This is a genomic window from Vibrio sp. SNU_ST1, assembly GCF_030563405.1.
Lineage (GTDB): Bacteria > Pseudomonadota > Gammaproteobacteria > Enterobacterales > Vibrionaceae > Vibrio.
In genome coordinates this window covers 519,045-576,715 of the sequence record NZ_CP130748.1, presented here as the reverse complement: position 1 = coordinate 576,715, position 57,671 = coordinate 519,045, and the positions used below count along the sequence as shown (strand labels likewise).

General features: G+C 43.6%; 49 protein-coding genes and 1 other annotated feature (1 of these 50 only partly in view). Of the genes, 18 read left to right on the top strand and 31 right to left on the bottom strand.

Features of this window, described 5'->3' with window-relative positions:
• From clpB to rluD, 3 genes are all read right to left on the bottom strand, one after another.
• Positions 1–2,213: the 5' portion of an ATP-dependent chaperone ClpB gene (gene clpB / locus Q5H80_RS02535; RefSeq protein ID WP_304568461.1), read on the bottom strand. It extends 361 nt beyond the left edge of the window; the window shows 2,213 of its 2,574 coding nt (coding positions 1–2,213); it begins with the start codon at positions 2,211–2,213; the stop codon falls past the left edge of the window.
• Positions 2,214–2,355: 142 nt separating this feature from the next.
• Positions 2,356–3,090 (bottom strand): peptidoglycan editing factor PgeF, encoded by a 735-nt coding sequence (gene pgeF / locus Q5H80_RS02530; protein WP_304569367.1) that lies wholly within the window; start codon positions 3,088–3,090, stop codon positions 2,356–2,358.
• A gap of 8 nt (positions 3,091–3,098) precedes the next feature.
• Positions 3,099–4,073: a 23S rRNA pseudouridine(1911/1915/1917) synthase RluD gene (rluD, locus tag Q5H80_RS02525; RefSeq protein WP_009848467.1), complete on the bottom strand. Its 975-nt coding sequence runs from the start codon at positions 4,071–4,073 to the stop codon at positions 3,099–3,101.
• A 137-nt stretch (positions 4,074–4,210) separates the two neighbouring features.
• Between rluD and Q5H80_RS02520 the strand changes: the two genes are divergently transcribed.
• The 6 genes from Q5H80_RS02520 (at position 4,211) to yjjX (ending at position 11,919) form a co-directional block, all read left to right on the top strand.
• Positions 4,211–4,939, top strand: coding sequence for an outer membrane protein assembly factor BamD (locus tag Q5H80_RS02520; protein ID WP_009848466.1), 729 nt, complete (start codon positions 4,211–4,213; stop codon positions 4,937–4,939).
• Positions 4,940–5,096: 157 nt separating this feature from the next.
• Positions 5,097–6,521 (top strand): transporter substrate-binding domain-containing protein, encoded by a 1,425-nt coding sequence (locus tag Q5H80_RS02515; protein WP_369809705.1) that lies wholly within the window; start codon positions 5,097–5,099, stop codon positions 6,519–6,521.
• A 424-nt stretch (positions 6,522–6,945) separates the two neighbouring features.
• A complete protein-coding gene (gene hpf / locus Q5H80_RS02510) occupies positions 6,946–7,281 on the top strand; it encodes a ribosome hibernation-promoting factor, HPF/YfiA family (protein ID WP_004735034.1) in 336 nt (111 codons plus the stop codon).
• 110 nt (positions 7,282–7,391) lie between these two features.
• Positions 7,392–7,513: a sequence feature (Phe leader region), on the top strand.
• A 12-nt stretch (positions 7,514–7,525) separates the two neighbouring features.
• On the top strand, positions 7,526–8,701 hold the full coding sequence (gene pheA, locus Q5H80_RS02505) for a prephenate dehydratase (protein ID WP_009848464.1): 1,176 nt from the start codon (positions 7,526–7,528) through the stop codon (positions 8,699–8,701).
• A 355-nt stretch (positions 8,702–9,056) separates the two neighbouring features.
• On the top strand, positions 9,057–11,435 hold the full coding sequence (locus Q5H80_RS02500; protein ID WP_304568438.1) for a bifunctional diguanylate cyclase/phosphodiesterase: 2,379 nt from the start codon (positions 9,057–9,059) through the stop codon (positions 11,433–11,435).
• Positions 11,398–11,919 (top strand): inosine/xanthosine triphosphatase, encoded by a 522-nt coding sequence (yjjX, locus tag Q5H80_RS02495; protein ID WP_304568436.1) that lies wholly within the window; start codon positions 11,398–11,400, stop codon positions 11,917–11,919. Before Q5H80_RS02500 ends, yjjX begins: the two co-directional genes overlap by 38 nt.
• A 126-nt stretch (positions 11,920–12,045) precedes the next feature.
• On the opposite strand, the gene trpR is transcribed toward yjjX, so the two are convergent.
• Both trpR and Q5H80_RS02485 read right to left on the bottom strand, forming a co-directional pair.
• Entirely contained in the window at positions 12,046–12,339 is a 294-nt protein-coding gene (trpR, locus tag Q5H80_RS02490) for a trp operon repressor (RefSeq protein WP_304568435.1), read from the bottom strand.
• A 170-nt stretch (positions 12,340–12,509) separates the two neighbouring features.
• Positions 12,510–14,459, bottom strand: a complete 1,950-nt coding sequence (locus Q5H80_RS02485; protein ID WP_304568434.1) for a transglycosylase SLT domain-containing protein — start codon at positions 14,457–14,459, stop codon at positions 12,510–12,512.
• A gap of 263 nt (positions 14,460–14,722) precedes the next feature.
• Between Q5H80_RS02485 and ettA the strand changes: the two genes are divergently transcribed.
• The 3 genes from ettA to Q5H80_RS02470 all read left to right on the top strand — a co-directional run bounded on the left by ettA (position 14,723) and on the right by Q5H80_RS02470 (position 17,909).
• The gene (gene ettA, locus Q5H80_RS02480) at positions 14,723–16,390 is read left to right on the top strand and encodes an energy-dependent translational throttle protein EttA (RefSeq protein WP_009848459.1); all 1,668 of its coding nucleotides are present in this window, start codon (positions 14,723–14,725) and stop codon (positions 16,388–16,390) included.
• Positions 16,391–16,480: 90 nt separating this feature from the next.
• Complete coding sequence (locus tag Q5H80_RS02475; RefSeq protein WP_304568432.1) at positions 16,481–16,849, top strand: PilZ domain-containing protein; 369 nt, start codon at positions 16,481–16,483, stop codon at positions 16,847–16,849.
• A gap of 49 nt (positions 16,850–16,898) precedes the next feature.
• On the top strand, positions 16,899–17,909 hold the full coding sequence (locus tag Q5H80_RS02470) for a M23 family metallopeptidase (protein ID WP_304568431.1): 1,011 nt from the start codon (positions 16,899–16,901) through the stop codon (positions 17,907–17,909).
• A 163-nt stretch (positions 17,910–18,072) separates the two neighbouring features.
• Here the strand turns inward: Q5H80_RS02470 and tyrA are convergent, their stop codons facing one another.
• From tyrA to nagZ, 3 genes are all read right to left on the bottom strand, one after another.
• Positions 18,073–19,200 carry a bifunctional chorismate mutase/prephenate dehydrogenase gene (tyrA, locus tag Q5H80_RS02465; protein WP_304568430.1) on the bottom strand — a complete coding sequence of 376 codons (1,128 nt, stop codon included), beginning with the start codon at positions 19,198–19,200 and terminating at the stop codon, positions 18,073–18,075.
• Positions 19,201–19,317: 117 nt separating this feature from the next.
• A complete protein-coding gene (locus Q5H80_RS02460) occupies positions 19,318–20,391 on the bottom strand; it encodes a 3-deoxy-7-phosphoheptulonate synthase (protein ID WP_304568429.1) in 1,074 nt (357 codons plus the stop codon).
• A gap of 247 nt (positions 20,392–20,638) precedes the next feature.
• Positions 20,639–21,628: a beta-N-acetylhexosaminidase gene (nagZ, locus tag Q5H80_RS02455; RefSeq protein WP_304568428.1), complete on the bottom strand. Its 990-nt coding sequence runs from the start codon at positions 21,626–21,628 to the stop codon at positions 20,639–20,641.
• A gap of 121 nt (positions 21,629–21,749) precedes the next feature.
• Here nagZ and Q5H80_RS02450 point away from each other — a divergent pair, with 121 nt between their 5' ends.
• A complete protein-coding gene (locus Q5H80_RS02450; protein WP_304568427.1) occupies positions 21,750–22,865 on the top strand; it encodes an anhydro-N-acetylmuramic acid kinase in 1,116 nt (371 codons plus the stop codon).
• Between the two features lie 83 nt (positions 22,866–22,948).
• Positions 22,949–23,869, top strand: coding sequence for an N-acetylmuramic acid 6-phosphate etherase (gene murQ, locus Q5H80_RS02445; RefSeq protein WP_048658073.1), 921 nt, complete (start codon positions 22,949–22,951; stop codon positions 23,867–23,869).
• Between the two features lie 116 nt (positions 23,870–23,985).
• Here the strand turns inward: murQ and Q5H80_RS02440 are convergent, their stop codons facing one another.
• Positions 23,986–24,336, bottom strand: a complete 351-nt coding sequence (locus tag Q5H80_RS02440; RefSeq protein WP_304568424.1) for a DUF2799 domain-containing protein — start codon at positions 24,334–24,336, stop codon at positions 23,986–23,988.
• 334 nt (positions 24,337–24,670) lie between these two features.
• On the opposite strand from Q5H80_RS02440, the gene Q5H80_RS02435 reads away from it, so the two are divergent.
• The 3 genes from Q5H80_RS02435 to btsR all read left to right on the top strand — a co-directional run bounded on the left by Q5H80_RS02435 (position 24,671) and on the right by btsR (position 28,932).
• Entirely contained in the window at positions 24,671–26,164 is a 1,494-nt protein-coding gene (locus tag Q5H80_RS02435; protein ID WP_304568422.1) for a carbon starvation protein A, read from the top strand.
• Between the two features lie 260 nt (positions 26,165–26,424).
• Positions 26,425–28,095 (top strand): sensor histidine kinase, encoded by a 1,671-nt coding sequence (locus tag Q5H80_RS02430; RefSeq protein WP_304568420.1) that lies wholly within the window; start codon positions 26,425–26,427, stop codon positions 28,093–28,095.
• Between the two features lie 105 nt (positions 28,096–28,200).
• Entirely contained in the window at positions 28,201–28,932 is a 732-nt protein-coding gene (gene btsR / locus Q5H80_RS02425; RefSeq protein ID WP_304568418.1) for a two-component system response regulator BtsR, read from the top strand.
• 122 nt (positions 28,933–29,054) lie between these two features.
• Here the strand turns inward: btsR and ispH are convergent, their stop codons facing one another.
• From ispH to murJ, 6 genes are all read right to left on the bottom strand, one after another.
• The gene (gene ispH / locus Q5H80_RS02420) at positions 29,055–30,011 is read right to left on the bottom strand and encodes a 4-hydroxy-3-methylbut-2-enyl diphosphate reductase (protein WP_304569365.1); all 957 of its coding nucleotides are present in this window, start codon (positions 30,009–30,011) and stop codon (positions 29,055–29,057) included.
• A 127-nt stretch (positions 30,012–30,138) separates the two neighbouring features.
• Entirely contained in the window at positions 30,139–30,570 is a 432-nt protein-coding gene (gene fkpB / locus Q5H80_RS02415; protein WP_017088633.1) for an FKBP-type peptidyl-prolyl cis-trans isomerase, read from the bottom strand.
• 194 nt (positions 30,571–30,764) lie between these two features.
• The gene (gene lspA / locus Q5H80_RS02410; RefSeq protein ID WP_076657165.1) at positions 30,765–31,265 is read right to left on the bottom strand and encodes a signal peptidase II; all 501 of its coding nucleotides are present in this window, start codon (positions 31,263–31,265) and stop codon (positions 30,765–30,767) included.
• A 158-nt stretch (positions 31,266–31,423) separates the two neighbouring features.
• Positions 31,424–34,300 (bottom strand): isoleucine--tRNA ligase, encoded by a 2,877-nt coding sequence (gene ileS, locus Q5H80_RS02405; RefSeq protein ID WP_304568408.1) that lies wholly within the window; start codon positions 34,298–34,300, stop codon positions 31,424–31,426.
• Between the two features lie 63 nt (positions 34,301–34,363).
• Positions 34,364–35,299: a bifunctional riboflavin kinase/FAD synthetase gene (gene ribF, locus Q5H80_RS02400; protein ID WP_102249727.1), complete on the bottom strand. Its 936-nt coding sequence runs from the start codon at positions 35,297–35,299 to the stop codon at positions 34,364–34,366.
• A 70-nt stretch (positions 35,300–35,369) separates the two neighbouring features.
• Positions 35,370–36,932: a murein biosynthesis integral membrane protein MurJ gene (murJ, locus tag Q5H80_RS02395; protein WP_369809704.1), complete on the bottom strand. Its 1,563-nt coding sequence runs from the start codon at positions 36,930–36,932 to the stop codon at positions 35,370–35,372.
• A 250-nt stretch (positions 36,933–37,182) separates the two neighbouring features.
• Between murJ and rpsT the strand changes: the two genes are divergently transcribed.
• A complete protein-coding gene (gene rpsT / locus Q5H80_RS02390; protein WP_012603273.1) occupies positions 37,183–37,443 on the top strand; it encodes a 30S ribosomal protein S20 in 261 nt (86 codons plus the stop codon).
• Positions 37,444–37,663: 220 nt separating this feature from the next.
• Here the strand turns inward: rpsT and Q5H80_RS02385 are convergent, their stop codons facing one another.
• Both Q5H80_RS02385 and nhaR read right to left on the bottom strand, forming a co-directional pair.
• Positions 37,664–37,957 (bottom strand): metalloregulator ArsR/SmtB family transcription factor, encoded by a 294-nt coding sequence (locus tag Q5H80_RS02385; RefSeq protein ID WP_009848443.1) that lies wholly within the window; start codon positions 37,955–37,957, stop codon positions 37,664–37,666.
• Between the two features lie 79 nt (positions 37,958–38,036).
• A complete protein-coding gene (nhaR, locus tag Q5H80_RS02380) occupies positions 38,037–38,948 on the bottom strand; it encodes a transcriptional activator NhaR (RefSeq protein ID WP_304568391.1) in 912 nt (303 codons plus the stop codon).
• 388 nt (positions 38,949–39,336) lie between these two features.
• Between nhaR and Q5H80_RS02375 the strand changes: the two genes are divergently transcribed.
• Entirely contained in the window at positions 39,337–40,482 is a 1,146-nt protein-coding gene (locus Q5H80_RS02375) for a Na/Pi symporter (RefSeq protein WP_017102996.1), read from the top strand.
• A gap of 323 nt (positions 40,483–40,805) precedes the next feature.
• Here Q5H80_RS02375 and Q5H80_RS02370 read toward each other — a convergent pair whose 3' ends face one another.
• The 5 genes from Q5H80_RS02370 to rppH are packed head-to-tail and all read right to left on the bottom strand — an operon-like array spanning position 40,806 to position 46,116.
• Positions 40,806–41,657: a thymidylate synthase gene (locus tag Q5H80_RS02370; RefSeq protein ID WP_304568385.1), complete on the bottom strand. Its 852-nt coding sequence runs from the start codon at positions 41,655–41,657 to the stop codon at positions 40,806–40,808.
• Between the two features lie 9 nt (positions 41,658–41,666).
• Positions 41,667–42,488: a prolipoprotein diacylglyceryl transferase gene (gene lgt, locus Q5H80_RS02365; RefSeq protein WP_010434825.1), complete on the bottom strand. Its 822-nt coding sequence runs from the start codon at positions 42,486–42,488 to the stop codon at positions 41,667–41,669.
• A gap of 57 nt (positions 42,489–42,545) precedes the next feature.
• On the bottom strand, positions 42,546–43,337 hold the full coding sequence (locus tag Q5H80_RS02360; RefSeq protein WP_304568381.1) for a sulfite exporter TauE/SafE family protein: 792 nt from the start codon (positions 43,335–43,337) through the stop codon (positions 42,546–42,548).
• An 8-nt stretch (positions 43,338–43,345) separates the two neighbouring features.
• Positions 43,346–45,595: a phosphoenolpyruvate--protein phosphotransferase gene (gene ptsP / locus Q5H80_RS02355; protein ID WP_304568379.1), complete on the bottom strand. Its 2,250-nt coding sequence runs from the start codon at positions 45,593–45,595 to the stop codon at positions 43,346–43,348.
• Between the two features lie 2 nt (positions 45,596–45,597).
• The gene (rppH, locus tag Q5H80_RS02350) at positions 45,598–46,116 is read right to left on the bottom strand and encodes an RNA pyrophosphohydrolase (protein WP_009848435.1); all 519 of its coding nucleotides are present in this window, start codon (positions 46,114–46,116) and stop codon (positions 45,598–45,600) included.
• A 616-nt stretch (positions 46,117–46,732) separates the two neighbouring features.
• Between rppH and mutH the strand changes: the two genes are divergently transcribed.
• On the top strand, positions 46,733–47,398 hold the full coding sequence (gene mutH, locus Q5H80_RS02345) for a DNA mismatch repair endonuclease MutH (RefSeq protein WP_304568376.1): 666 nt from the start codon (positions 46,733–46,735) through the stop codon (positions 47,396–47,398).
• Between the two features lie 116 nt (positions 47,399–47,514).
• On the opposite strand, the gene Q5H80_RS02340 is transcribed toward mutH, so the two are convergent.
• The 9 genes from Q5H80_RS02340 to xerD all read right to left on the bottom strand — a co-directional run bounded on the left by Q5H80_RS02340 (position 47,515) and on the right by xerD (position 56,951).
• Positions 47,515–47,826 carry a DUF6482 family protein gene (locus tag Q5H80_RS02340; protein WP_304568374.1) on the bottom strand — a complete coding sequence of 104 codons (312 nt, stop codon included), beginning with the start codon at positions 47,824–47,826 and terminating at the stop codon, positions 47,515–47,517.
• 192 nt (positions 47,827–48,018) lie between these two features.
• Positions 48,019–48,270 carry a hypothetical protein gene (locus tag Q5H80_RS02335; protein WP_004735015.1) on the bottom strand — a complete coding sequence of 84 codons (252 nt, stop codon included), beginning with the start codon at positions 48,268–48,270 and terminating at the stop codon, positions 48,019–48,021.
• A gap of 109 nt (positions 48,271–48,379) precedes the next feature.
• Positions 48,380–48,502, bottom strand: coding sequence for a hypothetical protein (locus Q5H80_RS02330; protein ID WP_258954150.1), 123 nt, complete (start codon positions 48,500–48,502; stop codon positions 48,380–48,382).
• Positions 48,503–48,836: 334 nt separating this feature from the next.
• Complete coding sequence (gene vpsR, locus Q5H80_RS02325; RefSeq protein ID WP_304568364.1) at positions 48,837–50,171, bottom strand: cyclic-di-GMP-binding transcriptional regulator VpsR; 1,335 nt, start codon at positions 50,169–50,171, stop codon at positions 48,837–48,839.
• A gap of 276 nt (positions 50,172–50,447) precedes the next feature.
• Positions 50,448–51,980, bottom strand: coding sequence for a lysine--tRNA ligase (gene lysS / locus Q5H80_RS02320; RefSeq protein ID WP_009848430.1), 1,533 nt, complete (start codon positions 51,978–51,980; stop codon positions 50,448–50,450).
• 98 nt (positions 51,981–52,078) lie between these two features.
• Positions 52,079–53,177 (bottom strand): peptide chain release factor 2 gene (gene prfB, locus Q5H80_RS02315; RefSeq protein ID WP_100208942.1). Its coding sequence is split into 2 segments (ribosomal slippage): positions 52,079–53,101 and positions 53,103–53,177, totalling 1,098 coding nucleotides; the frame shifts between segments, so codons are not numbered across the junction.
• Between the two features lie 237 nt (positions 53,178–53,414).
• Entirely contained in the window at positions 53,415–55,151 is a 1,737-nt protein-coding gene (gene recJ, locus Q5H80_RS02310) for a single-stranded-DNA-specific exonuclease RecJ (RefSeq protein ID WP_304568360.1), read from the bottom strand.
• 79 nt (positions 55,152–55,230) lie between these two features.
• Positions 55,231–56,010, bottom strand: a complete 780-nt coding sequence (locus Q5H80_RS02305; RefSeq protein WP_304568358.1) for a thioredoxin fold domain-containing protein — start codon at positions 56,008–56,010, stop codon at positions 55,231–55,233.
• 26 nt (positions 56,011–56,036) lie between these two features.
• Entirely contained in the window at positions 56,037–56,951 is a 915-nt protein-coding gene (gene xerD, locus Q5H80_RS02300) for a site-specific tyrosine recombinase XerD (RefSeq protein WP_041472738.1), read from the bottom strand.
• 150 nt (positions 56,952–57,101) lie between these two features.
• On the opposite strand from xerD, the gene fldB reads away from it, so the two are divergent.
• Complete coding sequence (fldB, locus tag Q5H80_RS02295; RefSeq protein WP_304568353.1) at positions 57,102–57,623, top strand: flavodoxin FldB; 522 nt, start codon at positions 57,102–57,104, stop codon at positions 57,621–57,623.
• The last annotated feature ends 48 nt before the right edge of the window (positions 57,624–57,671 follow it).

Below are 57,671 nucleotides of genomic sequence, written 5' to 3'. Positions count from 1 at the left end.
TTAATCCCTTGGTAATCCAATGTATTAAAGTTCTCTTGAATACGAGTTGAACCTAGGTTCGACGTCATGATTACCACGGTATTTCTAAAATCAACCGTGCGACCTTGTCCGTCAGTTAATCGTCCATCATCTAAAACCTGTAATAGAATATTGAAAACATCAGGGTGCGCTTTCTCTACTTCATCAAGCAAAATCACAGAATAAGGTTTTCGACGAACAGCCTCAGTTAAATAACCACCTTCTTCATATCCCACATAACCTGGAGGAGCACCAACTAAACGAGCTACAGAATGTTTTTCCATAAACTCAGACATATCGATACGCACCATCGCATCTTCACTATCAAACATAAAATTCGCTAATGTTTTACACAGTTCGGTTTTACCGACACCTGTTGGCCCTAAGAACAAGAACGAACCAATCGGCTTATTCGGATCAGACAAACCAGCACGGCTACGACGAATCGCGTTCGATACCACTTCGACCGCTTCCGCTTGACCGATAACCCGCTTATGCAGAACACCTTCCATTTTCAGAAGCTTCTCCTTTTCTGCTTCTAGCATTTTAGAAACAGGAATACCGGTTTGCTTTGAAAGGACATCGGCGATCTCAGCGTCAGTCACCTTATTACGTAATAAGGTCATTTCTTGCATTTCAGCTTGAGTCGCGAGATCTAACTGCTTCTCCAATTCTGGGATTCGACCATATTGCAATTCAGACATACGGTTAAGGTCACCAGCACGTCGTGCAAAATCCATATCCATTCGAGCTTGTTCTAGCTCTGATTTAATATGTTGCGTACCAGATAGCGCCGCTTTTTCAGCGTTCCAAACTTCTTCTAGCTCTGCGAAATCGCGTTCTTTCTCAGAAAGTTCGCTTTGTAGCGTGCGCAGGCGTTTTTCACTGGCCTCATCATTTTCATTCGTCAGAGCTTGCTGTTCTATCTTCAACTGAATAATTTTTCGCTCTAACTTATCCAATGACTCGGGTTTTGAATCTATCTGCATTCGAATACTCGAAGCCGCTTCATCAATGAGATCAATCGCCTTATCTGGTAACTGACGATCTGAAACGTATCGGTGAGATAGCGTTGCCGCCGCTACGATAGCAGGATCGGTAATTTCTACATGATGGTGAAGTTCATAGCGCTCTTTCAAACCACGAAGAATCGCTACCGTGTCTTCAACGCTTGGTTCATCTACGATCACTTTTTGGAATCGACGCTCTAAGGCAGGGTCTTTCTCTATATATTGGCGATACTCATCGAGCGTTGTTGCGCCGACACAATGCAGTTCACCACGAGCTAATGCCGGTTTCAGCATGTTCCCCGCATCCATAGAGCCTTCGCCTTTACCTGCGCCGACCATAGTATGAATTTCATCGATAAAGAGAATGACATTACCTTCTTCTTTCGATAATTCATTAAGCACTGATTTTAGACGCTCTTCGAATTCACCACGATATTTAGCACCCGCTACTAATGAGCCCATGTCCAATGAAAGCACTCGTCGGCCTCTTAAGCCTTCAGGCACTTCATTATTGATAATACGCTGAGCCAAACCTTCGACAATCGCGGTTTTACCCACACCGGGTTGGCCGATAATGACAGGGTTATTCTTAGTTCGACGTTGAAGGACTTGAATCGTGCGACGAATTTCATCATCACGACCAATCACAGGATCTAGTTTGCCTTGCTCTGCTCGTTCGGTCAGATCAATGGTGAACTTCTCTAAAGCTTGGCGTCTATCTTCCGCATTCGGATCATCAACTTTTTGACCACCGCGGACTTGCTCGATAGCTTGAGATAGTTTTTGCTCAGTCAGGCCTAGCTCTTTAAGTAAATCCCCTAAAGGACCTTTGTCTTCAATGGCAGCAAGTAGGAATACTTCTGAAGATATGTAACTGTCTTGACGTTTTTGTGCGACCTTGTCACATAGGTTGAATAGCGTTCCCATTGCATTTGAGAGCTGAACATCACCACCGATACCGCTTACTTTCGGCACTCGGTCTAATATTTCGCTCAATTTAGAACGCAATTGAACAACGTCAATATTCAGCATAGTGAGCAATGGACGAATCGCACTGCCATCTTGATTAAGCAAAGACACCATTAGGTGTACAGGTTCTATATATTGGTGATCACGACCTAATGCGAGCGACTGAGCATCAGATATCGCAATTTGGAATTTACTAGTGAATCGATCGAGACGCATGCCAACCTTCCTACTCTTAGATATGTTTATCTTATGGTTAGAAGATGGATACGGTAACGCAGATTTTCAAGGGATAAGGATGAAGAATAGAGCTGATATGAAAATATAAATGAACTGGATGAGTGGTTGTGCTAGTCAGAGATTACTCTAACCAAATAAATGTCGCCTGACGTCCAGTAATACCATCACGACGATAAGAATAGAAAGCATCGGAATCTGCGTATGTACATAGATTCGAATCTGTCACCGAAGTCACGTCAACGTTCATTAGTCGTTGAGTCGCAAGTTGAGACATGTTTGCTAACCACTTGCCAACTTCAGGTTTGGCTTTAAATGCTAATTTCGCTTGAGGGTCAAAACGAACAAAAGCATCCAACACATCGTTGCCAACCTCAAATGCATCTTTACCAATTGCAGGACCAAGCCAAGCAATGATCTGATTATCTGAATCTAGGTTTGAAAACTTTGCGACGGCATTTTCAAGAATGCCACCAGCAAGACCACGCCAACCCGCATGAACGGCAGCAACTTGAGTGCCTTTGGTATCAGTAAGGATGACCGGTAAGCAATCGGCTGTCATCGCAGAACACACAACACCCTTTGCAGTGGTAAATGCACCATCCGCATCAAGCACATTCGCCACAGGTTCTAAAACTGTAACGACATCCGTTGAGTGAGTTTGATTTAGCCATACCGGAGCCGTGGGCATCTTAGATTGTTCCTTTAGCCAGGTTCGATTACTTTCAACAAGCAAAGCTTCATCCCCAACGTGCATACCAAGGTTTAACCCTTGATAAGCACCTGTAGAACAACCATCAAAACGAGTTGAAGCAAATGCTTTCACGTTTTTTGGTGCATTCCAGTCAGGGATGATCATTGACACGATTAAATGTCGTCTTCTATGTTTTCGCGAGCGTCAACACGCAACGCTTCAGCCATCACAACCATGTCATTTGGCACAGGTGCGTGGAACTCTACTTCTTCACCAGTAATCGGGTGAACAAACTTCAGCATAACCGCGTGTAGCGCTTGGCGATCAAAAGAACGAATCATTGTCGTTAGCTCTTCAGATGCACCTTTTGGAATACGTGCACGACCACCGTATGCAATATCACCTAACAGAGGATGCTGAAGGTATGACATGTGAACACGGATTTGGTGAGTACGACCCGTTTCTAGGCGCAGACGAATACGCGTATGTTCGCGGAAGTGCTCAGCTACACGGTAGTGAGTTACCGCAGGCTTACCCAGTTCATTAACGTCCATTAACGTACGCTTAGTTGCATGACGGCTAATGCCTTTCTCAACCACACCACCCGCTGTCATTTTGCCAATTGCAATTGCTTCATATTCACGAGTAATACGACGTTTAGCGAGAGCTCGTACAAGGCGAGTTTGAGCTGGAACCGTTTTAGCCACAACCATAAGACCAGTTGTGTCTTTATCAAGACGGTGCACAATACCCGCACGAGGTACTTCAGCAATCTGAGGGTAATGGAAAAGCAATGCGTTTAGTATGGTTCCATCCGGCGTACCTGCACCTGGGTGTACAACCAGATCGCGAGGTTTATTGATAACCAATAAATCATCATCTTCATAGACAATGTCCAACGGAATATCTTGTGCTTCCCAGCGCTCTTCATCCGCAAGCTCTGCTTGTAAGATGATCGCTTCACCGCCCAAAACTATGGTGCGCGGTTTAGTGATAACTTCGCCATCCACTTGGATTTTGCCGTCAAGAAGCCACTCTTTAATACGAGAGCGAGAAAAATCGGTAAATAGTTCAGCGACAGCTTGGTCTAAACGTTGACCTAACTGGCTGCTTTTTACTGTGTCTGTTAATGTTATCTGCTGAGCCATATCGAACTTTTTTAAAAACCGTGAGACTAATACCCATTAGTATGGATAAAATAGAATAATTGCATCATTGTATCTGTTACTGGTTAGAAAGTAACGGAAGCTTACGAAATATTTAATTCAAGGAATCGACGCCTGACATGAAACACCTTACTTTAACGGGTCTATTAGCCGTATCACTCTTAGTTGGTTGTTCAAGTAGTGAAGAAATAGTACCAGATGTACCGCCATCGGTTCTTTACTCTGACGCCCAAGAATCACTGCAGAGTGGTAGCTGGCTTTCTGCAATCGAAAAGCTAGAAGCCTTAGACTCACGTTACCCATTCGGCGCCTATTCTGAACAAGTACAACTGGATCTGATTTACGCTTACTACAAAAATGATGACTTGGCACTTGGCCTTGCGACTATTTCGCGATTCCTACGTTTAAACCCAACTCATGAGAAGCAAGATTGGGTTCTTTACATGCGCGGTTTAACGCACATGGCACAAGACCGAAACTTCATGCATGATATTTTTAATATCGATCGTAGCGACCGAGATCCAGAGCCAGTTAAACTTGCATTTGCTGATTTCAAACGACTGTTAGAACGTTTCCCTGCAAGCCCATACGCTGAAGATGCACAAAAACGCATGTTCGCACTGAAAAACCGCCTAGCGGAGTATGACTTAGCAACAGCTGATTTCTACCTTCGTCGTGAAGCTTGGATTGCAGCTATAAACAGAACACAAGAGTTGCAGAAGACTTACCCTGACACCATTGCTGCACGTAAGTCTTTAGACATTCAATTAGAAGCTTACGAACAGCTAGGCTTAGAAGATGCAGTGTTACGAACAGAAAAGTTAATTGAGCTCAATCCACTGCCTTAGTCAGCGAATCACACTAGTCGTTAACTAAAACAATCACTTCAAAATCGCGCTAATTTGTTAGCGCGATTTTTTTTGAACTTCGTCTGGTAAACTTGATGAATGGCAGTATAAGCAGTATCTTCAATAGATAACTTTTAACAAAACATCAACATGGAGTGTGGATGTGAGTAGGTTGTTATTATTTATCTGGATATCGCTATTTAGCCAATTGTCCTATGCATTAGAACTGTCCCCATTGAGCAATCAACCTTACATGGGAGACTTAGATGTACTCAAAACAAAAGGAACAGTGAGAGTATTGGTATCGGCTGATCTGGGTTTTTACTACATAGAAGATGGCAAGCCAAAAGGTATTGTGGCAGAAATGCTCTACCACTTTGAAAAAAGCCTTCGTAAGAAGCACCCCTACCTCAACGTTCAAATCATCCCCGTGCAACGAGATGATCTGCTTCCCTCTTTAGAATCTGGCTATGGTGATGTCGCTGTCGCTAACCTAACGATCACCGACAAACGATTACGAACCATCGATTTTTCCGATCCAATGATCAAAGATGGGAAAGAACTGATTATCACCGGAAAAAATTCTGCCCCTATCACCGAAATCAAGCAATTGAGCGGTCAAGAGGTCTGGATCCGAGCTAGCTCGAGTTACTTCGAGAGTGTTCAAAGAGTCAACAAAGAGCTTAACGCACTAGGTTTACCACCACTGCATGTCCACTTTATCGAAGAATCATTACAAGACTACGAGCTGATAGAACTGGTTAATCAGGGGTATATACAAGGTACAGTTCTAGATAGCCACAAAGCGAAGCTCTGGCTCGATGTTATGGAAAACATTCAGGTACATACTGAGTTGCCGCTGCGTGAAAATGGTCAAATTGCTTGGGCACTGAGAAAAGACAGCCCTCAGCTAAAGAAAGAGATCAACAAATACGTAAAAACCGCACGAACAGGAACTCTACTTGGGAACGTTATCTATAATAAATACATCGACAACACTCGTTGGTTAGGACGAGCACTCAACCCAAATAAAGTAGACCGAGTGGCAAAACTGGCAGATGTCTTTGAAAAATATTCTAATGAATACGAATTCGACCCTTTGATGATGTCTGCACAAGGTTTCCAAGAGTCTGGACTTGATCAAAGCCGGGTTTCTCACCGTGGAGCTATTGGTGTGATGCAGGTGTTGCCAAGTACCGCCAAAGACAAAAACGTCAATATCAAAAACATACATAAGGTGGATAACAATATCCATGCTGGTGTGAAATATATGCGTTTTATCAAAGATCGATACTTTGACGATCCAGCGATATCGCCTGACAATCAAATCTACTTCACTTTAGCTTCTTATAATGCCGGCCCCGCTAAGATAAGAAAGATGCGGAACATTGCTAAAAAGAAGGGTTATAATCCAAATATCTGGTTTAAAAACGTAGAAATCATCACTCGTAAGTACGTGAGTAAAGAACCCGTAACCTATGTCGCCAACATCAATCGTTATTTTGTCATTTACAAACAATTGAAAGCAATCAATGCCATCCGAGAGGACGGTACAGCGAGATTACTGAACACTAACGATTAACTTACCCCTCAACATCAGAGCTTGAGGAACAAAGGTGTTAGACAAAGTTAAAAACACAAAAGCCGCATAAGAAAACTGATGCGGCTTTTGTTTATCTAATTCTGAAGAAGCTTATGTAACGATCTACATCATGATACCTATATCACAAAGCACTATTGAGTAAATTTCAAGCAAGCACTTTCTATAGGCTGTAGTCCACCCCTAAAAACTGGTTTAATTTTTAGCGAAGCCTTGTCTCCAATTTATCGTTTTTCATAGGGATAACAAGTATTTTTCGACAAAAAGACATCAAGATTTGCGTGAGATCACATTTGATTTTAATGCTTATCCCACCCAACCAAAACAAGATCTAGATCACATTCTTTATTCCTAAAAGTCGTAATCTGAAGTTAACCCATGAGGGATACAACAGAGGAAAACTTCTATGAAAATGAACATCACTGGTAAAAATATCGACATTACCTCTGCAATCCGTGATCACATAGAAAGCAAATTTAAGAAGCTGGATAAATGGCAAGTAGACATCATTGGCTGCCAAGCGAGCTTTAGCGAAGAACCAAACAAGAAGAAAAAATTTGAAGCCGTTCTAACGGTGCCAAAAGGCCAACTTGTTGCTTCATCAATTCATGACGACCTCTACGTAGCTATCAACGAAGTAGAACAAAAGCTAGAGCGTCAACTCAACAAGCTACGCCATAAACCTGAAGCACGCCGCGCTGAAAAGCCTGAAATCGAAGAGCTAGAAGCTGAAGTAGAATAAGGAAAGATGACAGATTAAAAAATAGCGCCTCAGGGCGCTATTTTTTTTCTTGACGCTCGTAGCTCGCTTGCTTATTGTGTTTAAACATTCATAAAACAATCACTTTTTATGCACTCTCACTCTTTGTTTATTTTTGACTTCTTTTTTCTTCCGTAAATCGGAGGCTAAGTCGTTTTAGAAAAACAAGTCAAAAACGAACAAGAAGCCTCCCACACTAGGGGGGCTTTTTTATAAGGACACATTTATGACTGACCGAACAATTTCACTAGATGATATCCGCCTTCGTCTCAATGATTTAGACGACGAACTCCTAAAATTACTTTCAGAGCGTCGTAAGTTAAGTATCGAAGTCGCTAAAAGCAAGGTAGAAACATCAAAACCCGTTCGTGATGCAGTACGAGAGCAACAACTACTAGTCAAACTGATCAACAACGGTAAAGACAAGTACGAATTGGATGCTCAGTACATTACTAAGCTGTTTCACACCATCATCGAAGATTCCGTTTTACTGCAGCAGTCATACTTACAAAACCTAGCGAATCCGCAAAGCCGTAAACCACTAGCTCGCGTTGCATTCTTAGGTTCTAAGGGATCGTATTCTCACCTTGCGAGCCGCGAATACTTCAGCCGCAAGAATATGGAATTGATTGAGCTGAACTGTAATCACTTCAAAGAAGTCGCATCGACTGTAGAATCGGGTCATGCCGACTATGGTGTACTGCCGATTGAAAATACCAGTTCAGGGTCAATTAACGAAGTCTACGATCTGCTACAACACACAACGCTTTACATCGTTGGTGAACTTTCTCAACCGATTGAACACTGCCTTGTCGCGAAAAATGATATTCGTTTAGAAGACATTAAAACGCTCTATTCGCATCCACAACCTCATCAACAATGCAGTGAGTTTTTAAGCCGCCTTAAAGATGTCAGCCTTGAATCTTGTGCAAGCACAGCTGATGCTATGAAAAAGGTGAAAGATCTAGACGGTGATGATGTGGCTGCGATTGGTAATGCATCGAGCGGCAAGCTTTATGGACTTCAACCAATCCAAGGCAACATTGCCAACCAAACTGAGAACCACACTCGCTTCATCGTTGTGGCACGTAAGCCCGTTGAAGTATCGACTCAAATCCCAGCTAAGACGACACTCATCATGTCGACTTCTCAAGAAGCCGGTTCTTTGGTTGAAACACTGCTGATTTTGCAACGCTTAGGTATTAACATGACCAAGCTGGAATCTCGTCCTATCATGGGTAACCCTTGGGAAGAGATGTTCTATGTGGATTTAGAAGCACACTTAGATTCAGATAATATGCAGCAAGCGATAACGGAACTAACAGCCATAACTCGTCACCTAAAAGTGTTAGGTTGCTACCCAAGTGAGAACATCAAAGCGACTCAGGTTAAGTTGTCATAGTTTTCTATTATCTAACATCCGTTTTTAACTGCCATTAGCTTTTCGCTAATACAAGTATTTGGCCTACAGTAGGCCAAGAGATAAAAAAGCAACGAGTGGAATAACTCTCAAACTAAGGAATACTCAAAGTATGCATACCTTAAAAATGAATGGGGTTATTTTTCTGGTTGCTCATTTCTATCTACTTCCATCGTTCTCCCAACATACTCAAACACCACTACTGATAATTTAATCAGTAAATACAAAAACTTAAAACCCAAACAAAACACTTCAAACACAATATAATTGATGGCGAGAACTCTCCAAATAACATAAACTTGCGCGCTAAAATTTATAAACCATGTTGTGAATAACCATGAAGCTAAGTACTAAAATATTACTTGTGATTGCCCCCGTAATACTGGTCAGTACAGCGGCTTCTAGCTATATCATCTACTCCACGCAAAAAAGCAGCTTTATCAAACGTGAAGACAATGCGCTGCAATTAAGCATGGAAAAATTAGCAGGTTATTTTCAACAGTCTCGTTCTTTCCTCAACAGTTATTCTTATACACTCACCAAGAGTGACATGGTTAAGCGTTATTTTATGGTTGATGAAAGTACCGACCACCAGCGTGAACTAGTTGGTAACCTGAACGAAACGATTAAGCTACTGCAAGATGGTAACGACAGCTTTACAAGAGTAGCGTTGCTCGACGGCGATCGAGCCCTTAAATATTACGCAGATAATACCAACGACCCTTTAGCAACAATGGATCCTAAGATATTGGAGTTCATTGATCATCAATATCAAAAAACGTTAGCAACTTCGAGTACCGACTATATACAGAACTCCCAAGGTGAAGGCGTATTAGTTCATTATGAAGTTATTGATAAGAAATCAGTTTCGATACCAGTAAATTCTCAGCCCAACAATGTCTTTTTTGTGGTTGTTTCTGTCTCTCTTGATAAGTTTAATTCACTACGAAAACAGATAGAGTTCGACTATCAAACTAGCCTGTTCTTTACCCCTGTATTTGTGACACGAGAGCATGAGTTAACACAATCAATAAAGCTAGCACCTGAGCTCTATGCCACGCTCGATCCCGCACCATTCTTGCTAGACAACAAACTCAAATCTATCTGGAATGAACTGAGCCTATCCTTTGCTCTATCTGCATTTGTCAGTGTTGCCTTATTGCTTATCCTGCTATCTCGCTGTGTGATAACTCCCATCACTCGTTTAGACAGACAGCTTCAAGAGGTTGAGAAAAAACAGAGAAAAAATATTGAGCGCCTAGGAACAAATGATGAGCTCGATCGCTTATCCCAACGCTTTTATGATATGTACCAGGAGTTGGATGACACCTATCAACAGACTAAGTTGTTGGCAGAAAATGATCAGCTAACCCAAATAGCCAATAGGCACCAATTTCAAACGTTCGTCCAGCAATCGTTGTCAAAACCTAGCTCAAATACCGAAACCTGGATTCTCTACTTTGACTTAGATAACTTCAAATTTGTAAACGACAAATACGGACATCAAATAGGCGACTCGATTCTCATCTGCTTTGCTAAACGTATTTCTGATATTTGTAACCACTATCAAACAGAATTAAACGCCCACTGTCTGCCAGCTCGACTTTCTGGAGACGAGTTCGTTGTATACATTAATGCTCCAAATCACCAAGAAAATGTCGCGCATCGATTTTCGAGTGATTTACTAGACCCACTACAAAAAGGCTTTATCACCGAATCAGGCAATTTCCCAATTACGGTCAGTATTGGTATTGCGACCTACCCTAATGATGGCGAGACAATCGAGAAGCTACTGTCGAACGCAGATACCGCCATGTATCAAGCTAAACGGGCGGGTAAAAACCAGTTTGCAGATTACTCGTTAGACTTAGATAAAACCATTCAGCGTCAAGCCAGTATTGAGAGAGCCCTCCGAGAAAACAACTTTGATGAAGAGTTTAAGCTCGTTTACATGCCTTACATGGATGCAACCGGAAGCTATGTTATTGGTGTTGAGGTACTATTACGTTGGCACTCAAAACACCTTGGTCTGGTGCCACCCGATGAGTTCATTCCTATTGCCGAACAAACCGGGTTATTTGAATTAATCGATCGCTGGGTGATACAGAATGCATTTGCTTCATTCCATCGACTTCAAGAGCAATTCGATCACTCCATTCAGCTATCGATTAACTTATCTTCAGCCGGGATTAAAACCACTCATCTTGCTGATTTCATCAAAGAGCATGCGAAAATCAATCAGATTCCGCCCAATTTGATCGATTTTGAAATCACAGAAACCTTTTATTCGAACTCTCAGGGTTTCCCATTACTTAACCAGTTATCATACATGGGCTATAGATTAGCAATCGACGACTTTGGTTCTGGTTACACCTCGATCACTCAACTGGTTCAGTATCCAACTCAGAAGATTAAATTGGATAAAACCTTTTTGGACACCTTGATTGAGACAGATAACCAGAACATAGTGAAACCCATTATCGGGCTATGCCACGCCCAAGGGAAAAAGGTCACAGCTGAAGGGATTGAAACTCAATGCATGCATCAGTGGTTGCAAGATGCTCAATGCGATATGCTGCAAGGTTATTACTTTGGTAAACCGATGCCATTAGAAGAGCTAACTGAATGGTACCGACAGCATCAAATCAATTTTGTCGAACACAAAAAGAACCTGCCATATGAAATCTGTAATCATTGCATCGCTGAACCCAGCTAAAATTAACGCCGTGAAAAGTGCATTCTTATCGGCTTTTCCTGATACTAAGTTTGATTTCAAAGGCATCAGCGTCCCTAGTGGCGTTGCCGATCAACCCATGAGTAATGAAGAAACCTATCAAGGTGCGGTAAACCGAGTGCACAACGCCATTCAAGCACAGTCAGATTCGGATTTCTATGTCGGTCTAGAAGCTGGAATAGAAGGCACTGTGACCTTTGCATGGATGGTGATTGAAGCAAACGGTCAGCGCGGAGAATCACGTTCAGCAAGTCTGATGCTGCCACCTGCAGTGCTTGAAAAGTTAGAACATGCGAACGAGCTAGGGGATGTTATGGATGATGTGTTTGGCACCGATAATATCAAACAAAAAGGCGGTGCGATTGGCCTACTGACACATAACCAACTGTCGCGCAGTTCGGTCTATCATCAGGCTTTAATTTTAGCACTGATCCCATTTGTGAATCCTGAGCACTTTCCTATCTAGAACTTCGAAAGACTCTGAGAACAATCTTCAGAAACAAAAAACGCTAACATTCAGTTAGCGTTTTTATCGAATTCGTAATCACATAACTCAGTAAGAACTTAAGTTTGTTCTCACTTAAATCAATGCTTATTTAAGCAATAGTTCTGCAATAATGGCCTTCTCTGATTCAGATTTAGCCTTCAATTCATTAGAGCCTCTGGTAATCGTCGCGACACCCACGCCGAGCATTTGGCTTACTTGTCGTTGAGACATCTCGCCTTTCATCAGTTCACAAATAATGTTAATTCGAGAAACCAAGGCATCTCGTTCATCTGATGACATCATCATAGTCAACAATAGCTCATGCTGATCTTTCTCAGCTGCTGTTTTGACCAAATCCATCAGTTGTTGCCAATTATCGTATTCAGGTTGTGATGCCATATATCTACACTTACTTTAAATTCTGACCTTAAGTAGTCACTAACGATTGAAATCGTTTCACACTTTATACCGAAACACTTGATGTGATCCAATGTAAAAAGGCAGTAAGTGGAAATGGTTCGCACTCACTGCCTTTAATATTACTCAGCTCGGAGAAAAATACCGAAAGCTTAGTATTTCGTTTTTGCCTCATGCGGCGCTAAGAACGTCCCTTTCTCACCCAGGATATCTCGATAGTAGGTCTCAAACATCAAGATATTCTGTACGTAACCACGAGTCTCTTTAAATGGGATCATTTCAATAAAAGCAAATGCATCGAGCTTTTCATCGCTGCGTGATCGCCACTGTTTCACACGACTAGGGCCTGCATTATACGCGGCAAATGCAAAGATACGGTTATCATCATATTGAGCGAGTAAGCCATCTAAATAATGACTGCCTATCTCAATGTTCTTACCTACATCATAAAGCTCATCGCTACCCTGATACTTAATATTATGTTTTTTAGCCGTATACTGAGCTGTCTTCGGCATAATTTGCATGATACCGCGTGCGCCAACAGGAGAACGAGCCTCAGAATCCATTGCACTCTCTTGTCTCGCTAAAGACATCAAGGTGATTGGGTCAATATCATGCTTTTCAGCATAAAAGTTAAACCACCACTTATGGGCAACCGGGAAGCGTAATGCAATGTTACCCCACATTTTCGCCGAAATACTCGCCGTTACCGTTAAGTGATTCCAACGCTGTGTCGCTGCATGAGCGGCAAGCATCGCTTTTTGATCGTTGTCTGCGTTAGTCAACAACCAGCGCCATTCGCTCTTTGCTGCCGCAATTTTATCTCGCTCAATCAACTCGCCAATACGAACCAAAGATGTATCGAATGGTTTCACTGTTTCCGCGTTGTATTTGAGTGTTGAAGTCGGGTAATGAACTGGTTTACCTAATTGCTTAGCAGCTGCCACACTGTAGAAATTACGCTGGCCTAAAATATCTGATAATCGTTTGTTACCACTAACGCTGTCACCCGTAGCAATTTCAGCTCTACCTAACCAATACTGCCAACGCAGTGAAGCTTGATGTTTGCCATCTAAGCGCGCAATCCACTCTTTCAAACCCGTCCAATCGGCGTGCTGAATAGCCAAACGAGCACGTCGCTCAAGCAACACTTGCTTTGATGAACTTGCCAACATTTTGTCTCGCCACGCCATCAACTCTTCAGAATCAGAATTGATCAAGCGAAACGCTAAATAATCCGCGAGATCTTGAGATTTCTCTTTCGAGAATTTCTGAGCCTTGATGACACCATCAAACACCTCTTGAGCACTGCTTGCTGACTTCCTTGCTAACTTCTTGAAACCAAATTCCGTTTGAGCTTGGTAAAACTCATTAGCAGGATTTTTCTTAGCAAACGCATGCACATTTTCAGGTTTGTTGTATAACGCCTTCATCTGGTTCGCTTGAGCAATTGACCCATCATGATCTAATTGCTTCACTAGGTAACTCATCAACTTACCATTTCGGCTATCAAACGCTAAAAGCATCCTTTCTAGAATCAGTTCATCCGTTCTTAAACCCGCTTCATCCCAACGTTCAAAAAGTGGATCACAACTATCATCAATCCCTTCGCCACTTAACCACAGCTGTTTCGCCCCTTTAAATGCGAGCTCTTGATTACCTTGTTCATAATTAGCGCGGTAATAGATACATTGGTATTTTTCACCAACAGGCTCTTTGGTTTGAAACTTAAGGATCGTCTTCCACTGTTTTTGAGCCGCCAATAAATCCAAATAAGGCGCTCGTATACGATTGGAAAACGGCAGTGCTTTGTTCTCTTCAATAAAAGCATCCACCTCGCTTGGCGTTCGATCACCTAAGCCCAATAAAAAGGCGCGATAGTCAGTGTAAGGTGTTAACGGGTATGTTTGAATTTTGTTACGTAGCGCTGAATAAGCTTTTAGATCACGGTTGTCTAAAACCTCTTGCGCTCTGTCATAAACATCACGCTGCATTTCAAGCTCGGAAGCATTGCTGGCCATAGCCATCGGAGCCTGTGAAAATGAAAACAAAATTGCCGATGCAGCGACAGCAATTTTCGTATTACCAATGCGGAAAAACATTCGCTCTTTCCTTAGTGCGTGTATGAATACGTGAAGTCTATTTACGCCCGACATCACATCAAATGTAAAGGATTTGAGTGTAAATATTGTTAATATTTAACACATCGCCTCGAAAGCTTATTAAAGCTATTTTTAATGACTACTGTGACAATAATAGGTGAGGATTAGTTCAAGAATGGCTTTTCTGTCCTAGGAGTAACATCTTTGAGGATATTGGTATAAAATAGCAAACAATTTTGAACAATAATTAGGATCGATCGGCAATGGCTGAATACGTATATACCATGTCTCGGGTGAGCAAAACTGTTCCACCTAAGCGTCAAATTCTTAAAGACATTTCTCTTAGCTTTTTTCCTGGCGCTAAAATCGGTGTTTTGGGTCTAAATGGTTCAGGTAAATCTACCCTACTACGTATCATGGCTGGTATTGATACTGATATTGATGGTGAAGCACGTGCACAACAAGGTCTTAAAGTAGGTTACCTACCTCAAGAACCTGTACTAGACGAATCAAAAACCGTTCGTGAAATCGTAGAAGAAGCGGTTTCAGATGTTGCTGACGCACTTAAGCGCATCGACGCAGTATATGCCGCTTACGCAGAACCTGATGCAGATTTCGATGCATTAGCGAAAGAGCAAGGTGAGCTTGAAGCTCTGATCCAAGCAAAAGATGGTCATAACCTAGAAACAGCTCTAGAGCGAGCTGCAGATGCACTTCGTCTTCCTGAGTGGGATGCGAAAATCGAATTCCTATCAGGTGGTGAACGTCGTCGTGTTGCTATCTGTCGTCTACTTCTTGAGAAGCCAGACATGCTGCTTCTTGATGAACCAACCAACCACTTGGATGCAGAATCAGTTGCTTGGCTTGAGCACTTCCTTGTTGACTACAGCGGTACTGTTGTGGCGATTACCCACGACCGTTACTTCCTAGACAACGCTGCAGGTTGGATTCTAGAACTTGACCGTGGTGAAGGTATCCCATGGGAAGGTAACTACACATCTTGGCTAGAACAGAAAGATGAGCGTTTGAAGCAAGAGAAAGCAGGCGAAAGCGCACGTCAAAAAACGATTGAGAAAGAGCTTGAATGGGTTCGTCAAAACCCTAAAGGTCGTCAAGCTAAGTCTAAAGCTCGTATGGCTCGTTTTGAAGAAATGACGACTGGCCAATACCAGAAACGTAACGAAACCAACGAATTGTTCATCCCACCAGGTGAACGTTTAGGTGACAAGGTACTTGAAGTTAAGAACCTAACGAAGTCATTTGGAGATCGCGTTCTTATCGATGATCTATCATTCAGCATGCCTAAAGGCGCTATCGTCGGTATCGTTGGTGCCAATGGTGCGGGTAAATCAACACTATTCAAGATGCTAAGTGGCGCAGAACAGCCAGATTCAGGCACAGTTGAACTTGGTGAAACGGTTAAGCTTGCTTCTGTTGATCAGTTCCGTGACAGCATGGACGATACAAAAACAGTATTCCAAGAGATTTCCGAAGGCGCTGATATCATTAAGATCAACAACTTCGAAATTCCTGCTCGTGCATACTGCTCTCGTTTCAACTTCAAAGGCAACGACCAACAGAAGATCATCGGTCAGCTTTCAGGTGGTGAACGCAACCGTGTTCACCTAGCGAAACTGCTAAAAGCGGGCGGTAACGTACTGCTACTCGATGAACCAACCAATGACCTTGATGTTGAGACACTACGAGCTCTTGAAGAAGCACTACTTGAGTTCCCTGGCTGTGCAATGGTTATCTCGCATGACCGTTGGTTCCTTGACCGTATTGCGACCCATATCTTAGACTACCGCGATGAAGGTCAAGTTAACTTCTACGAAGGTAACTATACTGAATATACAGAGTGGCTGAAAAAGACTCTAGGTGCACAAGCGGCAGAGCCTCACCGCATCAAATACAAACGTATTGCAAAGTAAATAAGCTTGTATTTTGAACAAAGGCCGCGATAATAGCGGCCTTTGATATATCTAGCTTACTATTTACCTATTGATATAGAGAGATTACCTATGCTTGAAAGACGTAAATTTTCACGAGTTATTTATCAAGTTCCGACTGAGATTTCACAAGGACAAGTAAATGTATCAGGCTCAGTGCAAGACCTATCTCTTCATGGTTTACTCATTCAATGTGATAAATGTCAGCAACTCAGATCTGATATTCCTGTTCAAGTCAGCTTTAAGCTCGAAAACAGTGATATCAATATTCAGTTAGAAGCAACGATAGTCTCGACCATCAATACCTCAATGCGTTTACGTATAGAGCATTTAGATATTGATAGTATCAGCCACCTTAAGCGCCTTGTGGAACTTAACGTCGGCGACGATGAACTGCTTTATAGAGAGATTGAACACCTTACCGATTTAGGTAATGAGTGATGTCTCCATTCCCCTTTTTCTATTAGAAGCATTTAGTTAATACAGAACCATGTCTAAAAAAGTTTCCATTACAATCCCCTTAACCCAAGGGGATCAGACGTTTTATTTCGGTCGAAAAGCCGTACTACTATGTACTACCGCAATTTTTTCAGTGCCTCTATTGATTGGCGTAGCTGCATACATGCACTTTGAAGGCAAACAAGAACTCGCCCTACAAGCCGATGATGCACAACAATTGATTGAAACACTGATTGTTGAAAAAGAACAAACCGACTTTCTTTACGCTGAGCAGGTAGAAACCAATCACTCACTGTCTCAAGCATTAACCGAGAAAGAAGGCACTATTCAGTTACTTGGTAAGCGTGTATTTGATGTGGAATCAGTGCTTGGCCTGACCGATGAAGAGCCGCTTACTGATGACATCTCTTTAGAAGACCGAATTGATGCAGCTGCAGTAGATTCGGCAGTCAGAGCCACAATGTTTCGTTTGATTCCAAATGACAGCCCTATGGCTTATCAACGCATATCATCCTCTTATGGTCGTCGCTCTAACCCTATAACAGGTAAACGCCACGTTCATACTGGTATCGACCTAACGTGTAAGCGTGGTGAAGATATAGTAGCGCCAGCAGATGGCGTAATTGAAACCGTGCGTCCAAGTAAGAAAGGCTTCGGTAACTTTATAACTATGCGTCACTCGTTCGGTTTCATGAGCTCTTATGCGCACCTACAGAAGTTCAAAGTACGTAGCGGTCAATTTGTGAGTAAAGGCGATGTGATTGCGAGCTGTGGTAACTCGGGTAACTCAACCGGCCCACACTTGCATTATGAAGTACGCTTCCTTGGTCGTTCATTGAACCCTCAATACTTGATGGATTGGACACCTGAGAACTTCAACTACGTGTTCGAGAAAGAGAAAAAGGTAAAGTGGGGTCCGCTAGTTCAACTAATTGCGAATGTAGTTCGCTTGCAGATCAACCTGACCAACGTGCCTTATATTAGCTCGACCATAGACACTGTATCCAGTGAAGATAGTAAGAAACCTATCACGACTAACTAGTTATTAGTTATTAGTTATTCGTTATTAGTTATTGGGAGACTTTGATTTGGCCTATGATGATCTAATTGCTTTTAGCCTACAGTAGACCAAATGCTTTCATAGCTTTGAGCACAAACAAAAAGAGCGACCTGATGGTCGCTCTTTTTTATGGTTCTAAATCGTATTAACCACGATGAATCGAGTCATGTGCTTGTTTTAGAAGACTTTGGCTCTCTTGCAAGAATTGTTGTGAATAGCCACCAAACCAATCACTGACTTGATTAAAGCTCTCCACAAACTTAGCTTTATCTTTGCCATCTAAGATCTCTAGAGCTTCGCCGAAACAGCTATGGAAACGTCGAATCATCTCAATGTTCTCATCTGAAGAAAGAATGATATCACCGTACAAGTTCGGGTCTTGAGCAAACAGACGACCAACCATCGCAATCTCAAGTCGGTAGATTGGCGAGCTTAACTTCAGAAGCTGATCAATGTTCGGGTTCTCTTTACTTAGGTGCAAGCCGTAAGCAAAAGAGGTGAAGTGACGAAGAGCTTGAATCAGAGTCATGCCGTGATCGTGTTCCGCAGCATCCATCTGGCAAAGGCTCGCGCCCCAAATACCAAATTGATTCAGCAACCATTGATAGCTTTCAGAACTACGCCCATCACTGTAAACAATCACTTGTTTCGCAAGGCTTGGAACATCAGGACCAAACATTGGGTGTAATCCAACCACAGGGCCTTGGTGCATGTCTAACATAGCTTGTAGAGGCTTTGATTTTATCGACGTCAAATCACAAAGAATACAATCACTTGGTAGATTACCTAGTTTCGCAATCACACCTTCAGTTAGGTGAATTGGAACCGTAACAACAACAAGGCCAGCATTATCTAAGATCTCATCGGCTTTATCCCAATCTTGGCTGCCAAGGATTTTCACTTCGTAACCAGAAAGCTTGAACATACGGCCAAACAAGCCACCAAGTTGACCGTTACCACCAACGATAACCACTGAACGTAACTCTGGGTTAAGACACTTAAAGCCAGAATCTTTCTCACTGGCATAAGACTCACGCATCGTACGACGCAAAATATCTTCGATTAACTGTGGTGGAACTCCTATTTTCTCGGCTTCTTGACGACGAGATGCCAACATCGCGGCTTCACGTTCCGGTACATAAATAGGTAAACCATGTTCACTTTTTACTTCACCGACTTTCTCTACTAGAGCCAGTCGTTGAGCCAGTAAATCCAACATTTGTTTATCGACAGCATCGATTTGGTCGCGTAATTCGTTCAGTTCAACGGCCATTTTATTCCTTACTCATCTATAAGCCCGTGCCAATCTAAAAGCCCGCACTGATGCAGCTTCGTTAGCAACAGATCTTAAAATGCCCCATTAGATGAGGCACTTAAATTTAAACTCTGACTAACCTTTCAAGCGGTTCTCTAAGAACGGGACTAATTCCGTATGTGCATGTTTCAATAGTGCCTCAGTTGAATCCCAATTGATACACGCGTCGGTAATAGATACACCGTATTTCATCTCATTGAGAGGTATATCTGAAGATTGGTTTCCTTCGTTAATATGGCTCTCAATCATCAGGCCGATAATCGACTTATTACCTTCACGAATCTGATGGATGACATCTTCAGCCACCAGCGGTTGACGACGGAAATCTTTACGAGAGTTCGCATGGCTACAGTCGACCATAAGTGCCGCCTCTAAGCCAGATTTACCCAGCTCTTGCTCACATTCGTGTACCGATACTGAATCGTAGTTCGTCTGCTTACCGCCACGTAAAATCACGTGACCATTTGGGTTACCTTGCGTCGTGAGTAGTGCAACTTGACCTTCACGGCTGATACCCATAAAACGGTGGCTAGACGAAGCCGCCTGCATTGCATTGATTGCAGTGCCTAGGTTGCCATCCGTACCATTCTTAAAGCCAATTGGCATTGAAAGACCACTTGCCATTTCACGGTGAGTTTGAGATTCCGTCGTACGAGCACCAATTGCTGCCCAGCTGAATGTATCTGCTAGGTATTGCGGACTGATTGGATCTAGCGCTTCTGTTGCCAAGGGAATTTCCATCTCAGCGAGTTCAACAAGTAGCTTACGACCAACATGCAAACCATGCTCTATATCGAAAGTGCCATCTAGGTGAGGGTCATTGATCAAACCTTTCCAACCAACAGTGGTGCGAGGCTTCTCAAAGTAAACTCGCATTACAATATACAGTTGATCGCTAAGCTGCTCAGATAAAGCTTTTAGGCGTTTTGCGTACTCTTTCGCCGCTTCAATATCATGGATAGAACATGGGCCACATACAACAAGCATGCGATGATCTTTCTTATGAATAATGTCTGCAATAGTTTGACGAGACTCTTGAATAAAACGACGAGCATTATCACTCAAAGGCAGTTTTGCTTTTAACTCCTCTGGAGTAATCAGTACCTGTTCGTCGATGATATTGACATTGCTTAATTCACTTTTCTGCATAACTCAACCTGTATATTTATTTTTACACCCAATATTTCCATTTGGGCTAACAATCTTTAAAGAACACAATAACAGCTACAAAAACGATTGCAAGTGTAAACAATAAAAAACATTTACTGTAAATTTAAATTTACACACCCACTTTAATTCACTCTAACACACAAACCAGCTTAAACTGCACCTCACACATACAAAAAAGGCGATATTTCTCATATCGCCTTCTTCAAACTTATAGAGTGTTTATTTATTACCCAGCGTTTAACATTCGCTTAATTTGCTCTGAGGCCTCTTTCCATCGACTATCCGAGTGAAGCGTCGATAAATCAAAGCTGTGCTTTTTAAGCAATGAGTTGGCTAAAGACACCTCTTGAATCGCTAAATGATCAAGAGCCTCAATTTGTGCATCTCGCTTATTACACATCAACACCATGTCACAGCCCGCATTCAAGGCCGCTTTCGCTCTGTCTGCTGGTCCGCCCATAATGGCGGCGCCTTCCATCGTTAAATCATCAGAGAAAACTAAACCTTTGAACCCAAGCTGCTGCTTCAAGACTTTCTGCAGCCAATACTTTGAACCACTCGCAGGTTGATCATCATAGTGAGAGAAAACCACGTGTGCTGGCATCATGGCATCCAATATTCCGGCTTCAATTTGCGCCTTGAAAATTGCCATGTCGGTTTCAAAGATATCATCTCTAGGATCGTAAGGCGTTTCTAAGTGAGAGTCAGCAATTACACCGCCGTGTCCTGGGAAGTGCTTTCCTGTTGTCGCCATTCCAACCGATTTCATGCCTTTAATAAAAGCACTACTGTGGCGAACGATGGTATCAATACCTTCACCAAATGCTCGGCTACCAATCGCTTTACAAGCATGGCCTTTATCTAATACTGGCGCAAAACTCAAATCGATATCATGGGCAATCAACTCCGCCGCCATCAACCAACCCGCTTGTTCTGCTAATTGCTCACCATTATTCTTGGTCGCAAATTCCTGAGCAGCAGGGATAATTGAAAAGCCGTCGCGGAAGCGCTGAACTCGGCCACCTTCTTGGTCAACGCCAATCAAAATAGGACGTTTCGCTACCTTGCGGATCTCTTTGTTTAACGCCGAAAGCTGTTTGCTATCGTGGTAGTTTCGAGCGAATAAGATGAGACCACCAACGGTTGGGTGCTCTAAAATTTCTCTGTCTTCAGCTGTCAGTTCGTAGCCCGCGACATCTACCCACAACGGTCCCATATTTATCCCTTATTAAACCTAATTTCATAAACTTCCCGAGATTATTCTCTTTAAATTTGCTTTACAATGTTTTTAAACCAATCTGTGGAAGACTTTAAGAATGCAGCGCAAGAGCTTAGGAATGGATCATAAAGAACTGTATATCGGTGTGATGTCGGGAACGAGTATGGACGGTGTTGATACCGCCTTAGTTTCGATTGAAGATTCGCGCATCACATTACTCGCTCATGATGAGTTCCCAATGCCTGATGATCTCAAATCGCGTTTGCTTGAAGTTTGTATTGGTCAGAAAACAGATTTGATTGCCATTGGCGAACTAGACCACCAGCTTGGTCATCTATTTGCTGATGCGGTTCTGCAACTTCTCGACAAGTCAGGTACGCCTGCATCTTATGTGACTGCGATTGGTAACCATGGCCAAACAGTATTCCACCAGCCAACCGGTGATTCACCATTTACCATGCAATTGGGTGACGCCAATATCATTGCCGCTAAAACACAGATTCAAACAGTCGCTGATTTCAGACGCAAAGACATGGCGCTTGGCGGACAAGGTGCACCATTAGTACCAGCGTTTCACCATACGATTTTTCACCCGAGAGACAGCTCGGTTGTGGTGTTGAACATTGGTGGTATCTCGAATATTTCAGTATTGCGCCCGAATCAGCATACTCTTGGCTATGATACTGGCCCAGGCAATATGTTGATGGACGCTTGGATTAATAAACACACGGGTGAGAAGTTTGACCGTGATGCGCAATTCGCACTTAAAGGTCAACTCAATCAAGCTTTACTCGAACAACTGTTGAACGAATCTTATCTATCTCAAATGCCACCCAAAAGCACTGGCAGGGAGCGATTTAATCTACCGTGGCTAGAGCAACAATTAACAGAATTTAAAGGCCTTGCAGCAGAAGAGGTTCAGCGCACACTTTGTGAATACACCGCATTGACGATAGCGAATGAAGTGGAAAACTATCGCTTGGGTAACCAACCGGCACTCTATGTGTGTGGCGGCGGTACGAGAAATCCATTGTTGATGAAGAGACTGTCTGAACTGCTTCCTAGCTGGGAGGTTGAGTCGACGACCAGTAAGGGTGTTGATGCCGATTACATGGAAGCTATGGCCTTTGCGTGGCTTGCTCAACGTCATATTCATAAACTGCCAAGTAATTTACCAGAAGTCACTGGCGCAAGCAGGGCGGCCTCTCTAGGCGTTCTCTATCGTGCAGATTAACTTGATAGCCGTGCTAACTTAGTAATAATACTGACTTCGCGATGCTGTCTAAACAATTTTAGAGCCACCATTTAAGGATCATTATGAGTAACGACGCTCTCATATCAGCGCTCTCGCACCTCGTTTCGGAGGGGAGAAACCCTGACACTATGGATATTGATCTGCTCACCTCTCTCGAAGTGGTTGAAAAGATTAACCAACAAGATAAACAAGTGCCTTTAGCGATCGAAGCAGAACTGCCACAGATCGCTAAAGCGGTTGATAAGATCGCTCATGCCTTTCAAAACGGTGGCCGACTGATTTATATGGGTGCAGGTACCAGTGGTCGATTAGGCGTGTTAGATGCCTCAGAATGCCCACCGACTTTTGGCGTTTCAGACAAAATGGTTATCGGCTTAATCGCTGGCGGACCAGAAGCGATTTTAAAAGCCAAAGAGGGAGCGGAAGATTCGCTGACTCTCGGTATTGAAGACCTCAAAGCGATTCAGTTTTCAGAAAATGATGTCGTGGTGGGTATTGCAGCGAGCGGTCGTACACCTTACGTGATTGGTGCACTCAATTACGCCAATCAGCTTGGCGCGGTGACGGTTGCGCTGTCTTGTAACCCTGATTCACCGATAGCTGAGATCGCTCAAATCGCGATAAGCCCAGTGGTTGGCCCGGAGGCCTTGACTGGATCAACACGACTCAAATCAGGTACAGCACAAAAGCTAGTGCTTAATATGCTCACCACTGCGAGCATGATTCGTATTGGTAAGAGCTATCAGAACCTGATGGTCGACGTAAAGGCGACCAACGAAAAACTGGTTGCCCGCGCTGCTCGCATCGTTATCCAAGCAACTGAGTGTGACAAAGCACTGGCAGTCTCGACACTAAAAACGACTGATTACGATGTGAAATTGTCTATTTTGATGATTCTAACAGGGCTAGATTTAGAATTGGCCAAGGCTCAGCTTGATAAGCAAAATGGCTTCTTGAGAAAAGCAGTCGAGAATAATCAGTAATCTCAATTCTGTTTGTAGCTTCTCATTTAGAGAGTAACTTTAACGACATACAAAAAGACCAGTACACATAAGGTACTGGTCTTTTTTAGTTTTAATTTGTTATCGCTAGCTTGGGCTTAATAGTCGTTTGAGAACTCATCCCAGCCACGTTGCCATTCCATACGGAAACGTTGAGCGTCTTCCGTCCCAGAACACACGCCTTCATACACCTGACCAGATAAACCAATCTGATAAGCATGGTTCGGATTACAATATTCAGTCACACCTAAATGGTAACCTTCTGTGTAACTCGCTTGATCGACTCCGCCAAGCTCGGCCATATCTGAATAAGAACGCTGAGTGTGGCCTTTGATACCATCACGATAGCCAATCTCTTGCCAACTGCCTTCGGCTGCTAAATCTTGAACATTGGCGCTGCATCCTGCAAGGCTAAATGTCACGGCGAATAGTGCGATTATTTTTTTCATTTCAATCCTTTATATTGTTACTTCATCACTTCCTGACGAAGCGCTGCCTTTGTGGCGATTCTCCGCTGAACACTGACTGATGTCCACTTATGTCTGTTATCTGTCGTTGATATTTATTGATTACCGCTTAAAGCTGATAAGTCACCACTAACTAGAAGCATGACACTTCTCAACACCAGTAACCAACCGCTCCGCAAAGGTCACAAACCACTAAATCGGTTATAACACCACTTAATTAGCTATTCGACCACTCACTCCAGTAGCGGAAGTTTCTTCTCATACACTCCTTTAATATACACCCTGACTTAATTAATACATTCAGGGATAACAAATTATGATGTGGTTTCTTACCTGTGTTGCAGCACTCATTGGTGGCTACTTTATTTACGGTGCCTTTATCGAAAAGATTTTCGGTGTCAATGAAAAGCGCCAAACACCCGCTCACACCAAGCAAGATGGCGTGGACTTTGTTCCAATGTCGACGCCAAAGGTTTACCTAGTTCAACTGCTTAACATTGCAGGTGTAGGTCCAATCTTCGGCCCTATCATGGGTGCCCTTTACGGCCCAGCAGCAATGCTTTGGATCGTGCTAGGTTGTATCTTCGCAGGTGCTGTACACGACTACTTCTCAGGTATGTTATCTATCCGTAATGGCGGTGCTTCGGTTCCAACTATCACTGGACGTTACCTAGGCAATGGCGCAAAACACTTTATGAACATCTTTGCCATTGTTCTACTGCTTCTTGTTGGTGTGGTTTTCGTTTCTGCTCCAGCAGGCATGATCACTAACCTAGTGAACGACCAAACTGATTTCGTGATGTCTACAAGCACTATGGTTGTTATCATCTTTGCTTACTACATCATTGCAACGATTGTCCCTGTCGATAAAATCATTGGTCGCTTCTACCCACTGTTCGGTGCACTACTTATCTTTATGTCTGTTGGCCTAATCACTGCGATTGGCCTATCTGACGAGCACCAAATCATGGGTGGATTCGAGATGAAAGACATGTTCACTAACATGAACCCGAATGACCTACCACTTTGGCCTGCTCTATTCATCACTATCGCTTGTGGTGCTATTTCTGGCTTTCACGCAACTCAGTCTCCTTTGATGGCACGTTGTATGGAAAACGAGAAAAACGGTCGCTTCGTATTCTACGGTGCAATGATTGGTGAAGGCATCATCGCTCTAATCTGGTGTGCACTTGCTCTGTCGTTCTTCGGTTCTGTTGAGTCTTTGTCTGACGCGATTGCAAACGGCGGCCCAGGTAACGTGGTATACAGCGCTTCATTTGGCCTACTGGGTGTATTTGGCGGTATCCTTGCTTTCCTTGGCGTGGTTATCCTACCGATCACTTCAGGTGACACTGCGTTCCGTTCAAGCCGTCTTATCCTTGCTGAATACTTTAACATGGAACAGAAAACTCTGCGTAACCGCCTACTAATGGCTCTACCATTGTTCGTTCTTGGTGGCATCCTGACTCAAGTCGATTTCGGTATTATCTGGCGCTACTTCGGTTTTGCTAACCAATCAACGGCAGTAATGATGTTATGGACAGCTTCAGCTTACCTACTTCGTCACAATAAACTGCACTGGGTAACAACGGTTCCAGCGGTGTTCATGACGTCTGTGTGTATTACATTCATCCTGAACAATAGCCAGTTAGGCTTCGGTCTACCAATGCAAATCTCAACCATCATTGGCGTGGTGAGTGCATTCGGTATTGCGGCTTACGTTATCAAGATTTCAAAAGGCAAAGGTGATATCGACCTTGCTGATGAAGAATCAGAAAAGGAAGCAAAGCCCGTAACAAAAACAGCTTAGCTTTCCCCTAAATATTCTCGATCTTCATAGAAAGAGGAGAATAAGTAAGCCAAAAACACTTCGCTTGTTCCACCATCATCTTTGATGAACTGGAATCTAAGATCAAAGCCCATCATGTATGATGGGCTTTATTATTTTATCCATAACCACTGAATACGTTAGTTTCCACTAAACAAAAGAAAGACAACCTGCAAAAAAGCAAAGCTACTTTTCAGCCTCAATGAGCTTTACACTTAACCAGCTTCTCAATAGGTGAAAATATGGAACTCATTCTCTCTCTGCTGCAACAAACCTGTGTCTACTTAGTGATTGCTTACATGCTAAGTAAGACCCCACTGATTCTCCCGTTATTGAGCATATCTTCGCGCTTAAGTCATAAAGTCAGCTGTTACGTTCTGTTTTCCCTGTTCTGTATTATGGGCACCTATTTTGGGCTGCAGATTAATGACGCCATCGCCAACACACGTGCGATGGGTGCGGTAATGGGTGGTTTGTTTGGCGGCCCTGTAGTCGGCTTTGCCGTCGGATTTACCGGTGGTATCCATCGTTATTCATTAGGCGGCTTCACAGACTTAGCTTGTGCCATTTCAACCACGGCAGAAGGCTTGATTGGCGGCTTTTTACACGTTTACTTAGTCAGAAAAAACAAAGCCAGCCAGCTGTTTAATCCGATGGTGGTGTTCTCGGTGACCCTGTTTGCAGAGATTATTCAGATGCTGATTCTACTGGCGGTCGCTAAACCCTTCGAACAATCCTACGCTCTGGTTTCTGATATTGCAGCGCCAATGATCATTGCAAACTCAGTCGGTGCAGCACTGTTTATGAGCATCATCCAAGATCGGAAAACCATCTTCGAGAAGTACTCAGCTACCTTCTCACGCCGCGCATTAACCATCGCCGAACGTTCGGTGGGTATTTTGCATGGCGGCTTCAATTCCGATAACGCACAAAAAATCGTCCGTATCGTTTACGAAGAGACCAATGTTGGGGCGGTAGCGATTACCGACCGGGAAAAAATTCTCGCGTTCGTCGGCATTGGGGATGAACACCATATTCCCAATACACCTATTTCATCGCAAAGCACACTCACTTCGATGGAACAGAACGACATCATCTACCTCGATGGGAAAGAGAACCCGTATCAATGCTCTCTTTCACAAGATTGTAAATTAGGCTCGGCTCTGATTATCCCACTCCGCGCAGGTAATGAAGTGGTCGGCACCATTAAACTGTATGAGCCAAAGCTGAAACTATTCTCGACCATCAATATGTCGATGGGTGAAGGTATCGCTCAGCTATTGTCGAGCCAGATCCTGTTTAGTAATTATCAACAACAGCAAACGCTGCTCACCCAAGCGGAAATCAAACTGCTGCATGCACAGGTGAACCCACACTTCCTATTTAATGCACTTAACACCATCAGTGCCGTTACACGTCGTGACCCTGATAAAGCACGGGAACTCATTCAGCATCTCTCTCACTTCTTTAGAAGTAATCTGAAACAGAACATCAATACCGTGAAACTCAAAGACGAACTGGCGCACGTCAATGCGTACCTAACTATTGAAAAAGCACGTTTTACTGACCGATTAGAAGTCGAATGGGATATCGACCCACAACTGTATGAGTCGCAGCTGCCAAGCTTTACCCTACAACCGCTAGTAGAAAATGCCATCAAACATGGGATTTCTAACATGCTGGAAGGCGGCAAAGTGAAGATCTATAGCGAGGCTTTCGAGGGTGGATTCAAGCTGATCGTTGAAGATAATGCTGGTAATTATCAGAAGCCATCCCAAGATCACGTTGGATTAGGTATGGAGATTGTTGATAAACGACTCACTAATTTCTTTGGACAAGATTCAACACTAAAAATAGAATCTCAACCACAGCAATTTACTCGAATGAGCTTTATCATACCTATACTGAAATAAGGGCATTTTCGGAGACGAATCACTCCGAGTTGAAACATTTAGAAGCCGACATTTAGAAGAAAAGCGTGAAACAAGCAGGGATAGAACCAAAATGAAGATTATAGGATGTTAAAGGCATTAGTTGTCGATGATGAGCTTTTTGCTCGCGAAGAGCTGATTGAACTACTCACTGAAACCGGACAAGTAGAAATCATTGGCCAAGCGAGTAACGCGATCGAAGGACTGAAACAGATCAACCTGCTCAAGCCTGATGTGGTGTATTTGGATATCCAAATGCCGCAGGTTACCGGAATTGAACTGTTAAGCATGCTTGATCCAGACACCATGCCTTACGTGGTATTCGTCACTGCCTACGACCAATATGCAATTCAAGCATTTGAAGATAACGCTTTTGACTACCTACTCAAGCCAGTTGAACCTTGTCGATTAAACAAGAGTGTTTGTCGTCTGAATAAGGTCATCAAGCAGAACCACAAAGCGCCGGAACAAGACCTCTCAGCCATTGCTCCGTGTCGTTTAGAGCAGATCCCGTGCATCGGCCATAACCGCATAGTGATCATGGCGAGCCAAACGGTCGAGTGCGCTTATTCAGATATCAGTGGTGTACACGTACGCAGCTCATCACAAACGGCAACCTCGCAGTTAACACTAAAGATCTTGGAAGAAAAAACCGACTTGATCCGTTGTCATCGACAGTATTTGATCAACATAAAATCGATCCAAGAGATCAAACTGTTAGATAATGGATTAGCGGAGATCGTCACACTGACCGGCTTTGAAGTGCCTGTCAGTCGTCGCTATCTAAAAACCTTAAAAGAGCAGCTAGGCCTTCAATAACCCCATAAACTTCGACTATTTTTCCAAAGCTCGATCAAAAAAGCCAACGCATCAACGTTGGCTTCCTGCTGTTTACAAATCGATAGCGCTTACGAATCGAACTGGTCACAAATCAATAGCGATTAGTCGACTTGCTTAATCTGCAGCTCTTTTGGCACTTCGAAGAACATGTTTTCTTCACGACCTTGAATCTCTTCAACTTCGGTTGCACCTAGCTCGCGAATGCGATCTAAGATTTGATTTACCAACTCTTCAGGAGCCGACGCCCCCGCTGTCACACCAATTTTCTTTTTCCCTTCAACCCATTCTGTTTGAATGTCTTCAGGACAATCGGTTAGATAACCTGGCGTGCCTAATTTTTCTGCCAGCTCTTTTAAACGAGTAGAGTTCGATGAGTTCTTAGAACCGACAACAATCACAACATCAACATCACCAGCCATCTCACGAATTGCGTCTTGACGGTTTTGTGTTGCGTAGCAAATATCATCTTTACGTGGCCCTTGGATCTCAGGGAACACGCGACGTAACTCTTCAATCACGTCTGCAGTTTCATCAACTGACAACGTGGTTTGGCTAACATAGTGCAAGTTACTCGGGTCGTTCACGACTAAGTTCTGTACATCTTCTGGTCTTTCAACCAAGTACATACCACCCGTTTGGCTAGCGTACTGACCCATGGTGCCTTCAACCTCAGGGTGACCAGCGTGACCAATAAGTACCACTTCCATATGTTTGCGGCTCGCACGAGCAACTTCCATATGTACTTTAGTTACCAAAGGACACGTCGCATCAAATACCGTTAACTCGCGCTCTTTCGCTTCTTTACGAACCGCTTGAGAAACACCGTGAGCCGAGAAAATCACGATGTTATCGTCTGGTACTTCACTTAACTCTTCGACAAAAATAGCACCACGTTGCTTTAGCCCTTCAACAACAAAGCGGTTATGCACCACTTCATGGCGAACATAAATCGGTGGCTGATACAGTTCAAGAGCGCGCTCTACGATGCTGATCGCACGATCGACACCTGCACAAAAGCCACGAGGGTTAGCTAACATTATTTTCATTTCATTGCTCATCATTTACCGCGGTACTAAGGTTGTTTCTATAGAGTTCGCTGTCAGCGAGGTTCGCATTCTACAGTGAAGCGTCTAGACAGTGAAGCTCTGGGTTACATCACAGCTGTAAGGCGATGTTAGTCTATCGCTATTCCACAGCTAAGATGTTGACGTCAAACGTAACGTCTTGGCCGGCTAATGGGTGATTAAAATCAACCGTCACTGAATCACCTGCGATCTCAGTGATAATACCTGGAATTTCCATACCGTCAGGACCAGAGAAAGCCATAATAGTACCAACTTCGACTTCAGAATCGCCAACAAACTTAGCACGATCCATATGATGAATATGATCTGGATTAGGCATGCCAAACGCGTCTTGCGCCTTCAATTCGATAGACTTTTCAGTCCCCGTTTCAAGGCCAATCAGGCACTGTTCAAAGTTCTCACTTAGGCTGCCATCACCCATTACGAACTTTGCAGGCTTACCCATATTTTCGGTGCTATCGGCAACTGAACCATCCTTCATTTTAATCGTAAAATGTAGAGTTACTGCTGAATCATTTTTAATTGCTGCCACGTTACTTTCCTTAGATTTCTTTATTATTTGAGAACACATTCTGCTTTGCTCCCTTATTAATTGCAGCATAAAAAAAAGCGCCGTCGGAATCAACCGACAGCGCTTAGGGCTATTCTAATCTGTGAGTCATAGACTGACTTTAGGACAAACTATTACAAAGCGATTTACTGAATACTCATTAATGTCTGAGTAGTCTATTTGCTTTCATCTTTCTTGCGGAAACCATCTAAGATGATCATCGCGGCGCCGATACAGATTCCCATATCCGCTAGGTTAAATGCAGGCCAGTGGTAAGTGCCCCAATAGAAGTCTAAGTAATCGACAACAAAGCCATGTACAACACGGTCGAACACATTACCTACCGCGCCACCAATGATGATCGCATAAGCAATGTTGTTCCACTTTTCTGTCGCTGGTAGCTTACTCATCCAGTACGTCAGCATCCCTGTTACCGCAAATGCGATACCCGTAAATAACCAACGCTGCCAGCCACTTTGATCACTCAAGAAGCTAAATGCTGCGCCGTAGTTATGCACATACAAAAAGTTAAAGAATGGCAAAACCTCAATGCGGTTTGCCCAACCATAACCCATATTGTCCATGACAAAGAGTTTAATGCCGATATCTGCAAGGAAGACCACTAGGGCCAACCACAACCAACGCACACCAGATTGTTTTAACGAAACTTCACTCATTTCTATTCCTAGTATTTACGAAGCTGGTATTCACTGTTACTCAATTTAAGTGACCTTGATTACCAAACTTGGCTAAACACATTTCCTATAATTAAAAATAACCCCAGTTGATACTGGGGCTATGATTTTTACAAAAAGTTCAGTCTTTCTCTGAGTCGTTATGCGTACTTACGCACTTCGCCTTCACCGTCGATGTTCGACACACAACGACCACAAACTTTCTCGTGACCTTCAATTGTGCCTACATCTGGAGTGTGGTGCCAGCAACGGTCACACTTCTCAGCTTCAGTTGCTGCAACTTCAACGTATAGACCTTCAACGTCTGTCGCTTGAGCTGTATCAGACTTATCGCTAACTGGCTTAACAACAGCAGCAGAAGTGATAAGTACGAAACGTAACTCATCTTCTAGCTTGTTGATTTTAGCCGCTAGTGCATCGTCAGCGTATAGAGTAACTTCAGCCTGCAGAGCACCACCGATTGTTTTCTCTTTACGAGCATCTTCAAGAAGCTTGTTCACTGCGCCACGAACTGACTGGATTTCAGTCCAGAATTCGTTGCTTAGCTCTTCGTCGTCAGCAAGACCAAATAGGCCTTCGAACCACTCGCCTGTGAATACAAACGTATCGCGCTGCTCTCCAGTTGGTAAAGAGCTTGGCATCTCGTTCCAGATTTCATCTGCAGTGAACGACATGATAGGCGCCATCCAACGAACTAGAGCTTCTACGATGTAGTAAAGCGCCGTTTGACAGCTACGTTGAGCATGGCTGCCCTGTTTCGCTGTGTACTGACGGTCTTTAATTACGTCTAGGTAGAAAGAACCCATTTCGATAGAACAGAACTGCATTAGACGTTGAGTTACACCGTGAGTGTTGTACTCACCGTATGCTTTAACGATCTCTTCTTGTGCAGCTTGAGCACGGCCAACAGCCCAGCGATCAAGTGCTACCATTTCTTCAGCAGGAACTAGGTCAGTTTCAGGGTTGAAACCGTTCAAGTTCGCTAGGAAGAAACGAGCCGTGTTACGAATACGACGGTAAGCATCAGCAGAGCGCTTAAGGATCTCGTCAGAAACCGCTACTTCGTTAGTGTAATCAGTAGAAGCAACCCATAGACGTAGAATATCTGCGCCTAGCTTGTTAGTTACATCTTTAGGAGCAACAACGTTACCGATAGATTTAGACATCTTACGGCCGTTACCATCAACCACGAAACCGTGCGTTAGCACTTGCTTGTATGGTGCTTCATCTTTCATCGCGATAGATGAAATCAAAGATGACTGGAACCAACCACGGTGTTGGTCAGAACCTTCAAGGTAAAGATCAGCACTGTGCGTTCTTTCTTCATTCGGGAAGTTGTACTCTTCACGAGAATCCACAACAGAGAAGTGCGTTACACCTGAGTCGAACCATACGTCTAGCGTATCAAGTACTTTCTCGTATTTGTCAGCGTCTTCAGCACCCATCAGTTCAGCAGCATCTACATCCCACCAAGCTTGAATGCCTTTTTCTTCCACAAGCTTCGCTACTTTTTCAATAAGAGCTGGGCTATCTGGGTGAAGTTCTGATGTTTCTTTATGAACGAACAGAGCAATTGGCACACCCCAAGTACGTTGACGAGAGATACACCACTCAGGGCGACCTTCGATCATACCTTCGATGCGGCTTTGCCCCCATTCCGGCATCCACTCAACATTCTTCGTTGACTCTAGTGCTTTTGCACGTAGGCCAGCTTGATCCATAGAGATGAACCACTGCGGTGTTGCACGGAAAATGATTGGAGTTTTATGTCTCCAACAGTGTGGGTAGCTGTGCTCGTAAGCGTGGTGATGCAGTAGTGCACCCTTCTCTTTTAGAACTTCTAAAACAGAGTCGTTCGCTTTGAATACGTGCTGACCAGCAAATAGCTCAGTATCTGGCAGATAAACGCCGTTTGAACCAACTGGGTTAGCGATTTCTAGGTTGTACTTCTTGCCAACCACGAAATCCTCTTGACCGTGACCAGGAGCGGTATGAACCACACCAGTACCTGAATCCGTTGTTACGTGGTCGCCAAGAACAGCAGGAACAGTAAAATCGTAGAACGGGTGGTTGAATTGAGAAAGCTCAAGATCAGCACCAGTAGCAAAACCAAGGTTATGGAAGTGCTCGATACCCGCACGATCCATTACGTCTTTTGCTAGTTCAGAAGCAACAAGGATACGTTGAGCTGGCTGTTCGCCATTCGCTTCAACTTGGATAAGTACGTATTCAAGATCATCACGTAGACATACTGCGCGGTTAGCCGGCAGAGTCCATGGTGTTGTCGTCCAGATAACGATAGAGATTTCGCCTTGACCTGCGTGACCTTCCGCTAGAGTAAATTTCTCTAGTAGAGCCGCTTCGTCAGCTGCTGTAAATTTCACATCGATAGATGGAGAGACTTTATCTTTGTATTCAACTTCAGCTTCAGCCAAAGCAGAACCACAGTCAGTACACCAGTGAACGGGTTTGAAACCTTTAAGAAGGTGACCTTTGTCTGCGATTTTGCCTAGAGAACGAATGATGTTCGCTTCAGTGCCAAAATCCATAGTGCGGTATGGTTTATCCCACTCGCCCATGATACCAAGACGTTTGAAGCTCTCTTTCTGACCTTCAACTTGGCCCGCAGCGTACTTACGACACTCTTCGCGGAATTCAGCCGCTGAAATCTTCTGACCAGGCTTACCTTTCTTCTTCTCAACCATCAACTCGATTGGAAGACCGTGACAGTCCCAACCAGGGATGTACGGTGCATCAAAACCAGAAAGGGTCTTAGATTTGATAATAATGTCTTTAAGAATCTTGTTCAGCGCGTGGCCAATGTGAATGTCGCCGTTCGCGTATGGAGGGCCATCATGCAGTACGAAAGATTTTTTACCTTTCTTTGCCTTACGGATCTCACCGTAAAGGTCTTCTTTGTACCAACGCTTAAGCATTTCTGGTTCACGATTTGCCAGATTGCCACGCATTGGGAACCCTGTTTCTGGTAAGTTCAGGGTATCTTTATAATCACTCATCGATTCTTAATTCCGTTATATTGGGCGAAGTTAGACATTATGTTAATCGGTGGAATTATCCGACTAATTCTTTAGCTGAAGCAGCCACACCCTTGCGGCTTCAGCATCCAATTCTATTTGATTCTTTAATGCGTCGAACGACTCAAACTTTATCTCGTCGCGCAGTTTGTGCAAAAGTCGCACTTCTAACTGTTTACCATATAAATTGGCTTTAAAGTCAAAAAAATGTACTTCTAATTGCTGCCTTACACCATTAACTGTTGGCCGTTGTCCAATATTAGCAACACCACCGACAGGAACACCGTCGATATCTAATGCTTCAACAACATACACTCCCGACACAGGAGAAACACAACGTTTTAATGGAATATTAGCGGTAGGGAAACCGATAGTTCTCCCTAGTTTACGACCATGAGAAACACGACCACTGATACTGTAGTCACGCCCAAGCATGGTAGCACTAGAAGCCAAGTCATTGGCCGCTAACGCATTTCGTATCTCAGTGCTGCTTACTCGTAATTGGTTTAAGCAATAACTTTGGGTGCTCACCACCTCAAAACCATATTTTTCGCCCGCTTCTTTAAGCATAGCGAAATTACCCGTTCGGCCTTTGCCAAAGCAAAAATCGTCACCAACCACCAAGAATTTCACACCAAGCTTATCAACCAAAAGCTCCTTAATGAACGCTTCCGCAGACAAGCTTGCAAAATATTGATTGAAATTCACACACAATAAACGACTAATCTCTAGCTTACTCAATTGCACGTACTTATCTCGTAAACGAGTTAAACGCGCTGGCGCTCGACCTTTAGCAAACAATTCCATAGGTTGCGGTTCAAACGTCATGACAACAGAAGGGAGTCCCAGTGCTGTAGCTTGTTTAGAAACCTGACTCAGAACCTCTTGATGCCCTAAATGAACACCATCGAAGTTACCTATGGTTAATACACAGCCATGATGCTGTGCTTTAATATTGTGTATACCTCGGATCAGTTCCATTGTGATCAGCTAAAACCTGTTATTTGCATCATTTATTGTGTGAAACCGACGGATTATATACTAATCAGTATTAATCTGTCGCTGCTTTTAAATGTTTTACTCGGATACCTAAAACCAGTACCGACACAATATAAGCAAAGCCACCAAGTGCGATCAACCCTGTTAGCGTCAACGCTCTTTGGTTGAAGCTCCAATCAAGCCACAGCTGCATATTGTCTAGTTGCCATAAAATCACGCCAACCATCACAGTTCCAGATACTAATAATTTAAGGCTAAACAACAATGTAGTCTTGGTTAAACGATAAACACCCGCTATATGCAGACCACGATAAAGTAGAGTCATGTTCACGAACGCAGATAACGCCGTTGCGATTGCCAAACCAACATAACCATAGAAAGAAGCGAAGATCGCGTTGAACACCATGTTAGTGACCATCGCAATGATGCCGTACTTCACAGGAGTTTTAGTATCTTGACGTGAGTAATAGCCCGGAGCCAACACTTTAATCAACATGAAGTTAAGCAAGCCTGAAGCGTATGCCACCAAAGACATGGAAGCCTGCTGTACATCGTGTGGTGAAAACTCGCCACGCATGAAGAGCACCATCAGCATCGGCTTCGCTAAAACAATAAGACCTAACATCGCAGGAATGCCTAGCAATAAAACCATGCGCACGCCCCAGTCCATTGTATGAGCAAACCCTTCCCCTTGAGCATCTACGTGTTTACGAGATAAAGCAGGAAGAATAACCGTCGCAATAGCAATACCAAACAAACCGAGTGGGAACTCCAATAATCGATCCGAATAATATAGCCAACTGATAGAGCCGGTTGCTAGAAAGCTGGCAATGAAGGTATCGAACAACAAGTTGATTTGGCTCACTGACACACCAAACAAGGCAGGGATCATTAGCGTGCGGATCTTAACTACACCGGGATCTCTCCAACCCCACTTAGGCTTAACCAACACACCCGCTTTAATCAAGAAAGGTATTTGGAAAAGGAACTGGACTAAACCACCAAGAAACACACCGATGGCCAAGCCAATTTCGGGTTGTTCTAGATTAGGAGAGATAAACCATGCTGAACCTATGATCATTACGTTCAAGAACACAGGGGTAAATGACGAAACCGCAAATTTGCCCATGGTATTGAGGATTGCACCAGATAAAGCAACAAAGGTGATAAACCATAAATAAGGAAAGGTAATCTTGAGCATAAAGCTCGCCAGCTCAAATTTTGGTGCTGCTGGGCCATCATTTAACCAGTCGATAAACCAACCTGCGCCAAACATCGCGGTGATTACGCCCGAGCCCAACACCCCGATAACGGTGACGATAGAAACTAGTACCCCGAGCGTGCCCGATACTTTGGCAATTAAATCTCGAGTCTTATCTTTATCACCTGCAGCGTGATATTCCGTTAATACAGGAACAAACGCTTGAGAAAAGGCACCTTCTGCGAAAAGTCGACGTAAGAAATTAGGGATTTTATTAGCGAAGAAAAATACGTCGGCACTCGCTCCTGCTCCCATCAAATTTGCTACTACTACATCACGTACTAGCCCCAATACGCGGGAAACAAAAGTCATTGCACTGACAATCAGGCCTGACTTTAATAGTCGTTTACTCACACAAACCTCTGACACTGGTTGATTACTTTCAAGCGAGGATAAATACTATCCTGTCCTAAGAAGCATATTTATTAGCATTGGTCTAAAAATGCTGTTAGAATCCCCGCCATCTTAACCGCGATGACCTTTCCATACCAAAGTTTGTTTGGCTACGATTGGTTTTTGCACAAATCATTTGACAATTAAGCGCCTATGAGGGATAGTCCTCGCCCTTAAATTGTCACCGAACTAAGTTTTTGGGAGTTAGACCTTGGCAAACAGTAAATCTGCTAAGAAGCGCGCTATCCAAGCTGAGAAACGTCGCCAGCACAATGCTAGCCGTCGTTCTATGATGCGCACTTACATGAAAAAAACTATTGCAGCTATTGAAGCTGGCAATAAAGAAGCTGCAACTGCTGCTCTTGTAGAAGTTACACCTCTTCTAGACCGCATGGCGACTAAAGGCCTTATTCATAAGAATAAAGCTGCACGTCATAAGTCTCGTTTCGCTGCTGCAATCAAAGCTCTTTAATAGAAATTTGATTACAACGCAAAACGAAAAAAACCGGCCTCGGCCGGTTTTTTTATATCTAAATTTTGAGTAACACAGAGATTTTTCTTGCTGAGCGTTACTTGGTTTACTTAAAGATATGCGGTTTGCTGATAGGCACTAACATTCGACATGAAATACTGACACTTCCTTGTGTCGCCCCTACCCCTGGTAAGAAATCACTTCCCCCACCAGCAATAAACTACTTGCAGTACATACCATGCAGTAGGTTAATCATCGCTTTTACTTCTTCACTGCTCAATGTGTAATACACTGTTTGAGCTTCTTTGCGAGTTTCGACCAAACCATCTCTTCTCAACCAAGCAAGATGTTGAGATAAAGCAGATTGACTCAATTCCAACTTGCCACACAACTCCCCAACCGACAGCTCAGTACCATGCAATAGGCACAGAATCTGTAAGCGACGCTCATTGGCCATGGCTTTGAGTAGAATCACAGCTTGTGCTGAATTCTTCTCCATCTCTTTTAAGTTCATAGTTTGGCTCCATACAACCTTTACGCCAAGTCCGGGTTATCAGTATTTCCGGCAGATTATGAAGTCATGATAATCGATATCAATTCATTAACAAACAAGCTCTCTCGAACAATTTGCTAAAATCTGCGTCACATACATTTTTTACTGCTGGATGTTGGATCATCCTCTCAGCAAATATGACGTAGTACTCCTCTTTTAACTCCTCGATTCCCCCCAACAATTGCAATGACGTATCTTCCTCAACCTCTGACATATATAGCGTAGGCGCTAAGAAAATAGCGTCGTGGTGGTAACGAGCGAAAGCCTTCATCAATGCCGCATCATCAAACTCACCCAAAATATCAGGCTTAAGTCCTTGTCTATCAAACCATTGCAGTACTTTACGCCCCATCGAAGTTCGACTTCCTGGGATTAACAGTTTCTTTTGTTCTAATACAGCCGGAAAGTTAACACCTTCCACATTACCTGAACTGAAAAAGCTCATACCGCTCTCACCCAACTTTTTACTAAACAAGCCTGGGCTTTGGCTAGAATCCACCGGGCAGTCTGACAAAATCATATCGAGCTTATGCTGAGAAAGTTGTTCAAGTAGCATTTCATGGGTCGATTCAAAGCAGCGTAAATGAATGCTGTTATCGGGTGGGATTGTCGACATCAATATCTTGCTGACTAATCTTTTGGACAGTGCATCCGCGACGCCAACATCAAACAGAATATTGGAGTGCTGGCTATAATTCACGATATCCAGCATCTCGTAACTCAGGCCAAACATACGATCGGCATATTTAAAAACCAACTGCCCAAGCTCTGTCGGCTCAACACTGCGACCATTACGCTTAGTTAGCTTGCCATCCATACGCTCTTCTAAGGCTTTTATCTGACCAGTTACCGTTTGTGGTGTTAGGAATAGGGCTTCTGCAGCTTTAGTAACAGAGCCTTGCTTGCAAACCATCCAGAAGTAATAAAGGTGGTTATAGTTGAGATGCGACATAAATGTGCCGTAAAAAAGAGAAGATAACCTGTTATATCAAATATGACACCTCCACTCAACAAACTCGGAAAAACCATACCCAACTATCAATTACTACTTATTTTTACGAAGTGTCTGATTTCATAATGTAATATTTCAACGATTATTTTCAATTTTTCTCTAACTTTTAAGATCTATATCACCTATCAAAAACACGAACAAAAAACTTTAAAAACAACAAGTTAAACCACCACCATTTCAAGACCAAATATTTAAAGAGCAAATCATCACAAAAAAGTCTCACCTAAACCAAAATGTAATATTACTGAAATATTTGTTCTCTAACATCACGCTCAGATTAAACAAACAGACCAAACACAGACTAAAACGGTCCAATGGAGAAAACATTATGAACCAAGCTACTACTGCAGCAGCGCCTATCTCGAGCACAACTCGTTGGCTACGCTGGGCTAACTTGGCATTCATGCTTTACCTACTATTACTTTCAGTTTCAATGGTTGGTACAGGCTTCAAATGGGCAACAGGCGAGCAAGCAAAAGTTCTTTTCGAATTTGCTTCACACCCAGTTGCAGGCTTAATGATTGGTTTAGTAGCAACAGCACTTATTCAATCATCAAGTACAGTTACTTCAATTATCGTTGGCCTTGTGGCAGGTGGTTTACCTGTTGAGCTAGCAATCCCTATGATCATGGGTGCGAACATTGGTACTACGGTAACCAATACGCTAGTTAGCCTTGGTCATGTTCGTTGTAAAGATGAGTTCAAACGTGCATTCGCAAGTGCGACGATTCACGACTTCTTTAACCTATTAGCCGTTGCTATCTTCCTACCACTAGAGATGGCGTTTGGTATTCTAGAGAAAATCTCTCACTGGTTAGTATCACCGATGCTAGCAACAGGTGATATGAGCATGGGTGGTCTTAACTTCATCAAGCCAATCACTAAGCCTGTAGTAAGTGCGATTAAAGAACCACTATCAACGTTTGGCGACACTGTTGGTGGGGTTATGCTTATCGTTCTAGGTATCGCGACTATCTTCGTAGCTATCACGGTAATGGGTAAGCTAATGAAGAGCCTAATGGTTGGCCGTGCTCGTGAGATTCTAAAGAACGCAATCGGTCGTGGTCCTATCCACGGTATCGCTTCTGGCTCTATCGTGACTATCCTTGTTCAGTCTTCTTCTACAACAACAAGCTTGATGGTTCCACTAGTAGGTTCAGGTGTTCTTAAAGTACGTGACGTTTACCCATTCACTTTGGGTGCAAACATCGGTACATGTATTACGGCTCTACTTGCAGCGACAGCAGTATCTGGTGAGTTCGCAGTATTCGCACTACAGATTGCTCTAGTACACTTGGTGTTCAACATCATGGCAACGGTATTCATCTTTGGTATTCCGTTCCTACGTGAACTGCCAGTGAAAGCAGCTGACATCATTTCAGACATGGCAGTGAAAAACAAAGCTGTAGTAGCTGGTTATCTTGTTGCGGTATTCCTTGTACTGCCTGGTAGCGTGTTAGCACTGACAGCTTAATAGCAAAACAAACATCGCTTATAGCAAAGCCCGCAACCTCCTAGGTTGCGGGCTTTTTCTTTTTAAGAGCAGATGCAGGAAACAAAAAGAAGATTAGAGTAACGAAGAGCAAAAGCAAATAAAACGTTATTCCCTACAGCGAGGCACGAGCGTGATAAGGAATCTCACAAACACACCACGAAAGAGATTCCCTACTCCCTCCTTCGTCAGTCTAGGGAATAACGACATCTCATGCTCTTCGCATCTCGATTACTCGTCACTACAACTTAGATACAAAAAAGACTGCACAGAGGCAGCCTTTCGATCAAACAAAGCGGATTAGGTTAAACCGAGAATGGGTACTTAATCGCTTCATGACATTCGTAGCCTTCAACCCAGAAGTCATCCATCGTTACCCATGTTTCCAAATCTTCTAGGGACTTAATCTCAGGATTGATATGGAATGTTGGGCCAGCTAACGGCTCACGCTTCAACTGAACATCGCGCATTGGTGCTAGTTGATCTTCATAGATATGAGCGTTAACAAGCTTGTGGTAAGCCACACCCGCTTTCTTGCCTGTGATTTGCGCCATGATAGCGAGGAACACATACACTTGAACCATGTTGAAGTTCAGACCTAAAGGCACGTCACAAGAGCGTTGAGTACTGTTTAAGTACAGAGTCTCACCAAGTAGAGAAAAGTGATGGCTGTACATACACGGACGCAAACATCCCATGTGGAACTCACCAGGGTTATAGAAGTTTAAGATCTCGCCACGGTCATCAATACCGTTAGTTAGATCATCAACAATCTTCTTTAGTTGGTCGATATGACCGCCATCAGGTTTCGCCCATGCACGTCCTTGAACGCCGTAAACACGGCCCATGTCGTCTTCACCCTTACGGTAAGGGTTATTCAGCCATGCTTCGTTCAGGTTCGAATTCGCATCCCAAGTTTTAGTCCCTAGCTTGCGAAAATCTTCAGCATTATCGTAACCACGAATGTAGCCAAGCAGTTCAGCAACCGCCGCTTTCCAGAAGCTCTTACGCGTTGTTACTAGAGGGAACTGGTTATTACCAACATCATATTCCAGGTCAGCATTGATCACGGTTAGGCAGCGCTTGCCCGTGCGTTCATTTTCAATCCAAGTACCGTCATCAACGATACGCTGACAGAGATCTAAATACTGTTTCACACCAATTCCTTACTTCGTTTGTTGTGGTAATTCATCTTTGTAGTGACCACGCTTGTATGCCCAAACCATCATCAGCACACCGATGATAACCATTGGCAGTGACAGAATTTGTCCCATAGAGATAAATCCACCGAACAAACCTAGGTGAGCATCAGGTTCACGTACGTATTCTACTAAGAAGCGGAATGTACCATATCCTGCTAGGAATAACCCTGACACAGAACCAAGAGGACGCGGCTTTTTGATAAACCAGTTCAAGATAAAGAACAACACAATACCTTCAAGCGCCATTTCATAAAGCTGAGATGGATGACGAGGAAGTGGACCACCATTCGGGAAGACGATTGCCCATGGCACATCAGTCACACGGCCCCAAAGCTCACTGTTCATGAAGTTTCCTAAACGACCCATGCCTAAACCAAATGGAACCAATGGCGCGATCATGTCTGCGACACCAAAGAAGGTTCGACCATTCTTTTTCGCATACCAGAACATCGCAGTGATAACACCAAGTAAACCACCGTGGAAAGACATACCACCAGTCCATACCTTAAAGAGGTAAAGTGGGTCTGCTAGGAAAAGGTCAAAGTTGTAGAAAAGCACGTAGCCAATACGACCACCCAATACCACACCTAGAAAACCAGCAAACAGTAGATCTGATACTTGCTCTCGAGTCCAACCACTATCAGGTTGATCAGCTCGGCGGTTTGCTAACCAAAGCGCAAACATAAAACCAACAAGGTACATTAGACCGTACCAACGAACTGAGATTGGTCCTAGTTCAATAAGAACAGGATCGATATTTGGGAATTCGATAAAACCCTGAGACATACTTGGCTCTCTATCTAAATTGATCAACGGTTAGCTCAATAACTAACAGAAAAGACACTACAGCAGCATTGTCGCTGCTATAAACATTAAAAATACCGCAAAGAATTTCTTCAGCACAGAGGTTGGTAATTGAGTGGCCAGTTTCGCCCCCACTCGAGTGGTCAACACTGAGGTACAAGATATCGCAATCAAAGCCGGCAGATAAACATAACCTAAGCTATACGCAGGAAGATCATCGACAGAAGATCCATGCCAAATGAAACCTAGCATTCCCGAAATCGCGATAACACAACCGCATACCGAAGATGAGCCGACGGCTTTACGCATTTCCACACCGTGATGGTTAAGGAAAGGTACCGATAAAGACCCACCGCCAATGCCCGCTAAACTTGATACCAAACCAATACCGCCACCACACAACACGGTTTTAGCTGAACCCGGCATCGACTTTTGGCTCTTAGAGCGAATCGACAACAGCATTTTCAACGCCAATACCAAGACAATCACACCAAAGACTTTTGGTAAGTATTGAGCTGGAATCACATCGGCCACGAAAGAACCGAGGAAGCCACCTATCACGACACCTGGCATCAACCATTTAACGACAAATATCTCTACGTTACCCAATTTTAAATGGTTAATCGCAGAGGATCCCGACGTAACGATAATGGTTGATAACGAGGTAGCCAATGCCATTTGCATCGCAAACTCTTGAGGGATGCCCGCTTTAGGAAGCAAAAAGAGTAAGGCTGGAACCACCAGTAAACCACCACCAATGCCTAGCAAGCCAGCTAAAACACCAACAATAGCACCAAGGCCTGCTAGCAAGCCTATCAGTTCATATGACACGTTAAATCCTATTTTTTACCTGCTCGAATGAAGCCAGTAAACTCACGCTCTTCGAAATAGTTCAGCATCATACTATAGATGTCACTACCATACGGTTTTGAAAGTGCCTTATTTGCCAAATCCTGTAATTCAGCCAAGTTCGATTGACGAATCAAATATTTAGTTCTTGCGACATTCGAGGTATTCATACTTAACGTCTCATACCCCAATCCAATCAATAGTAGCGCGCCCATCGGGTCACCGGCTAACTCGCCACATATACACACCGGCAATTGATATTGCTTACAAGTATCATGGATGTGTTTCAATGCCATGATCACTGCAGGGTGCATGGATTCATAGACATCAGAGACACGGGAATTGTTCCGGTCAACCGCCAATAAATATTGAGTTAAGTCATTGGTGCCCACCGAAACGAAATCAACTTTATCCGCAATAAGCGGAAGAAGGTAAAGCATGGATGGCACTTCAATCATGATACCGATACGCGGCATACGAACTCGACTGTCGAGTTCATGCACTTCATCGTAGGCTTGCTCGATGAGTTGAACAGTATCATCCAGTTCTTGAGTGCTAGAGATCATCGGCAACAAGATACTCAAGTTTTGGCTATCACAACTCGCACGTAACATCGCGCGCAATTGGATAATAAAGATGTCAGGATGATCAAGGGTAAAACGAATGCCACGCCAACCAAGGAATGGATTGTCTTCTTCTATTGGGAAGTAAGGTAACGCCTTATCTCCACCAATATCCAAGGTTCGCATCACCACTTGCTTCTCAGGGTAACTCGCAAGCACAGAACGATACTGCTTGAATTGTTCGTCCTCTGACGGAAACCTTTGCTGCAACAAGAAAGAAATTTCGGTTCGATACAGACCAACCCCATCAACCCCTTGGTTGATAGCGATGTTAGTGTCTGCACTCAAACCCGCATTAAGCAGAATCTCGACTTGCTTGTCGTCTTTCGTTTTTGCCGGTAAGTACAGTTCTCGATTGACCATAGAGGAGAGCTCACTCTCTTCTAGAATCAGCCCACGATACTCTTTGAGCAGGTTTTTAGTCGGTTCAATAAAGATCTCACCGCTATACCCATCAACAATCGCTTGCTTACCATTAGCTTGCGAAAGGTTAAGATTAACCCCCATAACAGAAGGAATACCCAAAGCTCGAGACAAAATCGCTGCGTGCGAGTTCGCCGCCCCTTCCAAGGAAATAACCGCTAATAGTTTTTCTTTAGGAATAGACGCTAATACAGAGGCCGTTAACTCACGAACCACCAAAATAATCGGTTTATCTAACGTGCGCAGCTCGTGCTCTGAGTTATGAAGGAAATAGAGCAGCCTTTGACCCAGTTCGCGAATGTCTTGTGCCCGCTCTCGAAGGTAGACATCAGACATACGGGCAAAGCGGTTAGAGTAACTCTCAACTACCTGTCTTAATGCCCAATCGGCCTTGTCACCTTTTTGAATTTGGCTTTTCAGATCCTTACGCAACATAGGGTCGTTGAGTAAGTGGGTAAACAGATCAAAGATCGCCAACGCATCTTTGTTGATTTCACTATCTAAGCGCTTTCGCATGCGCTTGAAGTCGTTGAGGGCATTTTCGACCGCAACCGCCAACAACTCATGCTCTCTTTCAACGTTGAGCGTCGATGCTGGGTAAACATCGGTTAATTCAGGTTGTGTGTTGTCCCACCATAAATCACCGATAGCAACACCGGATGATGCAGCAATACCTTTAATGGAAGGCAGCTTTTGTTGCTCAAGAAGCCAATGGCCTTGAGTTTGGGCATGCGCCACAATAACCGCAAGTTGAGCTGAGAGAGTGACAAGGAAAGACTCTTCCATTTCACTGAATAAACGAGGAGATTTCTGTTGAATAACCAAAACGCCAAGCACTTGCTTGCGATGGATAATCGGAGTGCCTAGAAAAGAGTGGTAAACACTTTCTCCTAGTTCTGGAAAAAACTTATAAGCTGGGTGAGCAGATGCCTGTGCAAGGTTAATAGGTTCAGCACTTCTTTTGACAAGGCCAACTAAGCCTTCGTCAAAACCAATGTGAATACTATTCCCTTCAAAGATCAGGCCTTGAGTTGCCATCAACTCAAGGCGCTGCATATCATTATTCGCTAGATACACGGTGCAGCACTCTGTCTGCATCGCACTGCATGTCTCTTTCACCAAAATATCAAGAGCCGTCGACACATCTTCAACTCTTGATACGTGTTCAACTATTTCCCTTAGTTGGCTGAGCATGCTTAACCTCTACGCAATTTGCGTTTTCCTTTTGTTTTTCGCTCTTTAAACGGCATTGCTAAAGATGCGAATTCCTTCATTGCTCGACGGTAAACATCTCGCTTGAAAGAAACAACTTGTCGAACTGGGTACCAGTAACTCACCCAACGCCAACCATCAAACTCAGGTGTGCTTCCACGCTGCATATTGATATGCGATTCATCGCAATCTAAGCGTAAAAGAAACCACTTCTGTTTTTGTCCAATACAGACAGGTTTAGAATCCCACCGAACCAGTCGTTTGGGCAGCTTATAGCGTAACCAATGACGACTTGTCGCGACGATCTTTACATCCTTTTTAGTAAGGCCAACCTCTTCATACAACTCGCGGTACATTGCCTGTTCCGGAGTCTCACCTTCATCTATTCCCCCTTGAGGGAATTGCCATGAATGTTGCCCGTATCGTTTAGCCCAGAAGACCTGACCATGGTTGTTACAGATTACAATACCAACATTTAATCGGTAACCATCGCCATCTATCACTGGCCAACCTCTATCTAAATTTTTAATTACACTGATTTTTCCACATATCCCCAATCGGAGCAAACTTAGTGACGTGACAAGCGCTATATTTATGAATAATAACTACGAATATGGATAAGTTTCGCTCAAATCTTAGTTACCCACACAAGAGTGAGACATAGACCACATTTATTCACCTTTTCTGTGAATAACTATGTGAAGAATTACCCGCAATCGTTTTTTTTAATCCATAGATTCATCAGAACCAAAAACCAAAAATCACCCACCACCAACAAAAACAACTTAAAATCAATCAATTAAAATGAAACCATCAATTTTAAAAACATGAGAAAAGTAAAAGATCTTTTAAAAACCGTCCGTGGTCAAAGATCAACCACTCCGATGTTTATCCACACTAGTAAGTGAAAGATTCATTTCAAACCCTATTAATCAAGCAGTTTATCCCCTACAAACCCCTGTTTATTTATCCACCAAATTAATATTTCAATTAATTACCTTCATGTCCTGTGGATAACCATGAGTTTGATCCCTTCTCTAGCAAGGCGATCATTTCTTAACCAGTCGTCATATGGTGATAACTTCTGGTAAAATCATTTTTTTGATCATGCCTTTTATTATGAAACCAGAACCACAAACACAACAAGAGCTGTTAGACAGAGCATATGCTATTGCAGGAATGACCTTCAAAGAGCTCGCCGATGAAGCCAATATGGTTGTACCAAACGACCTAAAGCGAGATAAAGGCTGGGTTGGACAACTATTGGAATGGCACTTGGGTGCGCCAGCTGGCAGTAAACCAGAACAAGATTTTGCCAAGCTCGGGATCGAGCTAAAAAGTATCCCGATTGGCTATTCAGGGAAGCCACTCGAAACCACCTTTGTTTGTGTCGCGCCATTGATGGGCGTGCAAGGCATAACTTGGGAAACCAGTCACGTTCGAAACAAGCTGTCTAAAGTGTTGTGGATCCCAGTAGAGGGAGAAAGAGAGATCCCGCTGACAGAAAGGCATGTAGGATCCCCTTTATTGTGGACACCAAGCCAGGCTGAAGACGAACTATTGAAAACAGATTGGGAAGAGTTGATGGAATTGATCGTGTTAGGTAATGTTGAACAGATAACAGCAAGACACGGCGAAGCACTGCATTTACGACCAAAAGCCGCCAACAGTCGTGTGTTAACAGAAGCTTACGGTGCAAGTGGAAAACCAATAAAGACCAAACCTCGTGGTTTCTATCTACGAACTCAATTCACCCACAGATTGCTGACAACCTATTACGCATAGAAAGCCATTACGCATAGAGGTTTTTATCTAACGTAGATAGGCTAAAAGATCAGTACGTTATAAACCGTCTCAATTTAGAAGTAATTTCTCACTACAACGCTCGTTAAAAATACTCTCTAATGAGGTTTGAGCGCCAGTTCAATATCGCAGTAGCTTTGGTTTGGTTCATTACCAAACTCATCATACGCGTTGTGCAAGCGAAGGTAGGCCTTTTCAAAGCCGAGCCGGAGTAATTCCTCTTTCACTTGCTCCAAGGATCCAAAGTGAAGCGGCTCGCCGTCTTGCTTCACCGGTTCTAGCTTGTGTTTGTACTCCACCGCCAGTAAATATTCAGAGATATCAGAGCAACCAATAACGTACACTTTCGGTGTCTGATAAGAGTCTTTGTGCTCTCCATGTAACCACATGTCTAATTGATGCTTCTGCATAGTCAGCCTCCCTTGCTCTATAAAGCTTAGCCGAACTATTTACCTTTACTAGATAACGACTTAAAAAAGCAAAAAAGAGAAGCAAGAGCTTCTCTTTTTTGGCCAGTTCTAGTTCAAAAATTTGCACTTTCGACACCATAACCATCACTGTGACTTATCTTAGGGGTTGAACGGTGCTATCAACCCCGCAGATTACGTCGGTATTCGCGCACTTAGGACACGACGAAGATGGCGTACTCGACGTTCAATCGTGACGACTTCAGGCTCAGAAAAACCAATTGGTCGACCATCGGCTTCAAGGCCAATATCTCTCAATAAGTGGGTATTGTTCCACGGTAGATCATATGAACTACGACGAACTTTTCGTTGCCATTCACGCTCTTCACGACGAAGATCGGCACGGATAAGGACTGTTGCTAGTTTTAAGTATACTGAGTGACGCATGATAACTCTCCAGTTGTTGAATCAACTGAGGAAAAATAGCGTGTTAGATCGAATGAGGGCTTCTCACTTAGCTGCTATTTTTCCGCAGCCAAATAAGGGTACGGATCTATTAGTTAGGTTTATCTTGGGTGTTTCGATCGGCCATCGCTGATGTGTGTGACATATCAGTCACCATGTCAGTACACGGATCAAACGACGCGCAAATATGCTGTATAAAATCGAAATGTTTCATTTGCGCCTCCAAGCTAACTAAAAAATCCAAAAAGAAATGAGGTAGTAAAAGCAGACAAGTCTTTGTTAAATCGTTGCTTTCACGGTTAAAGTTTAACCAAGTGAGTGTATTATTCAACCGATAATTGGTTAACATTTTTAAAACAATGCATTCGCCTGAAATATCAGTTTCATATTCATTTACATATAACATATTCACTATGATTATATAAAATCACAGCATATCTCTCTTAGGACTGAGCTAGAAAACAACGGACTCCCCTTCAGAAACAAAAAACCACGTATCTACGTGGTTTTTAATTTACAGTGACTGAATAAAGTCATATAGAAAGAGTCTAAACAACGCCCTCAGATATAAGACCGTGTTTATTGAGTAAGCGGTACATAGTTGCGCGTGAAACTCCAAGCTCCTTAGCGGCCAAAGACACTTGACCACCATAAGATTCCAACACAATGAGTAAAGCATCTCGCTCTGAACGTTCACGGATACTTTTCAGACTGCGGCGTTCATCATTCTGTTTTGGTAAATCCAGCTGGTGATCCTCAATGATCACAGCATCTGACATCAACACGACGCGTTTGATCTGATTCATCAATTCACGAACGTTGCCTGGCCAATGGTAGCGACTCATCGAGCGTATAGCATCATCTGAAAAGCTCTTCGCTTGCGCATTAAACTCTTTCGAGTACTCACGCAGAAAATGATTCGCCAGTACTGATATGTCACTAACCCGCTCTTTCAAGCTAGGAACATGAATACGCAGAACATTGATGTAATGATAAAGCTCTTCATTGAAGTCGCCCTCGATCAATGCCTTTTCAATATCAGAAGAGTTAGCAGCCAAAATGCGAACATCAACCGACTTAGCTCCCTTCGAGGTTTCAATTTTCCCTTCTTGTAAAAAGCGTAAAAGGTTCAATTGTTGATTACGAGGCATCGCTAGGACATCGTTGAGTAAGAGGGTTCCACCATCGGCTTCTTCTAACATACAAGGCGCTGCCGTTGCAGGGGCTAAGATACCAAACATCTCAGTCTCTATCCTCATTTCAGATAGAGCACGGCAATTCACAGTTAAAAATGGTTTCTGAGCTCGCGATGAATTTTGATGAATGGAACGTGCAATTGTCTCTTTTCCTGTCCCACTCTCACCGTAAATCAAAATACTGACATCTGTGGGGCCAATTCGCTTTACTTGGTCTCTCAAGCGTTTCACCGCCACAGAATCACCTAGTAGACCCATATTGTTGTTAATACCGTAGTTTGGCCATACTTTCTGCTCAAGTTTGAGCATACCCAGTTGATGACCAATGGTACTCAATAGCTGAGCATCAGGGATTGGTGCCGTGAAAAAGTCGATACAGAAGTTAACGATAAATTGGCAGATTGTATCTGAGCTCAATTGCGATTCACGGATAAAAGCAAGCCATCGAACTTGCTTGTTGTTGCTCACGAGGTTAGCGATACCATTAAGGCTAAACTCATCATGACTAAGATCCACAATGCCAATGCAGGGGCCAATATCAGTAATTAAGGCATCGGCTTTTCGTAAATCTGCACACTGGGTACATTGCCAACCCACTTGTTCTAACACTGATAACCAGGGTTCGTACGCACCACCAACGACGATAAGAGAACCTGGTAAGGAATCCATCTTAAATTGAGTTCCCATCCTTCTTCCTTATTCTATTTTTATTTTTTTTCAATCAGGCTAACACGAGTTAAACGAATCATACGGGTACAAAGTGCCACAAGATCGTATTCAGATCCGATACGTATAGTAATGAGACTATCTTAGATTTTTTGTCTCAATGGTAAGACTATGTCATAAATAATCATTTTTCGAATCAAGAGTGCGGTACGAGCTAGGTTTTGACGCTAAAAACCGAAAAAGCCACCCGAAGGTGGCTTTTAAATTGAATCGGCTGTTACAGCCTGTCAGCGAAAATTACGCTTGAGGACGCATTGCCGGGAACAAGATCACGTCACGGATTGTGTGCGTGTTAGTAAATAGCATCGCTAGGCGATCGATACCAATACCTTGACCCGCTGTTGGCGGTAGGCCGTGCTCTAGTGCAGTAATGTAGTCTGCATCGTAGTACATAGCTTCGTCATCACCCGCGTCTTTTGCGTTAACTTGTGCTTTGAAACGCTCGTCTTGGTCTTGTGCATCGTTAAGCTCAGAGAAGCCGTTCGCAACTTCACGGCCACCAATGAAGAACTCAAAGCGGTCTGTGAAGAATGGGTTACTATCGCTACGACGAGCCAGTGGAGAAATATCCGCTGGGTAACCCGTAATGAACGTTGGTTGAATTAGCTGAGGCTCAGCCGTTTCACCAAAGATCTCTTCAAGAAGCTGACCACATGTCCAGAACTTCTCAACGTACAGACCCACTTCTTCTGCAATTTTAACCATCAATTCTCTGTTCTGAAGATCGTCTTCAGTCAGAGCTTGAATGTTTGCATTTTCAGGAGTGTAGTGTTTGATTGCATCGAACATGCTCATACGAGCGTAAGTGCCACCGAACTCAACTGTTTCGTCGCCGTAAGGCATAGAAGTAGAACCAAGAACGTCCATCGCAGCTGTGCTTAGCATCTCTTCCGTTAGATCCATTAGATCTTTGTAGTCAGAGTACGCTTGGTAGAATTCCATCATTGTGAATTCTGGGTTGTGACGTGGAGAAAGACCTTCGTTACGGAAGTTACGGTTGATCTCGAATACACGGTCAAAACCACCAACTACTAGACGCTTAAGGTAAAGCTCAGGTGCAACACGTAGGTACATGTCGATGTCTAGTGCGTTGTGATGAGTGATGAATGGACGTGCTGTTGCACCGCCTGGGATCACGTGCATCATTGGCGTTTCAACTTCTAGGTAGCCTTTTGAGCTCATGAAGTTACGGATTGAAGACACAAGCTTAGAACGCACGATGAATGTGTTACGAGAGTCTTCGTTCACGATTAGGTCAACGTAACGCTGACGGTAACGCATCTCTTGGTCAGTTAGACCGTGGAACTTTTCTGGCAGAGGACGAAGTGCTTTGGTTAGCAATTCAAACTCTTCCATGTTCACGTAAAGGTCGCCTTTACCAGACTTGTGAAGCGCACCTTTAACACCGATAATGTCACCGATATCTAGGCCTTGGTACTTCTCTTTTAGTACTTTTTGAACGTCTTTCGCTGCGTACGCTTGGATACGACCAGAAGTTTCTTGAATCGCAAGAAATGGACCACGCTTCGCCATAATACGACCTGCGATCGCAACGATGTGGTTAAGCTCTTCTAGCTCTTCCTTAGTCTTCTCACCGAATTCCGCTTGAAGGTCGCCAGCTAGGTGCTCACGACGGAAATCATTTGGGTGACCATTAGCTTTGCAGTTTTGGCGGATATGATCCAGCTTGCTACGGCGCTCAGCGATTAGTTTGTTCTCTTCAGGTGAAGAAGCTTCTTGTGCATTTTCGTTTTGAACAGCATCAGTCATTTGAGATGTACCCTGCTTTTATAATTTGGACAGCTATATTTTTGAAAATATAGGCATTTTTACCAATATTATTGGTAAAGCTTAATAATTGATAAAGCTTACAAACCTGATTTCAGGCTAGCTTCAATAAACTTGTCTAAGTCACCGTCAAGAACCGCTTGAGTATTACGGTTTTCGATGCCGGTGCGTAAATCTTTGATACGTGAATCATCCAGCACGTAAGAGCGGATCTGACTGCCCCAACCGATGTCTGATTTCGTTTCTTCGCTCGCTTGTTTTTCAGCATTTTGCTTTTGAATCTCAAGTTCAAAAAGCTTAGCACGTAGCTGCTTCATCGCTTGATCTTTGTTCTTATGCTGCGAACGGTCATTCTGACACTGAACCACGGTGTTAGTCGGAACGTGAGTAATACGTACCGCCGATTCCGTGGTGTTGACGTGCTGACCACCAGCGCCAGAGGCACGGTATACGTCAATACGTAGGTCAGAAGGATTAATATCGATCGTAATGTTGTCATCAATCTCAGGATAGATAAACGCAGAAGCAAATGAAGTATGACGACGACCACTTGAATCAAATGGTGACTTACGAACTAGACGGTGAACACCAGTCTCTGTGCGTAACCAACCGTAAGCGTACTCACCAGAGATACGTACCGTTGCGCCTTTAAGGCCAGCAACATCGCCATCAGACACTTCGATAACTTCAGTCTTGAAGCCTTTCGAATCTGCCCAACGTAAGTACATACGCAACATCATTGAAGTCCAGTCTTGAGCTTCTGTACCGCCCGAACCTGACTGCAGATCGATGTAGCAATCTGATGCGTCGTGATCACCAGAGAACATACGACGGAATTCCAGCTTCTCTAACTTAGCTTCAAGCTCGGCTAGTTCTGGCTCAATTTCATCGAACGTTTCTTGATCTTCTTCTTCAACCGCAAGCTCTAATAGGCCATCAACATCCTCAACACCTTGGTCAAGTTGGTCGATCGTTTCTACTACCGCTTCCAATGCTGAACGCTCTTTTCCTAGCGCTTGAGCACGCTCAGGTTCGTTCCATACATCCGGTTGTTCTAATTCTGCGTTTACTTCTTCTAGACGCTCTTTCTTTGCGTCATAGTCAAAGATACCCCCTCAGGATATTTGTGCGCTCAGACACATCCTGCAGACGGTTTTTTATAGGATTGATTTCAAACATTTTAGCTCATCATTTATGAGTAGAATTTAACCGGAGAATTGTACTCAAAAGTGTGACGGAGATACAGAATTTTTTAGAGTGGTGCACCAAGATTCAATAACTTAATCGGATATAAAATTGACGGGTAGAAAAAACACGTAAAATTTGTAAGGAAAGGAAGGGAAACAAGCCCTGTTTTTGAACAGAGCTTGTTGGGTTTGGCACTAAATGATGAACCTCATTCAGTGAACGATAATGCTATTTCGCTTCGATATGATCAATCATCAACTGCAATGATTGATTGCCACGAAACTCGTTAATATCAAGCTTAAACGCAAGATGTACCGTTTTCACTGAGGCATCAGGCCAGCGGCGAAGGTCAACATTAAAAGCAATACCATCAATCATCACATTGGTTGGGTGGCCTTTATACAATGGCTCAAGCATTAACTTTAAGTGCTTTTCACCCACTAACTTTTGATGCAGAACTTTAAACTCACCATCAAAGATGGGCTCAGGGAAAGCTTGTCCCCACGGACCACCTGAACGCAACGTCTCAGCGGTGTGCATTGAGAACTCTTCAGGTAACAGCTCACCATCAGAAAAGATAATACCCTTCAGTGCCGTCTCACCGAGTTCTTTACGCACAACGTCATCAAACATCTTGCTGAATCGCTCGAAGTCTTTTTCCATAATGGTTAAGCCGGCTGCCATTGCGTGACCACCAAACTTCAAGATCAGGCCAGGATTTTGAGTGTCGATTCTGTCTAGCGCATCGCGCATGTGCAAACCTGGAATTGAACGACATGAACCTTTGATACTGCCTTCACCACCATCAGCAAATGCGATCACTGGGCGGTGATATTTGTCTTTGATACGCGAAGCGAGAATACCGATTACACCTTGGTGCCAATCACGTTGAAACAGCGCCAAACCAGAAGGCAAATCGTCTTTACCAAATTCAAGGCGCTCACAAAAAGCCATCGCTTCTTGTTTCATGCCCTCTTCGATCTCTTTACGTGTTTGGTTTAAGCCATCTAACTCGCTGGCCATTCGACGCGCGGCATGGATGTTGTTACTCATTAGCAGCTCAACACCAAAAGACATGTCATCCAATCGGCCAGCCGCATTGATACGTGGACCAAGCGCAAAACCAAAATCGGAGGCAACTAATCGCTTAGCATCTCGCTTAGCAATTTCAATCAAGGCTTGAATACCCGGACGAGCTTTGCCCGCACGAATGCGTTGTAGCCCTTGGTGCACCAAGATTCGGTTATTTTCATCAAGTGGAACCACATCCGCAACAGTACCCAGTGCCACTAGGTCAATCAGTTCCATCAACTTGGGTTCTGTCATGCCGTGTTGAGCAAACCAGCCTAACTTACGCATATGAACACACAACGCCATCATCAGGTAAAACGCAACCCCTACACCCGCCAGCGCTTTTGAAGGAAATACGCAGCTTTCTAGGTTGGGATTGACCATTGCATCTGCAATCGGTAATTCAGAACCAGGCAAGTGATGATCTGTAACCAATACATCAAGGCCTTTCTCTTTAGCAAAGCGAACACCGTCAATTGAAGATACACCGTTGTCGACTGTCATGATCACTTCAGCACCAAGTTCGATCGCCTGTTCGACAACCTCAGGGCTCAAGCCATAACCATCTTCAAAACGGTTTGGTACCAGATAATCAACATTAGAGCTGCCCAACATTCGCAGAGCAAGCACAGACAACGCGGAGCTTGTCGCGCCATCGGCATCAAAATCACCGACAATGATAATGCGCTTTTGCTGCTGAATGGCTTTGAACAACAATTCAACCGCAGTATCAATGCCGCCCAGTTTTTGATAAGAGTGTAAACCTTTCGCAGCTGTCTCTAGCTGGTCAGCACTATCGATTCCGCGGCTCACATAAATGCGCTTTAACAAGTCAGGTAAATGAGCAGGTAAAACTGAAGTATCGACCTCAGGACGGCGTTGGATCTCTATCATATAAAAATGGGCCTGATATCAATCAGGCCACTCCTTAAATCAAAAACAGGGGGGAATAAGAGGTAATAAAAAATGAAGATTACTGCTCTAAACGCTGAATAAGTTGCGCCGGAGGTAAGTAACCACTCACCAACTCACCACTTGCTAGCACGATAGCCGGAGTGCCATTGATGCCAAGCTCACGACCGAGTTGGTATTGTTTAGCAATGATCTGCTTTTGCTCTGCTAGGTCTTTACCAGACGCTGGCATTTGACGATTGACTTTAGCGTCATGCATAGCTGTTTTTGGATCATCAGACGCCCAGATTGCAGCCATTTGATCGGCAACTTGTCCTGTCGCACCTTGGCGTGGGTAAGCCATGTAACGAACGGTGATACCCAGATCGTTGTAGCCTTGCATCTGGCTGTGCAGACGAACACAGTAGCCACAGGTAATGTCAGTAAATACCGTCACAACGTACTTTTCGTTATCTGCTTTGTATTCGATAACCGTATCCGACATCGCTGCTACTTTTTCAGCATTCAGCGGAGCTTGACGCTCAGCCAAAACATCACTGAACTTACCGTTTTCATCCAAAGAGTAAAGAGTACCGGCTAGAAAGTGATCGCCCTCTGGAGAAGAAAAAATAATGCCGCTGTTGGTTTGAATTTCTAACAGGCCATCGATATCTGAAGGAGCAATCTTCTCGACCTTAATACCGATTTTTTCAAAGCGCTTCGTTAACGCGGCTGTATCAACAGCTTGCGCTGAAGCAGCTTCTACGGCTGTTGATGTTGTTTCTACTTTCGCTTCTGATGCATTACATGCAGTAATCATGAGAGGAAGCGCTAATAGAGGAAGACGGCGTAATACGCTCATTAAGTTCACCTTAAAAATAAATGGATTTAAGCACGTGGGTGATGCTGAGCGTGAATTTGCTTCAGCCTTTCAGTCGCCACGTGAGTATAAATTTGGGTTGTCGATAAGTCACTATGCCCTAGCAACATCTGTACGACCCTGAGATCTGCGCCATAGTTCAGTAAATGCGTTGCAAAAGCATGCCTTAATACGTGCGGCGACAATAATTCCGTGTCGATACCCGCTATCACCGAATAATGCTTGATACGATACCAGAACGTTTGACGGGTCATTTGCTTCGCTCGTTTACTTGGAAAAACCACATCCGAACTGTTATCACCCAACAATTGTGGACGACCTTGTTCGATAAATGTCTCTATCCAATCCACCGCATTTTCGCCCATTGGCACCAAGCGCTCTTTGCCACCTTTACCGATCACACGTACCACACCTTGTCTTAGGCTGATGTTTTCCATGGTCAGGCTAACGAGTTCCGTAACACGCAAACCAGTAGCGTAGAGTAACTCAAGCATCGCTTTATCGCGAAGCTCAATGGGGTCGTTTGGATCTGGTGCTTCAAGCAGCGAATCCACTTGCTCTTCACTTAAATCTTTCGGTAAGCGCTTCGGCAGTTTCGGGCTGATCAACAGCGCACTAGGATCGTCGGCTCTTACTTTCTCGCGATGTAAATATTGGAACAAGCGACGAATTGCCGACAACATACGGGCACGAGAAGTCTGCTTAAAGTCAGCATCAGCTAACCAGCCTTGATAGTCTTGTAGCCCTGACAGACTAATAAAATCGAGCCGATAATTATTCTTTTCCATCCACGTTAGAAGCTTAGACAGGTCGGTACGGTACGAGACAAGCGTATTCTCCGATAATCCTCGCTCCATCCACATAGCATCTAAAAACTGTTCTACTAGACCGTGGTCTGCGCTCTGCCCTTGAGGCGACTGCATAGTGTTACTCACAATATTGGAAACTGTTTTGAGAGTATGCCAGAGCAAATATGAATGCCATAAAAATTACGACTTGAGCGGATAATCGCTGCAATCGAAGTCGATTTATGGTTAGAATTCGCCATCTGAAATTAAAATCGAACGTTTGCTATGAAAATTGGATTATTTTACGGCTCAACCACCTGCTACACAGAAATGGCAGCAGAGAAAATTCGCGGCATTATTGGTGAAGACCTAGTTGATATCCATAACGTGAAAGAAACCCCTCTTTCATTGATGGCGGACTATGACCTTTTACTGCTTGGTATCTCAACGTGGGACTTCGGAGAAATCCAAGAAGATTGGAATGAACTGTGGGAAGACATCGCAACCACGCCAATGAAAGGCAAAATTGTGGCACTGTTTGGTTTAGGTGACCAAGAAGGCTACGGCGAGTGGTTCTTAGATGCGATGGGTCTATTGCATGATGAGCTGAAAATCGCTGGCGCTGAGTTTGTTGGTTTCTGGCCAAACGATGATAGCTACGAGTTTGAAGCCTCTAAAGCACTAACAGAAGACCAATCTCAGTTCGTTGGTTTGGCTCTCGATGAAGATTCACAATACGAGCTTAGCGACGACCGTATCGCAAGTTGGGTTGAACAAGTTCTGGTTGAGTACAGCGAAAAGCTATAACCAAACAGAATGCTACTAAGTTGCTGAATATTAAAAGACAACAGAATA

Coding starts and splice junctions, on each gene's coding strand:
- pgeF (WP_304569367.1), bottom strand. CDS start 3,090: ATGATCATCCCTGACTGGAATGCACCAAAAAACGTGAAAGCATTTGCT.
- rluD (WP_009848467.1), bottom strand. CDS start 4,073: ATGGCTCAGCAGATAACATTAACAGACACAGTAAAAAGCAGCCAGTTA.
- Q5H80_RS02520 (WP_009848466.1), top strand. CDS start 4,211: ATGAAACACCTTACTTTAACGGGTCTATTAGCCGTATCACTCTTAGTT.
- hpf (WP_004735034.1), top strand. CDS start 6,946: ATGAAAATGAACATCACTGGTAAAAATATCGACATTACCTCTGCAATC.
- pheA (WP_009848464.1), top strand. CDS start 7,526: ATGACTGACCGAACAATTTCACTAGATGATATCCGCCTTCGTCTCAAT.
- Q5H80_RS02500 (WP_304568438.1), top strand. CDS start 9,057: ATGAAGCTAAGTACTAAAATATTACTTGTGATTGCCCCCGTAATACTG.
- yjjX (WP_304568436.1), top strand. CDS start 11,398: ATGAAATCTGTAATCATTGCATCGCTGAACCCAGCTAAAATTAACGCC.
- trpR (WP_304568435.1), bottom strand. CDS start 12,339: ATGGCATCACAACCTGAATACGATAATTGGCAACAACTGATGGATTTG.
- Q5H80_RS02485 (WP_304568434.1), bottom strand. CDS start 14,459: ATGTTTTTCCGCATTGGTAATACGAAAATTGCTGTCGCTGCATCGGCA.
- ettA (WP_009848459.1), top strand. CDS start 14,723: ATGGCTGAATACGTATATACCATGTCTCGGGTGAGCAAAACTGTTCCA.
- Q5H80_RS02475 (WP_304568432.1), top strand. CDS start 16,481: ATGCTTGAAAGACGTAAATTTTCACGAGTTATTTATCAAGTTCCGACT.
- Q5H80_RS02470 (WP_304568431.1), top strand. CDS start 16,899: ATGTCTAAAAAAGTTTCCATTACAATCCCCTTAACCCAAGGGGATCAG.
- tyrA (WP_304568430.1), bottom strand. CDS start 19,200: ATGGCCGTTGAACTGAACGAATTACGCGACCAAATCGATGCTGTCGAT.
- Q5H80_RS02460 (WP_304568429.1), bottom strand. CDS start 20,391: ATGCAGAAAAGTGAATTAAGCAATGTCAATATCATCGACGAACAGGTA.
- nagZ (WP_304568428.1), bottom strand. CDS start 21,628: ATGGGACCGTTGTGGGTAGATGTCGCGGGCTACGAACTGACAGCTGAA.
- Q5H80_RS02450 (WP_304568427.1), top strand. CDS start 21,750: ATGGATCATAAAGAACTGTATATCGGTGTGATGTCGGGAACGAGTATG.
- murQ (WP_048658073.1), top strand. CDS start 22,949: ATGAGTAACGACGCTCTCATATCAGCGCTCTCGCACCTCGTTTCGGAG.
- Q5H80_RS02440 (WP_304568424.1), bottom strand. CDS start 24,336: ATGAAAAAAATAATCGCACTATTCGCCGTGACATTTAGCCTTGCAGGA.
- Q5H80_RS02435 (WP_304568422.1), top strand. CDS start 24,671: ATGATGTGGTTTCTTACCTGTGTTGCAGCACTCATTGGTGGCTACTTT.
- Q5H80_RS02430 (WP_304568420.1), top strand. CDS start 26,425: ATGGAACTCATTCTCTCTCTGCTGCAACAAACCTGTGTCTACTTAGTG.
- btsR (WP_304568418.1), top strand. CDS start 28,201: ATGTTAAAGGCATTAGTTGTCGATGATGAGCTTTTTGCTCGCGAAGAG.
- ispH (WP_304569365.1), bottom strand. CDS start 30,011: ATGAGCAATGAAATGAAAATAATGTTAGCTAACCCTCGTGGCTTTTGT.
- lspA (WP_076657165.1), bottom strand. CDS start 31,265: ATGAGTGAAGTTTCGTTAAAACAATCTGGTGTGCGTTGGTTGTGGTTG.
- ileS (WP_304568408.1), bottom strand. CDS start 34,300: ATGAGTGATTATAAAGATACCCTGAACTTACCAGAAACAGGGTTCCCA.
- ribF (WP_102249727.1), bottom strand. CDS start 35,299: ATGGAACTGATCCGAGGTATACACAATATTAAAGCACAGCATCATGGC.
- Q5H80_RS02385 (WP_009848443.1), bottom strand. CDS start 37,957: ATGAACTTAAAAGAGATGGAGAAGAATTCAGCACAAGCTGTGATTCTA.
- nhaR (WP_304568391.1), bottom strand. CDS start 38,948: ATGTCGCATCTCAACTATAACCACCTTTATTACTTCTGGATGGTTTGC.
- Q5H80_RS02375 (WP_017102996.1), top strand. CDS start 39,337: ATGAACCAAGCTACTACTGCAGCAGCGCCTATCTCGAGCACAACTCGT.
- lgt (WP_010434825.1), bottom strand. CDS start 42,488: ATGTCTCAGGGTTTTATCGAATTCCCAAATATCGATCCTGTTCTTATT.
- ptsP (WP_304568379.1), bottom strand. CDS start 45,595: ATGCTCAGCCAACTAAGGGAAATAGTTGAACACGTATCAAGAGTTGAA.
- mutH (WP_304568376.1), top strand. CDS start 46,733: ATGAAACCAGAACCACAAACACAACAAGAGCTGTTAGACAGAGCATAT.
- Q5H80_RS02340 (WP_304568374.1), bottom strand. CDS start 47,826: ATGCAGAAGCATCAATTAGACATGTGGTTACATGGAGAGCACAAAGAC.
- Q5H80_RS02335 (WP_004735015.1), bottom strand. CDS start 48,270: ATGCGTCACTCAGTATACTTAAAACTAGCAACAGTCCTTATCCGTGCC.
- Q5H80_RS02330 (WP_258954150.1), bottom strand. CDS start 48,502: ATGAAACATTTCGATTTTATACAGCATATTTGCGCGTCGTTTGATCCG.
- vpsR (WP_304568364.1), bottom strand. CDS start 50,171: ATGGGAACTCAATTTAAGATGGATTCCTTACCAGGTTCTCTTATCGTC.
- lysS (WP_009848430.1), bottom strand. CDS start 51,980: ATGACTGATGCTGTTCAAAACGAAAATGCACAAGAAGCTTCTTCACCT.
- recJ (WP_304568360.1), bottom strand. CDS start 55,151: ATGATAGAGATCCAACGCCGTCCTGAGGTCGATACTTCAGTTTTACCT.
- Q5H80_RS02305 (WP_304568358.1), bottom strand. CDS start 56,010: ATGAGCGTATTACGCCGTCTTCCTCTATTAGCGCTTCCTCTCATGATT.
- xerD (WP_041472738.1), bottom strand. CDS start 56,951: ATGCAGTCGCCTCAAGGGCAGAGCGCAGACCACGGTCTAGTAGAACAG.
- fldB (WP_304568353.1), top strand. CDS start 57,102: ATGAAAATTGGATTATTTTACGGCTCAACCACCTGCTACACAGAAATG.